General features: G+C 45.9%; 38 protein-coding genes and 2 tRNA genes. 25 read left to right on the forward strand and 15 right to left on the reverse strand.

Annotated features, from left to right (window positions below):
* Positions 1–436: 436 nt before the first annotated feature.
* A complete protein-coding gene (locus tag MJ764_RS10485) occupies positions 437–1,477 on the forward strand; it encodes a zinc-dependent alcohol dehydrogenase family protein (protein WP_239326805.1) in 1,041 nt (346 codons plus the stop codon).
* Between the two features lie 90 nt (positions 1,478–1,567).
* Here the strand turns inward: MJ764_RS10485 and MJ764_RS10490 are convergent, their stop codons facing one another.
* From MJ764_RS10490 to tsaB, 10 genes are all read right to left on the reverse strand, one after another.
* Positions 1,568–2,575, reverse strand: coding sequence for an aldo/keto reductase (locus tag MJ764_RS10490; protein ID WP_239326807.1), 1,008 nt, complete (start codon positions 2,573–2,575; stop codon positions 1,568–1,570).
* A gap of 197 nt (positions 2,576–2,772) precedes the next feature.
* Positions 2,773–3,744 carry a LysR family transcriptional regulator gene (locus tag MJ764_RS10495; RefSeq protein ID WP_239326809.1) on the reverse strand — a complete coding sequence of 324 codons (972 nt, stop codon included), beginning with the start codon at positions 3,742–3,744 and terminating at the stop codon, positions 2,773–2,775.
* 343 nt (positions 3,745–4,087) lie between these two features.
* The gene (locus MJ764_RS10500; RefSeq protein ID WP_239326811.1) at positions 4,088–4,888 is read right to left on the reverse strand and encodes an ABC transporter permease; all 801 of its coding nucleotides are present in this window, start codon (positions 4,886–4,888) and stop codon (positions 4,088–4,090) included.
* Between the two features lie 3 nt (positions 4,889–4,891).
* Positions 4,892–5,830 carry an ABC transporter ATP-binding protein gene (locus tag MJ764_RS10505; protein WP_239326813.1) on the reverse strand — a complete coding sequence of 313 codons (939 nt, stop codon included), beginning with the start codon at positions 5,828–5,830 and terminating at the stop codon, positions 4,892–4,894.
* A gap of 425 nt (positions 5,831–6,255) precedes the next feature.
* Positions 6,256–6,332 (reverse strand) — tRNA-Asp (locus MJ764_RS10510).
* 32 nt (positions 6,333–6,364) lie between these two features.
* Positions 6,365–6,440 (reverse strand) — tRNA-Val (locus tag MJ764_RS10515).
* Positions 6,441–6,505: 65 nt separating this feature from the next.
* The gene (locus MJ764_RS10520) at positions 6,506–8,479 is read right to left on the reverse strand and encodes a monovalent cation:proton antiporter family protein (RefSeq protein ID WP_239326867.1); all 1,974 of its coding nucleotides are present in this window, start codon (positions 8,477–8,479) and stop codon (positions 6,506–6,508) included.
* A gap of 101 nt (positions 8,480–8,580) precedes the next feature.
* Complete coding sequence (locus tag MJ764_RS10525; protein WP_239326815.1) at positions 8,581–9,453, reverse strand: uracil-DNA glycosylase; 873 nt, start codon at positions 9,451–9,453, stop codon at positions 8,581–8,583.
* Positions 9,447–9,878 carry a ribosomal protein S18-alanine N-acetyltransferase gene (gene rimI, locus MJ764_RS10530; protein WP_239326817.1) on the reverse strand — a complete coding sequence of 144 codons (432 nt, stop codon included), beginning with the start codon at positions 9,876–9,878 and terminating at the stop codon, positions 9,447–9,449. Before rimI ends, MJ764_RS10525 begins: the two co-directional genes overlap by 7 nt.
* Positions 9,875–10,558, reverse strand: a complete 684-nt coding sequence (gene tsaB / locus MJ764_RS10535; RefSeq protein ID WP_239326819.1) for a tRNA (adenosine(37)-N6)-threonylcarbamoyltransferase complex dimerization subunit type 1 TsaB — start codon at positions 10,556–10,558, stop codon at positions 9,875–9,877. The genes rimI and tsaB overlap by 4 nt, the downstream gene beginning before the upstream one ends.
* 436 nt (positions 10,559–10,994) lie before the next feature.
* Between tsaB and gluQRS the strand changes: the two genes are divergently transcribed.
* The 9 genes from gluQRS to MJ764_RS10580 all read left to right on the forward strand — a co-directional run bounded on the left by gluQRS (position 10,995) and on the right by MJ764_RS10580 (position 20,287).
* Entirely contained in the window at positions 10,995–11,891 is an 897-nt protein-coding gene (gene gluQRS, locus MJ764_RS10540) for a tRNA glutamyl-Q(34) synthetase GluQRS (protein WP_239326869.1), read from the forward strand.
* Positions 11,892–11,939: 48 nt separating this feature from the next.
* Positions 11,940–13,640 (forward strand): thiol reductant ABC exporter subunit CydD, encoded by a 1,701-nt coding sequence (cydD, locus tag MJ764_RS10545; RefSeq protein ID WP_239326821.1) that lies wholly within the window; start codon positions 11,940–11,942, stop codon positions 13,638–13,640.
* A complete protein-coding gene (locus MJ764_RS10550) occupies positions 13,637–15,289 on the forward strand; it encodes an amino acid ABC transporter ATP-binding/permease protein (protein ID WP_239326823.1) in 1,653 nt (550 codons plus the stop codon). The genes cydD and MJ764_RS10550 overlap by 4 nt, the downstream gene beginning before the upstream one ends.
* Before the next feature lie 412 nt (positions 15,290–15,701).
* Positions 15,702–17,246 (forward strand): cytochrome ubiquinol oxidase subunit I, encoded by a 1,545-nt coding sequence (locus MJ764_RS10555; protein ID WP_239326825.1) that lies wholly within the window; start codon positions 15,702–15,704, stop codon positions 17,244–17,246.
* 9 nt (positions 17,247–17,255) lie between these two features.
* Positions 17,256–18,404 (forward strand): cytochrome d ubiquinol oxidase subunit II, encoded by a 1,149-nt coding sequence (cydB, locus tag MJ764_RS10560; RefSeq protein ID WP_239326827.1) that lies wholly within the window; start codon positions 17,256–17,258, stop codon positions 18,402–18,404.
* Positions 18,405–18,464: 60 nt separating this feature from the next.
* The gene (cydX, locus tag MJ764_RS10565; protein WP_239326829.1) at positions 18,465–18,581 is read left to right on the forward strand and encodes a cytochrome bd-I oxidase subunit CydX; all 117 of its coding nucleotides are present in this window, start codon (positions 18,465–18,467) and stop codon (positions 18,579–18,581) included.
* Between the two features lie 267 nt (positions 18,582–18,848).
* Positions 18,849–19,130 (forward strand): hypothetical protein, encoded by a 282-nt coding sequence (locus tag MJ764_RS10570; protein ID WP_239326831.1) that lies wholly within the window; start codon positions 18,849–18,851, stop codon positions 19,128–19,130.
* A 280-nt stretch (positions 19,131–19,410) separates the two neighbouring features.
* Positions 19,411–19,773 carry a DUF423 domain-containing protein gene (locus MJ764_RS10575; RefSeq protein ID WP_239326833.1) on the forward strand — a complete coding sequence of 121 codons (363 nt, stop codon included), beginning with the start codon at positions 19,411–19,413 and terminating at the stop codon, positions 19,771–19,773.
* A gap of 28 nt (positions 19,774–19,801) precedes the next feature.
* Complete coding sequence (locus MJ764_RS10580) at positions 19,802–20,287, forward strand: hypothetical protein (protein WP_239326835.1); 486 nt, start codon at positions 19,802–19,804, stop codon at positions 20,285–20,287.
* A gap of 116 nt (positions 20,288–20,403) precedes the next feature.
* Here the strand turns inward: MJ764_RS10580 and MJ764_RS10585 are convergent, their stop codons facing one another.
* Together MJ764_RS10585 and coaD are read right to left on the reverse strand one after the other, a co-directional pair.
* Entirely contained in the window at positions 20,404–21,774 is a 1,371-nt protein-coding gene (locus tag MJ764_RS10585; RefSeq protein ID WP_239326837.1) for an NAD-dependent succinate-semialdehyde dehydrogenase, read from the reverse strand.
* Positions 21,775–22,311: 537 nt separating this feature from the next.
* On the reverse strand, positions 22,312–22,827 hold the full coding sequence (gene coaD / locus MJ764_RS10590; protein ID WP_100090069.1) for a pantetheine-phosphate adenylyltransferase: 516 nt from the start codon (positions 22,825–22,827) through the stop codon (positions 22,312–22,314).
* 365 nt (positions 22,828–23,192) lie between these two features.
* On the opposite strand from coaD, the gene MJ764_RS10595 reads away from it, so the two are divergent.
* The 11 genes from MJ764_RS10595 (at position 23,193) to nagZ (ending at position 35,441) form a co-directional block, all read left to right on the forward strand.
* Positions 23,193–24,389, forward strand: coding sequence for an efflux RND transporter periplasmic adaptor subunit (locus tag MJ764_RS10595; protein ID WP_420853955.1), 1,197 nt, complete (start codon positions 23,193–23,195; stop codon positions 24,387–24,389).
* A 3-nt stretch (positions 24,390–24,392) separates the two neighbouring features.
* Positions 24,393–26,330, forward strand: coding sequence for a MacB family efflux pump subunit (locus MJ764_RS10600; protein ID WP_239326841.1), 1,938 nt, complete (start codon positions 24,393–24,395; stop codon positions 26,328–26,330).
* Positions 26,331–26,425: 95 nt separating this feature from the next.
* Positions 26,426–27,817 carry a TolC family protein gene (locus MJ764_RS10605; protein WP_239326843.1) on the forward strand — a complete coding sequence of 464 codons (1,392 nt, stop codon included), beginning with the start codon at positions 26,426–26,428 and terminating at the stop codon, positions 27,815–27,817.
* A gap of 606 nt (positions 27,818–28,423) precedes the next feature.
* Positions 28,424–29,170 (forward strand): DNA polymerase III subunit epsilon, encoded by a 747-nt coding sequence (dnaQ, locus tag MJ764_RS10610; RefSeq protein ID WP_239326871.1) that lies wholly within the window; start codon positions 28,424–28,426, stop codon positions 29,168–29,170.
* Entirely contained in the window at positions 29,167–29,874 is a 708-nt protein-coding gene (gene ispD / locus MJ764_RS10615; RefSeq protein ID WP_239326845.1) for a 2-C-methyl-D-erythritol 4-phosphate cytidylyltransferase, read from the forward strand. The genes dnaQ and ispD overlap by 4 nt, the downstream gene beginning before the upstream one ends.
* Complete coding sequence (gene ispF, locus MJ764_RS10620; RefSeq protein ID WP_239326847.1) at positions 29,871–30,353, forward strand: 2-C-methyl-D-erythritol 2,4-cyclodiphosphate synthase; 483 nt, start codon at positions 29,871–29,873, stop codon at positions 30,351–30,353. Before ispD ends, ispF begins: the two co-directional genes overlap by 4 nt.
* 83 nt (positions 30,354–30,436) lie before the next feature.
* On the forward strand, positions 30,437–31,105 hold the full coding sequence (rpiA, locus tag MJ764_RS10625; protein ID WP_239326849.1) for a ribose-5-phosphate isomerase RpiA: 669 nt from the start codon (positions 30,437–30,439) through the stop codon (positions 31,103–31,105).
* 202 nt (positions 31,106–31,307) lie between these two features.
* On the forward strand, positions 31,308–31,943 hold the full coding sequence (locus MJ764_RS10630) for a thermonuclease family protein (RefSeq protein WP_239326851.1): 636 nt from the start codon (positions 31,308–31,310) through the stop codon (positions 31,941–31,943).
* Positions 31,944–31,952: 9 nt separating this feature from the next.
* On the forward strand, positions 31,953–32,594 hold the full coding sequence (nth, locus tag MJ764_RS10635; protein WP_239326853.1) for an endonuclease III: 642 nt from the start codon (positions 31,953–31,955) through the stop codon (positions 32,592–32,594).
* 86 nt (positions 32,595–32,680) lie between these two features.
* The gene (locus MJ764_RS10640; protein ID WP_420853956.1) at positions 32,681–34,156 is read left to right on the forward strand and encodes a DegQ family serine endoprotease; all 1,476 of its coding nucleotides are present in this window, start codon (positions 32,681–32,683) and stop codon (positions 34,154–34,156) included.
* A 187-nt stretch (positions 34,157–34,343) separates the two neighbouring features.
* Positions 34,344–35,441 carry a beta-N-acetylhexosaminidase gene (gene nagZ / locus MJ764_RS10645; protein WP_239326857.1) on the forward strand — a complete coding sequence of 366 codons (1,098 nt, stop codon included), beginning with the start codon at positions 34,344–34,346 and terminating at the stop codon, positions 35,439–35,441.
* Between the two features lie 68 nt (positions 35,442–35,509).
* Here nagZ and adhP read toward each other — a convergent pair whose 3' ends face one another.
* Entirely contained in the window at positions 35,510–36,523 is a 1,014-nt protein-coding gene (adhP, locus tag MJ764_RS10650) for an alcohol dehydrogenase AdhP (RefSeq protein WP_037406309.1), read from the reverse strand.
* A 583-nt stretch (positions 36,524–37,106) separates the two neighbouring features.
* Between adhP and truB the strand changes: the two genes are divergently transcribed.
* The 3 genes from truB (at position 37,107) to MJ764_RS10665 (ending at position 39,387) form a co-directional block, all read left to right on the forward strand.
* A complete protein-coding gene (truB, locus tag MJ764_RS10655; RefSeq protein WP_239326859.1) occupies positions 37,107–38,030 on the forward strand; it encodes a tRNA pseudouridine(55) synthase TruB in 924 nt (307 codons plus the stop codon).
* An 89-nt stretch (positions 38,031–38,119) separates the two neighbouring features.
* Positions 38,120–38,386 carry a 30S ribosomal protein S15 gene (rpsO, locus tag MJ764_RS10660; RefSeq protein ID WP_100090079.1) on the forward strand — a complete coding sequence of 89 codons (267 nt, stop codon included), beginning with the start codon at positions 38,120–38,122 and terminating at the stop codon, positions 38,384–38,386.
* A gap of 674 nt (positions 38,387–39,060) precedes the next feature.
* Complete coding sequence (locus MJ764_RS10665; protein ID WP_100114241.1) at positions 39,061–39,387, forward strand: hypothetical protein; 327 nt, start codon at positions 39,061–39,063, stop codon at positions 39,385–39,387.
* Positions 39,388–39,879: 492 nt separating this feature from the next.
* On the opposite strand, the gene MJ764_RS10670 is transcribed toward MJ764_RS10665, so the two are convergent.
* A complete protein-coding gene (locus MJ764_RS10670; RefSeq protein ID WP_239326861.1) occupies positions 39,880–40,551 on the reverse strand; it encodes a replication initiation protein in 672 nt (223 codons plus the stop codon).
* Between the two features lie 54 nt (positions 40,552–40,605).
* Complete coding sequence (locus MJ764_RS10675; RefSeq protein ID WP_239326863.1) at positions 40,606–41,181, reverse strand: acyl-CoA thioesterase; 576 nt, start codon at positions 41,179–41,181, stop codon at positions 40,606–40,608.
* Between the two features lie 426 nt (positions 41,182–41,607).
* On the opposite strand from MJ764_RS10675, the gene pnp reads away from it, so the two are divergent.
* Positions 41,608–43,731: a polyribonucleotide nucleotidyltransferase gene (pnp, locus tag MJ764_RS10680; RefSeq protein ID WP_239326865.1), complete on the forward strand. Its 2,124-nt coding sequence runs from the start codon at positions 41,608–41,610 to the stop codon at positions 43,729–43,731.
* Positions 43,732–43,937: the final 206 nt, after the last annotated feature.

The raw sequence follows: 43,937 nt of genomic DNA on the forward strand, positions 1-43,937 counted from the left end.
TAAAATAGATACGATCTGATGTTCAGTCATCTTTTTCATGTTTAAATCCTCTGTTGGTTAATGAAGAGAATTTTCTACTTCGGAGCTGTACTATTTTAGGGGGTAGTTACACCTGATATCCCGGTTAAAGCTTAGTCCGCCAATAAAATATCTTTTACATATCTCATTTTGATTTGCAGTGATAGCGTTGTTGCTCTATCCGTGCCCGCTATACGCCTATTTGTCAATTTCGTGCCGTTAAGACTATTCACCGTTGAAAAATAAAGCAGTAGCAGATGCCATAGTTAAGAATTCAGTTTTGAAACCGATTAAGCCACGGTCTGGAACATGATAATCTAAATGTATCTGTTCTTTATTAGCTGGCATGGTATGATGATTTAACTGCACTAAACTAATGGTAAAGATGATTTAATTCAACAGTTAAGGATAAGTAACCATGAAAGTAGCAGTATTTGTTGCGCCCGGTAAAGTAGCCATACGGGAAATGGACAAACCTGTTATCCAGAAACCCACCGATGCCATTATCCGTATTGTCCGTGCCTGTGTTTGTGGTTCGGATTTATGGTGGTTTCGCGGTATCAGCCAGCGTGAAGCTGAAAGCACTGTCGGGCATGAAGCGATTGGGGTGGTCGAAGCTGTAGGCAGTGCAGTGACCCACATCCAGAACGGTGATTTTGTTATCGTACCCTTTACGCATGGTTGTGGACATTGTGCTGTCTGCGAGGCCGGTTTTGATGGTAATTGCCAGAATCAGGAACAGGGTGGTAATGGCGGCTATCAAGGTGAGTATCTGCGCTTTAGCAATGCAGACTGGGCACTGGTTAAGATTCCCGGCCAGCCACAGGATTATTCTGATGATGTTCTGAATTCATTGCTTACATTAGCCGATGTCATGGCTACGGGCTACCATGCAGCGGCCAGTGCTGAAGTTAAACGGGGTGATACTGTAGTGGTGATGGGCGATGGTGCAGTTGGCTTGTGCGGTGTTATTGCAGCGAAACTGCGCGGTGCAGAACGCATTATTGCCATGAGCAGGCATCCGGACAGGGCACAACTGGCACAGGAATTCGGTGCCACCGATATCGTGCCGGAACGGGGTGATGAAGCAGTTGAAAAAGTATTGTCGCTGACCAGTCAGGCTGGGGCTGATGCCATACTGGAATGCGTAGGTAGCGAGCAATCTTTACAAACGGCCATCGCAGTAGCGCGAGCGGGGGCTATTGTTGGTTGTGTAGGAGTACCACAGCAGACTGAAATCAAAATTGGCGATATTTTCTGGCGTAATATAGGCTTGCGTGGCGGTATTGCCAGTGTGACTACTTATGATAAAAACCTGTTATTGCAGGCAGTTTTGAATGAGGAAATTCAGCCGGGGAAAGTCTTTACTCAGCGCTTTGATTTAACCAATATTCAGGCTGCCTATGATGCAATGGATCAGCGTAAAGCCATTAAGTCTTTACTGATTATCAGCCATTAAAAACACATATTCCCCGCTGGCACAGGGAATGGCTTAGCGGGGAGTATGTACTTGCTCAGTAAATGCTGCAAACACTGTTATCCAACTAAATCAGACTATACCTTTCATCCCCTCTGGTAAATAACGTTCACCCTGGATATCAATGTGGTATTTCAAATCATTCAACGTCTGCATATCGGCTGCTTCCAGTTGTAAAAAGCTGGCCTGATTATTTTCGTGCAGATATTTTTCGTTTTTGGTACCCGGAATCGGTACAATATGCGCCCATTGTGCCAGCAGCCATGCCAGTGCAATCTGCCCCATAGTACAGTTGTATTTGGCAGTCATGGGTTTTAATGCCTGTAACAGGCGTTTATTGTGTTCCAGATTGCTGTCCTGAAAGCGCGGATTGGTACGGCGAAAATCATTTTCAGCCAAATCTTCCTTGCCCTGAATCCGGCCGGTGAGAAAACCGCGTCCCAGCGGAGAGTAGGGCACCAAGCCGATATTTAATTTTTTCAGCAGGGGTAGTAATTCATCTTCAATATTGCGGGTCCATAGCGAATACTCTGTCTGCACAACTTCGACTGGATAAACTGCACAGGCACGCTGCAAAACCGGAGCGGACACTTCACACAAACCAATATGAGCAATCTTGCCAGCCTCTACCAGCTCGGCCAGAGCCTGCATGGTATCCTCAATTGCTGCATCCGGATCAATGCGGTGAATATAAAATAAATCAATTTGCTCAATACCCAGTCTGGCCAGAGAATCATCACAGCACTGTTTAATGTATTCAGGGCGATTATTGATATTGCGGTTATAGCCGGCGGTATTACTTCTATCAATACCGCATTTGGTGGCGATGGTGAGTTGCGCTCGAGCTGAATCAGGCAGCGTTTTCAGCACAGAACCAATCAGCTTTTCATTTTCACCACGACCATACATATCAGCTGTATCAAGTAGAGTAACACCACTGTCGATAACTTTATGTAAGATTGTGCGTGCATGTGCTGTATCTACCTCACCATAGAATTCACTCAAGCCCATAGCGCCATAGCCAATGGCTGATACAGTGAGATGCTGACCAAGTTTGCGTTGTGGTAAAGAAAGAGTCATTATTTATTATCCTGTCAGAATTAGTTATGCCAAAATTGTTTAGTAAATATTGCATATATTTATTTAAAGTCAGGCAAATGCTTTATTGCTGGTACTGATAGTAAATAATTAAACTTGAGAATAGAAATACAAAATCATTGATATGAAAAACGTATCAATCTATTGTATCTTTTTTAGGATGGCAGGATACAAAGTCTCTATACGGATACAGAAGCTGTATTGTGAAGCTTAAAGTACCCAATCATCTCATTGATTATGGTGTTTTCCGCCGCCGACTTATGCCAGAGCAGATGCATATCCATAGATAGCTGCTGCTCATGTTTTGCAGTCAGCCTTTTATACACCACTCCTTGCATCTGTGCCTGCGTCATTGAGGCTGGCAGCAACAGCATACCTCTGCCCATAGCTATTTCCATCAGCATAGTTAAGAAGTTAGGTAGTTTCTGCTGCAAAGTCAGCGGGGTTGGTAATTGGCTGATTATCTTTTGCAGCCGGTCATACAACGCCGGATTCTGATAACGTTTGCACCAGTACAGAGGCAAATCCACCACTGTATTCAAATCTACTTTTTCCTGTGCGCAGGCCGGATGATTCTCCGGCAAAGCCAGTAGCATGGTTTCCTGATAGACCAATAAACTATTGGCCTGATGACTATTGTGCTTATAATCAGAAATAATCACCAAATCAATATTGCTTTTATTGAATTCAGCCAGCAGCTCTTTGGAAGAATAGTTTTGCTGCCACAGGTTGATATGTTGCTGGAAGCGGCTGATAAATTCATTGAAGAGCGGAACAAAATTAAACCCCAGAATTTTAGTAATACCAATGGTTATCCGTTCAGCAGAGTGATGATTAACATTGCTTATTGCCAGCGATAAACCTTCTAGCCAGCTTCTGGCCTTATCCTGAAACTGTTTACCCTGTGCAGTAAGCACGACATAGCGGGTATTACGCACGAACAGTGTGGTTTGCAGTTTCTCTTCCAGTGCCTTGATTTGCATGGATAGCGGTGGCTGACTTATCCCCAGCCTGCTGGCAGCCTTGCGAAAATTGCCTTCTTCACACACTGCCAGAAAATATTGCAACTGCTTAATCGTGGGCAGATGCCGGCTGTAAATAGCCGAATTATCCAGCTTATGTTCCGGTTGAACCGGTAGGTGATTACACATATTTCTCCTGCTTGATCAGCTTATGCCAGTTTAGTGGCTACCAAATAAACCGTTTTGCAAGGCAAAAGTATTTATATTTATGCAGACAGAGGCAGCTTTAAATTAAATATTATGAGCTATTTTCATTAATATTATGCAGTTTATAAGCTACCCGAGTAATTTTCAATGGTAATAGTCTTTGCGTCTGTGATTAGGCTGGAGCAAAGATAGTTGAAATTTGTGTGAACAAATTTATTAATATTAGTATAAAAGGCCAGATTGAAAAAAGGTGATTTGGGTGTTAATTATTTTCCAAACAATTTTTTAGAATCTGGCCTGTTATATGGCTTCAGTAAAGTCACTGTTAATTGGCTAGTGAGATATCACGCCGTCTGAATACCAGTGTAGCTATCAGGAAGAAAATGCATGCATAGACAATATTGGCCAGTAAGGCGATATAGAATTCATTCTGAATAGGGTTTTCGATTGCATCTTTCATTAAATAAATTAAATAGCTATTTACATTTAACGGGCATAATTTATATAACCATCCGTCTGTTGGTAGGTCAAGATAAATTAAATTGATTATCGCCCACAGAGCAGCGGCAAAGAAATAATACACAATGCTGCAACCAGTAACGAAAGCAGGGCTGCTGGTCAGGGAAGAAAGCATTAGTGCAAATGCAGTAAAAAATACTGTAACCGCTAATATGCATAAGGTATATATATTAATATATTTTATTATTACACTAAATTCTGGTAATTGGTGTAGTGTTATCAAATGTAATATTAAGGAGATAATTACAAATACAAGCAAAACCACTGGCATTAGTATTGTTAATGCTCCGATTTTTGCCAGTAATATCTTGTAACGTTGATAAGGACGTGTGAGGATAAATTTAATTGTACCTCTGGATATTTCTGTACTCAGAATATTGGAAGCATAAATAATGGCGATAAAATTGATAAAACAGTAGCAAATAGTTATGCCATAAAAAAATGCCTTATTACAATTTGAAGCTGAAAGTGAGTCCGTTGTTTTCGAAAATATAGAACCCATTGTGCTAAAATAGATGATTAATACAATTAATAATATTAAAGGTATGATAATCGCGCTGCGAACGTTGCGAAGATATTTACGCCATTCATTAATCAGTAATTTCATTGGTTAACCCTTTTTTTGATTATCGCTGTTAATGGAATTAAGGAATGAGTCTTCCAGAGAGTAATGTGTTAGTTTTAAGCCGATTAAGGGTATATTGTTTTCAAGCAGCAGTTTGGCAATTTCCGCACGTGGGTCGTGATCATTCTGGTTAATTGCGATTTCAAGGCTATTGAGCTGGTTGGTAACCTGATATCCCTTTTGTTGTAATATTTTTTCTGCCACTAATATATCTCCGCCCACTTCTACGTGAACAATATTATTGGATTTACCGAGGAAATCAGTCATTGTGCCTGCGTATATTTGTCTGCCACGGTTAACAATAAAGATATCGTTAACAATTTCCTGTAGCTCGGCGAGAAGATGGCTGGAAATAATGATGCTGTTGCCATTGCGGACAAAATTTTTCATCAAGTTGCGGAAGTCTTTCATTCCCTCAGGGTCGAGGCCATTCATGGGCTCATCCAGAATTAATACTTTGGGCTGATGGATGGTAGCGTTTGCTACGCCCAATCTTTGCCGCATGCCCAAGGAATAACCTTTAACTTTTTGCTGCTCAGCCCCTTTGAGACCGGTAGAGGCTAAGGATTGTATTATTTCGTTTTTGCTGATTGACTGGCGGCTCATATCAGCAAATACCTGTAGATTATTAAAACCAGACATATAATTATAAAATTCAGGGTTTTCAATTATGGTACCCAGATTGAATGCAGCTTGCTCGTAGTCTTGCTGAATATCATGGCCACAGATTTTAATCTCTCCTGAAGTGGGAAACATTAAACCTGTGAGCATTTTCAGCATGGTGGTTTTGCCGGCACCATTGGGGCCGATGAAACCCATAATTCGGCCGGGTGCAATTTTGAATGAAATGTTATCCAAAATTTGCCGGCCTTTGATTTTTTTGGAAACATTTTTTACTTCAATCAGATAATCGGTATTTCCCACGATAAACCTTTCTCATTTTGTGGTTTGATGTAAATCGTTCAGTTGTTGTGTGATTGAATGCATGCCTACTTCTGAATAGAAAAAAGGAAGGATGTTTTTCCTATTAATAATACGATGAATAATAGTATATTAAACATAATTTAACAATTATACAGGGCAATTGTTTATGCAGCATAATCTTGTGTCGGGGGTGATGCTGGTATTGGTTAGTTCAGGTTGAGCATTCTGAATAGATAATCCTGTTGTGATAGGTAATCTGTATTGTCTGTGTAATTGTGCTGTAACTGAACAAGGAAGATAAATATTTGAGACGGGTTTTTGCTGTTGACAGGTTTGAATGCTTTAGCTGCAATAGCTGATTTGAAATGCTTGGTTTGGGCTGATAATAAAAAAGCACAGCAGAAGCTGTGCTTTTTTATATTTTTTGGCGCGGCGGACGGGGCTCGAACCCGCGACCCCCGGCGTGACAGGCCGGTACTCTAACCAACTGAGCTACCACCGCGCATATTTTATGCTATGCATAAAACAGAAAACTGGTGGGTGATGACGGAGTCGAACCGCCGACATTCTGCTTGTAAGGCAGACGCTCTACCAACTGAGCTAATCACCCGTGCTTGGGAAAGTCGGTATTAAACCAGATATGCTGCCTGATGGCAAGTGCTGATTGTGAAAAAATTAGCTTGTTCCCTGTAGTGACCAGTTTTCAAAGAGAATTACTTTGTCTCTGAGGCCGAGTACCACCAGTGTGTCTGAGGCTTTGAAGCGGAAATCTGGATCAAACTCGCGTAGCTGGTGAGCGTTGCGGCGTACGGAGAGCAGTTTTATGTTCAGTTTGTCCAGTGGCAGGTCGCTGATGCTTTTGCCTACTAGAAAGGCATCCGGTGGCAGGGTGAAAGCCTGACGGAAGTAATGAACGCTTTCATCGGAAATTTCGTCATCACTGCCGGCAAACAGGCCTTCGAGTGCCTGATAGCGGTCTTGACGAATACGCTGCATGATTTGATAGACTTCATCAAATGGTTTGCCTGAGCTTAATAGTGCTTGGCTGGCTAGTGTAAGGCTGGATTCTTTTTCATCGGAAACGATGTCGTCGGCGCCTATATTGGTGAGGACGGGGATGTTGTCGTCGCTGGTGACGCGCACGATTACTGGCATGGTGGGGGCAATCAGCATGATGTTGCTGAGGATGTGTTTGGCCTCGGTCATGTTGTTAATGGTGATGAGTACGGTGTTGGCACGTTTTAATCCGGCTGCCTGTAATACTTCCTGCCTTTTGGCGTCTCCGAAGGTAACTGGTTCACCGGCTGCCTTGGCGGTAGCCACGCGTTCAGCATCCAGATCGATGGCGTAGTAGGGTGTGTCTTCCTGTTGCAGAACGCGGGCGATACTCTGGCCACAGCGACCGAAGCCGATGATGAGGATATGGTCGGATTTGTTCATGGTGTCAACCAGTATGCTCTGCAAGTCAACTGCTTGTTCGTCCCAACTGCGTTTAACCAGCAGTTTGGCGATTATGTCGGCACTTTTCATGATAAAGGGTGCCAGTATCATGGACAGCAGGATGGCAGCTATGGCTGCCTGCTGCAACTCGAGTGAAATAAGTTTGAGTGCACCGCTAATGGCTAGTATGACGAAACCGAATTCACCGCCCTGTGCCAGATACAGTGCAGTTTTGAGGCTGTCGCCGGTATTTTCTTTCATGTAGCGGCAAATGCCATACAATACCAGTGCTTTGAGGATGACAAGTAATGCACATAGCGCCAGTATCAATAACCAGCTTGACTGCAAAACCTGTATGTTGAGTTTCATGCCGATGGTAATGAAGAAAAAGCCGAGCAGGATGTCACGGAAAGGACGGATGTCGTCTTCTACCTGATAGCGGTATTCTGTTTCTGAAATCAGCATGCCAGCCACGAATGCGCCCAGTGCCAGCGACAGGCCGGCTAGCTGGGTGAGGTAGGCAACGCCCAGTGTAACCAGCAATACGTTAATCATGAATAGTTCGCTGGATTTGGTGCGTGCAATCAGGCGAAACCATATCGGCATGATTTTGCTGCCGACTACCAGCAGCAGGCCAAGTGCCAGTGCCATGGTGAGCAGGGCTTTGCCCATTTGCAGCATCAGTCCGTCACTGCTGTGTGCCAGTGCGGGAAACAGGATCATCAGCGGTACGACGGCAATATCCTGCATCAGCAATACGCCCATAATCATGTGGCCGTAGTGTTGTCCCAGTTCGTTTTTCTCTACCATGATGCGACTGACGATGGCGGTAGACGACATGGTCATGGCGGCGGCAAGGGTAAATGCCCATGTGAGCTGGATGCCCATGACGCCAAGTATGATAAAGAGAGCAGTCAGGGTAAGTGCCACCTGTAATCCGCCCAGCCCGAGTACCAGCCGGCGCATGGCTTTAAGTTTGCCAATGGAAAACTCCAGTCCGATGCTGAACATGAGGAAGGTAATGCCGATTTCGCCGATAAATTCGGTGGCATGATTCTGGTTGATTAAATGCAGCCAGCCCGGGCCGGCAATAAAGCCAACCACAAGATAGCCTAGCATGGCGGGAATGTGCAGACGGCGACAGATGATAGCGGCCAAAACAGCCACCAATAGGATCATCACGACAGGGCCAAGAGAGATATGCATAATATGTTGATTTTATTTATTTAAAATTTTATTATCATATTTTAACATAGAAGCTTTGGCTTGTGCGGACTTATCCTTATTTAAGACTGTTTTTTTGAGGCAGATTAATGTAAATAGTTACGCAATTGTTTCAGTGCCGCCCATGCTGTGGCCTTTAAGTGGCTTTGACGCAATAATCGTGCCGGATGGGGTGATATGACATATGGGATATTGTGCAGGTTCTGCGCCAGTGTATTCTGGTCGAGCTGGGTAAATATTTGACCAAGTAGCAGGACAGCCTGTGGCCTGATGTGCTCGATTTGTGCTCTGAGGTAGGGCAGACAGGCATGCAGGTGTTCGGCGGTGATGCGCAGGCTGATGTTGGGCGCACACTTTACCTGACTGGTATAAAAAACTTCTTCGGCACTGATATTGATGGCGGCCAGCATGTTGTTGAGCAGTTTGCCTACTTCACCACTGAAAAGCTGCTGGCTGCTGTCGTCTGGTGGTGCCGGATTGGAGCTGACTACCAGCAGGCGTGCGTTGACTGCACCGTAGCCGGGCAGAGGGGTGCAGCGTTCCTGATGCAGGTTGCAGCGGGTGCAGGCTATCAGTGCGGTAGGTATGGCCTCAAAGCTGATGTTTAATTCGCCCGCTATGGATTGGTGGCTGCTGCTGTCGATGCTGCTGTCTACTGCTGTTTGTGTCTCTGGTAGGGCGGTAGGAGGACGCTGACTGATAATTTGCTGCAAGGCAGCGCGGTGACGGTTGGTTGGCTGCGGGAACGATCTGTGCGCTGGCTCGGTCTTGGCAGCAGCTATGGCTTGTTGCTCGCCAGTGCTGGAGGGGGTAGGCTGGCGAGTAGGTGCCGTGCTGTTGTCGTCTACTGAGGTATTTTTTTCGGCTGCATCTGGAATGATTAGATGTGCAGCCTGTGATAACCACATGGGCCCCAAGCCCATTGCTTCGTGTAAGTAGAGATAGCGGCTGTCTAGCATAGTTTTTCCATTAGCACGGCATCGTCGCCATTCTGATAATAGTTTCTGCGCAGGCCACAGCGTTTGAAGCCATTGTGTTCATATAACTGTAATGCGCCACCATTACTGGCACGCACTTCGAGCAGTATACGGCTGATGTGTTGCTGCTGTGTCCACTGAAATAAATGTTGAAGTAATTGTTGTGCATAACCTTGTCGTCTGTGTGCCGGATGAGTATTGAGCAGATGGATTTCTGCCTCATCCGGCAGTTTTTGCCAGGCCAGCATGGCGACAATTCCGTGTTCGGGCAAGTCGATTACCCACACAGGCTGCGGTGCATTGATGCTGCCGGTGAGTTGCGCTGCTGACCATGGCGAGGGATTGCATTGTTGTTCCATAGCTTGCAAAGCGGGAATGTCGGCAAGGGTTGCGGCACGGATATTCATGCTGTTTGACCCGCAGCACGTCTGGCTGCCTGTTCGGCAGCTGTTAGCGCAATTTTGTTACGTACGTAATGCAAACTGGCCTGGGCGGCATCAGTAGGGGTATAGCGACCAGATAAGGCCAGTTGGGCATATTCCTGTGCGCCGGGCATAAGATTCTGCCCTGATACTGGTAAGGTGATATCCAGAGCATAGGCATTACCAACGCCGATAGCGCTATGCTGGCCGGCCGGAAATTGGATGCTGTTGGCGGAACCGACTAGATAATCGCTCAAACGTTTGTGATTCTGGGTGTCATACCAGGCAAAGAACAGTTCGTTCATGCGTGCATCGGTTGCGGCCAGTACACACGGTTGGTTGGGTGCCAGCGCAGCGACGGCGTCCAGACAGGGAATGCCAATCAGAGGCAGGTTATTCGGCAGTGCCAGACCGGTAGCCACGCCCAGCCCGATACGTAATCCGGTAAAGGCGCCCGGCCCTTGTGCGTATACTATGGCATCTAGCTGCGCCAGTGTCAGGCTGGCTGTATCGAGTAATTGCTGGATACGCGGTAATATCAATTCGGACTGTTTTGCGCCCACTGCTTCGTAAATGCTGTGGGTATGCCCATTCTGATGGATTCCCAGTGACAGGTAGTTGGTGCTTGTGTCGATAATAAGCAGGCGCGATTCGGTGCTAATCATGGTGTGCCAATATGTTCAGATAGGTTTGATTATACCTTTTTATGACTCTATTTAAATGACTCCACCATTTAAGCTTGTTACATCTATTATGACCGAGGTAGTACTAATGAATACTACTTTGCGGTTAATTTTATAATTAATTGTTTGTACTTGGAAATTTGTTGGTGGGGCGACTGCCGGTTTGCGCTTTTGCGAGGAGATGGTTAAATTATTTATTCTATTTAAATGACCCCACCATTTAAGTCTGTTATATCTATAATGACCGAGGTAGTACTAATAAATACTATTGGGGGTTAATTTTGATAATTGTTTGTTTTATTGCATAGGTTGTTGCTGGGGATGAGTGCCGGTTTGTGCTTTTGCAAGGGGAGTGTTAAGTTATTTATTCTACAGCATATTGGTGTGATATTAAGGATGGATGTTGTCTGTGGCTGAGTTGTATGTGGGGCGCTTTGCTCCCAGTCCTACTGGTTTATTGCATATTGGTTCGCTATTAACAGCGGTAGCTTCGTATCTGGATGCGCGCAGCCGGCATGGCCGCTGGCTGGTGCGTATGGAAGATTTGGATCCGCCCCGGGAAATGCCCGGTGCGTCTACTGCTATTCTGGCCACGCTGGAAGCTTTTGCGCTGCATTGGGATGGTGAGGTGGTGTATCAGAGCAAACGTCATCATTTGTATGCGGCAGCTCTGGCACAGTTGCGTGCACATGAGCTGGTCTATCCGTGTTATTGCAGCCGTAAAACAGTGCAGGCCGAAGCGCAGGGGATGGGTGTGGATGGTGTTATTTACAGTGGGCGTTGTGCTTCACTGGGTGAAAATACACGTTTGTGTATTAATAATAAGACACCGGCTTGGCGCTTGCGGGCTGGGGCTGAGTTAATCAGTTTTCAGGACGCGGTACAGGGCTGGCAGCAGCAGTGTCTGGCCAGTGATGTGGGGGATTTTGTGTTGTTGCGGGCTGATGGTTTCTGGGCCTATCAGTTGGCTGTGGTGGTAGATGATGCTGCGCAGGGCATTAATCATGTGGTGCGCGGACAGGATTTGCTGGTGTCTACGCCACGCCAGATTTATTTACAGCAGTTACTGGGTCTGCCTCAGCCTAACTATGCCCATTTGCCGCTGTTAACCAATGCGCTGGGACAGAAATGGTCGAAACAGACGCAGGCACCAGCGTTGGATCTGCGCAGACGCGAAGCTTTATTGCGGCAGGTTCTGGTTTATCTGGGGCTGCCGCAGGCACCGCAAGTGGATAGTCTGGCTGATTTGCTCAGCTGGGCAGTGCAGTACTGGCAGCTTGGGCGGGTTTTGCCGCAGGCGATTGTGACTGCATAGTTTTGAGCAAGAGATGTTTTGATGGTTTTATGCAAAAGGGGAAGCAGATTGGCTAGACCGAATTTATACGCATCCACGCCACGGTTTTATCTGCGTTTATGGCAAAAGCAGCAAGGTCGTTTGTTCCGGCTGGCATGGGTGCTGATGATTACTGTGGCGATACTGATTATTGTGCAAAGTGCACTTCTGGCCAATCTGTTTGCTCTGTGGCTCAATGGTAAGCAGGTGACCGTGGCATTACGGCAGTTTTTACCCTATCTGCTTGCCTGCTGGTTGCTGCGGCCGTTGTTGAATTATGTCAGGGAGCGGCTGCTGTTGCGTGCCAGTGTATCGATACGGTTGCAGTTGCGCCGCCAGTTATTAAAAGCGCTGGCTTTTCTGGGGCCGGAACGCAGCCAGTATGGTAGTGATGGTGCATTGTCAACGCTGGTGCTGGAACAGGTGGATGCTCTGGATGGCTATTTCAGCCGTTATGTGCTGCAACAGCAGTTGGCGGCATTGATGCCGTTACTAATTGCTGCGGCAACATGTTTTTATAGTCCGTTTGCTGCGGCGCTGTTGCTGTTGACTGCGCCACTGGTGCCGGTTTTTATGATTTTGCTGGGGCAGGCTGCGGCACGTAAAAATCAGGCGCAGTTGTCTGCTCTGGCGGTTTTAAGCGGGCGGTTTCTGGATTTGTTACGCGGTTTGCCGACATTACGCCGTTTAGGGGCGCAGCGACAGGCTCAGCAGGCCATTGATTCGGCTGCTGAGTCTTATCGGGTGCGCACTATGGCAGTGTTACGTCTGGCTTTTCTGTCTACTGCGGTGCTGGAACTGTTTGCAGCGCTGGCGATTGCGCTGGTGGCGGTTTATCTGGGGCTGGGGCTGCTGGGGGTGTTGCCATGGGCTAATGGCCAGATACCGGTACCTTATCAGGGCGCGCTGTTTATTCTATTGCTTGCACCGGAATTTTATGCACCGCTGCGCCAGCTTGGGGCAGATTATCATGATAAGGCCAAGGCAGAGGCGGCGGCAGAAGCATTAATTCCGTTGTATGAGGTGGCAAATAATGTGGCTGCTGTTTCTGCTGGGGTGGATTTCGTGTTACAGGCTCCACCGTGCTTGCGGGCAGAATGTCTAGTGGTGTACGGACGGGATAAGCGTATTCGTGTGCCGCAATTCAGTTTCAGTGTACAAGCCGGCGAACGTGTTCTGCTCAGCGGAGCAAGTGGCAGTGGTAAGTCCAGTCTGTTGCAGGCTTTGCTTGGGTTTGCGCCTTACTCAGGTACTTTGTGGATTAATCAGCATAATTATGCTGATCTGAATCTGCCGCTGTTGCGGCAGTCAGTAGCCTATCTGGCGCAGATTCCGCCGATTCTGCCGTTATCGATTGCGGAAAATCTGCGTCTGGCCAGTGGAGGAGCCACTGATGAACAGTTGCAGCAGGCATTGCAGCAGGTAGGGCTGTGGGAGCTGGTGCAGCGGTTACCTAAACAGATGGCCACGTTACTGGGGGAGCGTGGCCGGGGTTTGTCTGGTGGGCAATTACAGCGGTTGGCACTGGCACAAATGCTGTTGCGCAATGCGCCATTGTGGCTACTGGACGAACCAACTGCTCATCTGGATGCGCAGACTGCGGCGGATATTATGCAGTTGCTGGCGCGCTTGAGTATCGGCAAAACGGTGCTGCTGGTGAGTCATGATGTCAGTTATGCGGGGTGGGTATATAGGGAGATTATGTTGTCTGGCCAGCAGGAGCAATTATGATGAAGCGTTACCATTTGTTGTGGGCGGGGCAGCAGTTAAAATTGTCGAATCTTTTACTGAGCCGCAAGGGCGCCTGGATACTGGCGTGGCTGTTGGGGCAGGCAACGGCTATTGCCAGTATTGCTTTGCTGGCTTTATCCGGCTGGTTTATTACTGCTGCCGGATTGGCCGGGCTACTGAGTCTGGCAACAGCCTATACCTTTAATTATTTTACGCCGGCAGGGATTATCCGTTTGCTGGCCATTGTGCGTACTGCCGGCCGCTATGGTGAGCGTCTGGGGTCGCATGATGCGGTGCTGGGTTTGCTGGCTGATTTGCGCAGTGGCCTGTTTGCCCGTTTGGCAGCAGGTAAGCAGCAATCGGCATCTGTGCGTCAGATGCATCGTTTACTCAGTGATATTGAACTTCTTAATAACTGGCCGCTGAATGTGGTACTGCCATGGCTATGGGCACTAATCATGCTGTTATGCATTCTTGGCCTGACCGCGATTGTGGCCAATGGGTTGCTGGCATTGTATCTGGGCGCTCCCTTATTAGTGGCCACAGTCGTTATTCCCGCCGTGGCTGCTTGGTGCGGACAAAACTGGGGCAGGCAGCAGGCTGCACAGGCTGAGCAGCGACGTGCAGCTTTGCTGCAACCACTAGAGGTGTTAACCGCACTGTTGCAGTGGCAGCAATGGACGCGTTTTGCTACAGCTTTTTTTGCTGAAGACGGGATTTATGTCAGTGGTCAGTTACGCCAGCAGCAGCTGGCAGGTAAGGTAGTGCTGTTACAGCAAGTATGTTTGGCTATAGCGGCGGCAATTCTGTTGTGGCAGGGAAGTGTGCAATTGGGTAATGGCAGCTTATCAATAGCGATGTTATTGGCTTTGTTGCTGGCCGTGTTTGGGTTTGCGGAACTGGTGCTGCTATTGGGTATGAATATGATGACATATGGTTTGTGTCGGGCAGCTTGTGCGCGTCTGAATGCTATTGTGCCAGCTCAGACATTACAGGAAGTCACCAAACCAGCCTTGCCGGTACCATTCCATTTACAGGCGCGAGGGATATGCGCGCGCTGGCCGGGTGCGTTGAATGGTGCTGAAAATATTAGTTTCGAGGTGATTAATGGCGATATTCTGCTGTTACAGGGAGCATCGGGTGCGGGGAAGTCAACGTTATTGGCGGTTTTGGCAGACGAGCTGCAACCTGAAAGTGGTGAGCTGTACTGTAATCAGCAGCCATTTGCGGCTTGGCAGTGGCAGGGGCAGGTAGCCTATCTGGCGCAGCAGCTTGATATATTTGATTTGACTCTGGCTGAAAATCTGCGTTTGGGTAAGGCCGAGGCCACTGATGATGAGCTATGGGCGGTATTAGCCAGTGTTGGACTGGCAGCATGGGCTGAAAATCAGCCTGAAAAGCTGGATACGCCCTTGGGTGAATATGGTGCGGCGGTGTCTGGCGGGCAAGCACGGCGAATTGCACTGGCTCGTCTGCTATTGCGACCTTATGCGCTGATGATTCTGGATGAACCTTTTGCCGGTATTGATGAGCAATCTCAAACGGCACTGGCGGCGATGCTGAAGCGGCATCAGCAGCAAGGGATTCTGATTGTAGCCAGCCATCAGGTTAATCCATGGCCAGATGCGCAGGTGCTGCATGTGGGTTGAAACTAACCCTGACAGACTGTTTAGCTGATTTAATCTTTCTGACAGCCACAATGTGGCTGTTTCTTTTTTTTTTTGAAAAGAGAATATAGTTTGATTTAAATCAAGTTAATTCCGTATGGATAAATATTAAGAAACCCATTGTTTTATAATTTATACTTATATGTATGTAGTATTTATATTGTTAATGTAAAAATTTAGTTGTCTATATGTAATAGATGTTTTGTTTATTTTGATTTTTGCTTTTTTGCTGTAAGCTTGAATATAAATTTGTATCAGGAAATTTTTATTTCAAATTTAATTTTCCCGATTTAGATAGAATATTTTGTTATATTAAACTAGGATGGTTTGGTAACTGCCACTGCAAGTGTAATCACTTAATAAAAATTTTTAATATAAAACAGGGAACAAAGCTATGGATTTGGTAGAACTGTCGAGGCTACAGTTTGCACTGGTTGCGCTTTATCATTTTTTGTTTGTGCCGCTGACACTGGGAATGACCTGGATTCTGGTAATTATGGAATCAGTTTATGTGTTAACCGGCAAGCAGATTTACAAGGATATGACGCGCTTCTGGGGTAAGCTATTCGGTATCAATTTTGCTCTGGGGGTAACCACTGGAATTACGATGGAATTCCAGTTTGGCACCAACTGGTCGTATTACTCGCATTATGTGGGTGATATATTTGGTGCGCCGCTGGCGATTGAAGGGCTGATGGCCTTTTTTCTGGAGTCTACTTTTGTAGGGTTGTTCTTTTTTGGCTGGGAGAGGCTAAGTCGCTCTGGCCATCTTATGGTTACTGTGCTGATGGCTTTGGGCACCAATTTGTCTGCATTGTGGATTCTGGTGGCCAATGGCTGGATGCAGGACCCTGTAGGCGCACATTTTAACTTTGAATCCATGCGCATGGAAATGACCAGTTTTGCGGATATTTTCCTCAATGAGGTGGCACAGAACAAGTTTGTGCATACGGTGTCCGCAGGTTATGTAACCGGTGCGATTTTTGTGATGTCTATTTCTGCCTGGTATCTGTTAAAACGTCAGGATGTGGAATTTGCTAAGAAGAGTTTCCGAATTGCCGTTGCTTTTGGGATGTCTTCGATTCTGTCAGTAATTGTGCTTGGTGATGAGTCTGGCTATACGGTTGGTAAATCGCAGCAAACCAAAATGGCCACGCTGGAAGCGATGTGGGAAACAGAACCGGCTCCGGCTTCGTTTAATCTGATTGCCATACCAAATGAACAGGCAATGAAAAACGATTTTGCGGTAAAGATTCCGTGGGCAATGGGGCTGATTGGCACCCGGTCGCTGGATAAGCAGATTCCGGGGATTAGAGAAATTATTACCGAAAACATTGAGCGTATCCGCAAGGGGCGTGAAGCGGTGATTGCATTGGAAACGTTGCGGAAAAACCGTACAGATGAGCAGGCACAGGCAAGTCTGAAGAAATACGGCGATGATCTGGGCTTTGGTCTGCTGCTGAAATCCTATGTGCCGGATGTACGTCAAGCTACGGAAGCGGATATTGCGCATGCTGCGCGGGAAACTATTCCGCGTGTGACGCCGATGTTCTGGAGTTTCCGCATCATGGTATTGTGTGGTTTTCTGATGCTGTTGCTGATGGCTGTGGCCTTTTATGCGTCGGTTAAAAATAATTTTGCTGAAAAACGCTGGCTGCTCAGATGGACTTTCTGGAGTTTGCCATTGCCATGGCTGGCCTGTGAAGCCGGCTGGTTTGTAGCCGAATATGGGCGCCAGCCATGGACGGTATATGGGGTACTGCCAACCAATCTGTCTGTTTCTTCGTTAACCGCAGCCAATATCTGGGGATCCATTTTCGGGTTTGTGACGCTGTATACGATATTGCTGATTGTGGAAGTGTATCTGATGGTACGGTTTTCGCGTCAGGGGCCGGGCTCGCTGGGCACGGGACGTTACGCCAATGAAGCAGAGCATTAGGAGTAGAGCATGGAATTCTTAGATTATCCGGTATTAAAATTCATTTGGTGGCTGTTGCTGGGTGTTTTGCTGATTGGTTTTGCTATTATGGACGGGCAGGATATGGGCGTAGGTGCGCTGCTTCCGTTTGTAGGCAGAAGCGATAATGAACGTCGTGTGATTATTAATACGGTAGGTCCGCACTGGGATGGAAATCAGGTATGGTTTATTACCGGTGGTGGTGCCATTTTTGCAGCCTGGCCTTATGCTTATGCAACAGCCTTTTCCGGTTTTTACTGGGCAATGATGGCCGTGTTGTGGGCTCTGTTCTTCCGTCCGGTAGGTTTTGATTATCGCAGTAAAATCAATAATCCTCTGTGGCGTTCCAGTTGGGATTGGTTACTGTTTGTTGGCAGTTTTGTGCCACCGCTGATTTTTGGCGTGGCGTTTGGTAATCTGCTGCTGGGGGTGCCGTTTCATTTTGATGATGATTTGCGTTCTTTCTATACTGGCACATTCTGGGCGCTGCTCAATCCATTCAGTCTGTTGTGTGGTGTGGTATCGGTTGCAATGATTATTTTCCATGGTGCAATTTATCTGGCTTTGCGTACCGAAGATGTGGTGAGAGAACGTGCGCTGAGTGCCAGTACAATTGCATTGATTGTAGTGGTGGTAACGTTTTCGCTGGCCGGCATCTGGATTGATTTGGGCATCAATGGCTATGGTCTTGTGGCCGGAAGCTATTTACCGGCTGCTTCTCCCGATCCTCTGCATAAGCAGGTGGTGACTGCTGCCGGTGCGTGGATGCATAATTTTCAGCAATATCCGCTGTTATTACTGATTCCGGTACTGGCGTATGTGGGCTTTATTCTGGCATGGTTACTGGCTAAGAATGGCAAAAATTTTGTAGCTTTCTGGTCGTCTGCGCTGGGGGTGGCTGGGGTAATCGGTACAGCCGGTGTGGCAATGTTTCCCTTTATCATGCCGTCCAGTACTGACCTGCGTTCCAGCCTGACGGTGTGGGATGCCAGTTCCAGTGAATTCACCTTAACTGTGATGCTGGTGGCGGTAATTATTTTTATGCCACTTGTGTTGTTTTATACCAGCTGGTGTTATCGGGTAATGCGCGGCAAGGTAACTAGTGAGCTGATTCGCAAAAACGATCACAGTGCATATTAAAACTGGCTTTGCCTGCTGGCGCTATGGTTGGCAGGAATAGTACAAATCAAGGAGTATTTTATGTGGTATTTTGCCTGGTGCTTAGGAATTGGTTTTGCCATACTGTTGGGGGTAGTAAATGCTTTGTGGGGTGAATATCAGCAGGATAGGGATGCACTAGATCAGCAGTCACAATAATCGAGAATAGTATGCTGATTTAGTTTGTACTGATACATACTATTTAGTTGTTTGATTTAAAAATTTCTTTAATTAGCTGTATACTGCAAATTGGGTATACAGCCTTTTTATTTGTAGCCAGTGTTATAATACTGGTATTAACTAGAACATTATTGTCGCCGTAAGCTAATTGCTGTTTGTTTGAGGTAAATTGCACTAATTTTGCTAGAAAATCTTACGTTTTTGTTTTAGTATGTTTGGTAGATTTTCTCTTCGGAAAGGAGTCCGATGAATAAATTGATACGTAATGGCCTGATGCTTTCTTTAGGGTTGCTGGTAGCGGTAAGTGCCGGTGCCAAGGATCTCAAGATAGCGGCCAATAATACTGCTTATGAGCCGGAAGATGTGCAGAAGCTGGCCAGCACTGCGGTGAAAATGGGTGTGAAAGAACCTTTGAATATGAATTTGGCTGCCGGTAATCTGACTGTATCTGGCAGCAGCAGTACGAGCTGTGTCATTAAGGTAGGTACAGCGAAAGCGCCGCAAATTGCCGGTATCAGCTGTAAATAATATGATAAAAAGTTAATATAAGTTTGAATGCTGAAAACTGACTAATCTGGTAGATTGGTCAGTTTTTTTATTGGTTGTTAGGATAATCTGACAGTCGCTATGATAAATACTGATTTGCAGTGGCTGTTACTGAATGATTTAAGAGCTGGCCGGTAAAGTGGTTTGTTATCCAGGATGATGCCTTTATACTGTGATTGTCTGGTTAAATGATGTGGCTGGACAACTGAACAGCATTAAGCTGAACAGACTTACTGGTTATGTTAATGATGGGGGATTATTTATGTGGTTAGGTACGGCGGCGTTTAATCTGGCTGTGGCGGTAATGCTGGGTGCATTTGGTGCACATGGGTTAAAACACATGGCTAGTGAGCAGCAACTGCAATGGTGGCATACGGCTACACAATATTTTTTCTGGCATGCGTTGGGTTTACTGGCACTGGGTGTGTTGGCAAAAGCTGTGCCGTCTTTTGCGGTAAAAATACCGTTTTGCTTGTTACAGTTGGGGCTGATTATTTTTTGTGGCTCGCTGTATCTGATGGCTTTGGGCTTGCCACGCTGGCTAGGTGCAATTACGCCGGTTGGCGGGTTGTTGATGATTATTGGCTGGCTGATTCTGGCATGGCTGGCTTTTAAGCAGCAGTAGTTTTGCTGAACCTGACAGGAGGTATGCCATGCGTTGTTATGTTTACTCCGTGTTGTTTGGTCTGTTGCTGGCTGGTTCGCTGAGTGGTTGTAGTTATGCAACGGCCATGGCAGCCAATACTTCTGCTCAGGTACGTAATCAAACAGTAATACCGGTTTCTTACCAGCAGGCCAAAAATTACTTTATTAAAAATACGGTAACCAAGTCAGTAACGCGGCATATTACTTCGGCAGAAGAGTTTGCCCGTTATTTTGCTATGGCCGCAACCATGGGTAAAGCCGGAAATCCAACTCCAATCGATTTTACCACTCAGGATGTACTGGTATTTGATGCCGGAATAGTGCAGCAGCAACTGGATATCACGCCATTGGCGCTAAATCGTGTGCAGGACAGGTTGGTATTGAATCTGCGTATCCGCTCTGGCACGGCACTGGGCTATCAGATGCGCCCGTTTGTATTATTGATTGTGCCGAAAGGTTTGCCTGATCAGGTGGAATTCAATATACAGAAGTGATTAGCCGGAATGGCTGTTGCTGCTGGTTATGATAAAGCAGCAAAATTTTATTTCTTCAGTTGCTAAAAAGCAGTCTGTGATTCCAGACTGCTTTTTTAATAGGCTAACAGGAAAAATTATTCCTGACCAATAACGATCAGTTTGTGGTTAACAAACTCTTTTATACCTAAATCACTCAGCTCACGCCCAAAACCGGAGCGCTTTACTCCGCCAAAGGGTAATTCAGCTACTGAATCGCCAAAGCGGTTGATAAATACCATCCCGGTTTCAATTCGGGAAGCTATTTTTTTCGCCCGTTCAATATCTTTTGAGTAAACGGTGCCGCCTAGGCCAAAATTGGAATCGTTGGCCAGTGCAATGGCTTCATCGTCATTTTTAACTACATACAACTGGGCTACCGGGCCAAAAAATTCTTCAAAATAGGCCGGATTGTTACGGCTGATATCGGTAATCAGGGTAGGAGTGAAGAAGTTGCCTTCGGCTGGCTGATTACCACACAATACTTTAGCACCATGGGCGATGGCTGCATCAAGCTGTTTCTGCAAATTTTCTTTGCTTTTATGTGAGGAAAGTGGAGCCAGAGTGGTATTTTCATCCAGCGGATCACCCATTATCACTTTGGCAAAGTCATCCTGAACAATTTGAATAAACTGCTCTGCCACTTTTTCGTGCACGATATAGCGTTTTGCCGCAGTGCATACCTGTCCGGCGTTATACAGTCGGCCACCTACTGCGGTATGTGCAGCAGCTACCACATCTGCATCATCTGTAACCACGAATACATCATTGCCGCCCAGTTCCATAGTGGCTTTTTTCAGCTTGCTGCCAGCCTGTCCGGCCACAACGCTGCCGGCACCTTCGGAACCGGTAAGAGCAACACCCTGTACCCGTTTGTCGCTGATGATGGTGGCAATCTGCTCTGGGCTGACAAACAGATTGGTATAGGCGCCAGCCGGTGCATTGGCTTCATGCAGTAAATCTTCTATCAGTTGCGCACACTGCGGTACATTGCTGGCATGTTTGGCCATTACCGGATTACCCACTGCTATTGCCGGAGCAATCACGCGAATCAGTTGATAGATTGGAAAGTTCCACGGCTCGATAGCCAGAATAATGCCAATAGGATGGTGTTCTACCCAGCCCTTACCCAGTTTGCTAGGATAGGCTACTGGTTTAAGCAGTTCGGCAGCCTGTTTGGCATAGTACTGTACTATGTCAATGCAACAGGCAATTTCATTGCGGCTTTCAGCCAGACGTTTACCCATATCCAGTGTGATGGTACGGGCAATTTTGTCCTGATGCATGGTCATGACATCAGCCAGACGGCGCAGTAAGGCCTGTCTGTCGCCAATGTTTTCTGGTTGTGCCCATGCAGACTGATACAGGGCATAGGCCTGGGTCAGTGCGCTTTCTACTTCTGCATCAGTGTGATTGGTGAAAGTTTTAATCAGTTCATTATTAAACGGATTAATAGATTGGTAAGCCATGTGCTGCTACTCCTTATAGATGTGATGGTAAGAATATTTATCTGCTAATACGTAAGACAGAAGAAACTTGTCATACGGTTCAGGTCAATACGAGTGTAACGAAATAAGGAATAGAATCAAATACTAAAATGATTGTACGGTAGCGGTAAAGATTTTGTAAAGTGGCGCACTGATTTTATAACCCGGCTATGAACCGAACAGAACGAAAATATAGTACGTGTACTGATGATATTCCGCATAGCTGGTGTTAAATCACTGCATTACGGCTATATTAATACACTAAAGGTAACAATAAAATGTGGATTTGGCACGATAGCATTTTTGAGCCAGTGCGTACAGCTCGATTGTCCCTCTTACAGGAAAAAGAGATGGACAAGAAACAATGCTGTGAAAATTCTGTCTGCGAATAATGGCTTTTTCTCTGGATTAGAAGCCATTATTAAAGCTCTGTATATTATAGAACCTAAATGCTAAACCAGCATTTGTGCTATGGTTTTGTGGCTCTGAAGGTTATGGATTTTGATGGCAGGGCAATGTTCAACGTTCATGGTACATATGATCCTGCATAATTTTTTCATAAACAGCATCAGGTACATAGCGACGTATCATTGCTTGCCAGTTTTGTGGGCCTACCATGCCTTTAACCATGGTTGAGGAAACCTCGGCGTATTCGCGTGGAGGCATCAGGAAAATGGTAGATATATCTGGCTGTAAATCATGATTGATGTGGCGCATGGAGCGCTCATATTCATAGTCTGAGGCGGTACGAATGCCTCGTACGATGAAATCCGCCCCTATACTGCGCGCATAGTTAACCAGATACTGGTTCTCAAAGCAGGAGATTTTCACATTAGGAAAATTGGCGGTAATTGCCCGCAGCATTTGCTTGCGTTCTTCAATTGAATAAGTAGTAGTTTTTTCCGGATTAACCCCGATAGCAACAGTCAGTTCATCAAACAATGGCTGGGCTTCACGAATCATCCATAAATGGCCATTGGTGGGCGGGTCAAAACTGCCAGCATACACTGCCCGGCGAATGGTTGAATTAGTCATTATGGTATGTTCCAAACTGCTTTCTTGTAGGTGCCAGAATGATTTATCAGCACGCTGATGCTCACATTATTGTTTTGATTGTAAACCGTTAGTGCTTTTTTTAATACTGTGAACACAAAGCTGCGCAGCTTAATCAGTTGTGCTGGTGTTGTCAAAGCATCATAGGTTTTAATTCTGTTCAGCATGAGAAATATTTCGGCTAAGGTAAATAATGGTTAATAAACGCGGTATTTTACCTGTCTTATAGCAGACTTACGGCTATATCTGAAAGATATATTGATGAGAATGGTTTGCATCCTTTACAATTTTAATCTTTTGCCACCATATATTGGTTAGGGCAAAAATGCTTGAGTGTTATACGGATAATGAAGCAGATGAAAAAAAAGTGGGTTAAAAGGGTAGTGTGGTTACTGGTTCTGGTGCTGCTGGCCGCAGTATTGTGGAGTTTGTTTTTCAAACCTAAAAATCAGATGAATTTTGTTACTGATGAGGTGCGTCGCAGTGATATAAGCCAGACAGTCAATGCTACCGGCGAAATTGCCGCAGCTCAGCTAGTTGACGTGGGTGCACAGGCTTCAGGCCAGATTAAAAAATTGTATGTCAAATTGGGCCAGCAGGTGAAAAAGGGCGATTTGATTGCGGATATCGATTCAACCACTCAGTTAAACACGCTCAACACCAATAAAGCCAAGCTGGATACTTATCGGGCACAGTTGGTATCGGCTGAAATCACTTTGAGAATGAAGCAGCGGGCATTTAACCGCGAACAGGCTCTAATGGCTCAGGATGCTACATCTAAAGCAGACTTTGATAATGCGCAGGACAATCTGGCCGCGGCACGCGCCAATGTGGCTGAGCTGAAATCTCAGATTCGGCAAACCCAGATTGCGATTAATACCTCTGAAGCAGATTTGGGCTATACGCGTATTACTGCTCCGATGGATGGCACAGTAGTTTCTATTCCGGTAGAAGAAGGGCAAACGGTAAATTCCAGCCAGAATACACCGACTATTGTTCAACTGGCCGATTTGAGCAAAATGCTGAATAAAATGCAGATTGCAGAAGGAGACATGAACAAGGTCAAAGCGGGCATGCATTTAACTTTCACTACGCTGGCGGATAACAGTAAGGTGCGTAATGCTACACTGGAAGCTGTAGACCCGGGTTTAACCAAAATGTCGCAAGGCGGTTATAACACCAGTACTGACACCACTGATACGGCTATTTATTACTATGCCCGCGCACTGGTTCCGAATGATGACGGTGCGCTGCATATTGGTATGACCACTCAGAATAATATACTGGTGAAATCTGCCACTAATGTGCTCACAGTATCCAATCAGGCTATCAAGCATCGCCGAGGCAAAAAAGTAGTGCAGGTATTGGGCAATGACCAGCAGGTACAGGAAAAACAGATTCAGACTGGTATTACTGATGGGATGCGTACGGAAGTGAAATCTGGTTTGAATGCAGGTGATCAGGTAGTGCTGTCGTCATTAAGCAGTGCTGAAGCTAGGAATGGTGTCAGCAAAGACCCGAAAATGCGCGGCTCGAGAATGTAAGTCATGAGTTTATTGGAAATTAAGGCAATTAATCGCTGGTTTGGCCATGGTGAAAACCGGGTACAGGTGCTAAAGGATATCAACCTGAGTATCGAAAAAGGCGATTTTGTGGCCATTATCGGCCAGTCTGGCTCCGGTAAATCTACCCTGATGAATATCATTGGTTGTCTGGATGTGCCATCCAGCGGTTCATACAGGATTGATGGTGTGGAAACCGCGGCCATGACTGCGGACGAGCAGGCTGCTTTGCGCCGTCGTAGCTTTGGTTTTATTTTTCAGCGTTATAATTTGCTCAGTTCGTTAACTGCCCGCGAAAATGTGGCGCTGCCGGCTGTGTATGCTGGTATGGAACATGGCGAACGGCTGAAACGGGCAGATGAGTTGCTGGCGCAGCTCGGGCTGGCCGGTAAGGAAGAAAATCGCCCCAATGAACTTTCTGGAGGCCAGCAGCAGCGGGTCAGTATTGCCCGGGCACTGATGAATGGTGGTGAAATCATTCTTGCAGATGAACCTACCGGTGCACTGGATACCGGCAGCGGGCAAAATGTGATGGAAATTCTGCACAAACTGCATGATGCGGGTCATACCATTGTAATGGTAACTCATGATCCAACTATTGCTGCCAATGCCAATCGGGTAATTGAAATACGCGACGGGCGCATTATCGCCGACCACAGCAAGAATACAAATATCTCTCCCAGCAACATTGAAAGTATTGCAGAGCGTAATTCCTGGCATTTTTACCGCGACCAGCTATTTGAGTCGTTTCGCATGTCCATTCAGGCAATTATGGCACATAAGATGCGCTCCTTTCTCACCATGCTTGGGATTATCATCGGTATTGCTTCGGTGGTTTCGGTGGTGGCGCTGGGGCGTGGTTCGCAGGCAAAAATTCTGGAAAACATTAATGCTATGGGCACAAATACGGTTACGGTTTATCCGGGCTATGGGTTTGGTGATCGCCGTTCGTCCCGGATTAAAACCCTGACTGTGGGCGATGCGGAAACTTTGAAACAGCAGGATTATGTTGACAGTGTTACTCCGGGAGTAAGTACCAGTGGTACGTTAACATATGATAATCAGTCACTTTCTGCGCAGCTATATGGGGTGGGTGACCAGTATTTCGATGTACGCGGTATTAAAATTGCTGTTGGCAGTCTGTTTAATGAAGATGATGTTACTCAGAATGGTCAGGTGGTGGTGATTGATAACAACACCAAAAACAAGCTGTTTGCTGATGGCACTAATCCACTGGGGCAGGTGATTTTGTTTAATAAGCGGCCATTGCGGGTGATAGGGGTGACGGCACCGAACAATAATGGCTTTATGGATAGTGACAGTTTGCAACTCTATACCCCCTATACTACGCTGATGAATCGGATTTCCGGTTCGAAATACATTACTTCGGTAACGGTAAAGGTAAAAGATAATGTTAATTCGCAAACGGCCGAAAAAGGTATTATTGAATTGCTGAAAGCCCGTCATGGCACGGAAGACTTTTTTACCCGTAACAGTGATACCATCAAGCAAACCATTGAAAGCACCACCGGTACCATGACTCTGCTGATTTCCAGCATTGCCCTGATTTCACTGGTGGTGGGCGGTATCGGGGTGATGAATATCATGCTGGTGTCGGTAACCGAGCGGGTAAAGGAAATTGGTATCCGTATGGCCATCGGGGCGCGTCAGCACAATATTCTTGAGCAGTTTCTGATTGAGGCGGTGCTGATTTGTCTGATTGGCGGGGTGGTAGGCGTATTGTTTTCTTTTGCTATCAGTATGCTGTTTAATCTTGTGGCCAACGATTTTGCTATGTCGTTTTCAACGCTTTCTATTGTCATGGCGGTACTGTGTTCCACTGTGATTGGGGTATTGTTTGGCTTTATGCCGGCAAAACGGGCTTCGCAACTGAATCCGATTGATGCATTGTCACGTGATTGAGTCTGTTTTTTCCGGTAATAGCAGTTGTAGGTAGATGTTTGCGGTGGCTGTATTTATCGAACCTGATTCGGCTGCCACTAGAATTTAAAGTAACCATGATGAAAAATATTTCTGTGAAAAGCAGCACCGCTGTATTGGTGTTCAGTTTAAGCGTACTGTTGGCTGGCTGTGCTACGCATACTTCCTATCCGCAGCAAAGCCTGCGTAAAGCCGGAATGTTAAGCAGTGCAGAAATTGCTGCGCAATATCAGGTTAATGCAAACTGGTGGGAAATCTATCAGGATGCCACATTGAATCAGCTAATCAGCACGGCACTGGCCAATAATACTGATTTACGTCAGGCGGCGTTAACCGCAGAAAAAGCGCGCTACAGTGCCCGGCTGACTGGCGTGGATTTATTTCCCAAAGCCAATGGTTCACTTGGTGCCAGCAGCTCTAAAGACCTCAAACATGGCGGTGCGTCTAGCCGTAACTTTAGCGGACAGCTTGGCTTAAGCTATGAACTGGATGTGTGGCAGAAAATGCGAACCAATACCAATGCGGCCATCTGGCGGTATCACGCCAGTGAGCAGGATATGGCCGCCAGCCGGCTGTCGCTGATTAACAGTGTGGTGGATAACTATTTTCATCTGGCTTATATTGATGGTGCCATCAGCCTCACTGAAGACAGTGTTGAGCAGTACCGGCAGATTGCGCGTATTGCTCAGGCACAATATCAAGTAGGCAAGGTGAGCAGTATTAATGCCACCAATGCCAATCAATCGTTACTGAATGCCGAAAACAGCCTGACTTCACTGCAACAGAACCGGGTAGAAGTCGTGCAAAATTTGCATAATTTACTGAATCAGCGCCCGAATGAAGCAACAGATATCCGGCCGACACCATTAAATCAGATTCATTTTGGTGAGGTGAGTCTGGATGTGCCGTTGTCTGTACTGGCCAACCGCCCTGATTTACGTGCGGCCGAGTATCGTTTACAGTCTGCCTATGCCAGTCAACAGGCTACGCGGCGAAGCTGGTATCCGGGCATCAGCCTGAGTACTGTGGTTAATTCGAGTTCTAATACGGCCACTTCAGCCTTGCATTTTCCTATCGGTACAGCGGGCGTTAATGTGAATCTGCCGTTTCTCGACTGGCAAACCCTGTATTGGCAAAATAAACAGGCCAAGGCTGATTTTGAGAGTGCGAAATTAACTTTCGAACAATCGTTGACTACGGCACTCAATGAAGTGGCGCGTTATTACCAGCAATACACGCTTAGCCGTGCCACTCTGGCTAATACTGAGCAGAAATATCAGTATGATTTGAAAAATAGCCGCTATTACCATACGCGCTATCAATATGGTGCCAATCCGCTCAGTGACTGGCTGGATGCATTGAATACACAATATTCTTCGGCACAGAATGTATTGAATAATCGTTATAATGTTTTGCAGAATGAAAATCTGATTTATCAAGCCATGGCCGGGCGCTATCAGCCGCAGTAATACCGGTACTGATTTGTCTGTTTGTGCGCTGGCTATGATAGCTGGCCTATGACTGCGCAGATGCTGATTAATCGGGCTCGGTGTTTGATTAAATAGTCAGAAAAAAATCGCCCCTAAAAAAGGGGCGCAAAAAGGAACACAAACCACTACCAATAATTAACTGCATAATAAATTGTTGCGAGGGCAACAATTTATTTTAAAATCGGTTTACATGTTCAGCTGCTTCAACAGGTTATCTGTCAATATTTGTGTTGTTGCGTGAACATAAGTGCATCATAAACAAATTGGTTTCTAATTGCAAATGATAGTTATTATTATTTATGGAAATAACACCAATTTATATTTATATGACTGATTTTAATAGCAATAAAAATGGTGTTGTGGTTGTTGGTTAGTTGCTAATATGACATTTATCTGGCAAATTTGCTGGTTGTGTCTGCATAGACTGCTAAAATTCCACTTTCGTGATTATTCAGTCTGTTACTGCGGTAAGTCTGGCTGGGTCGGAAAGTAAATCTGCTGCTGGCTATTACTGGCAGGTATGCGCAGTAATAGATTTTTAGTATTATCGTTGTTTTAGGTCTGCGGTATTCAACCGCTTATAGCATCAATATGCGTCAAATTATTCTCGATACTGAAACCACTGGCCTGTCGGCAAGCAATGGCGACCGTCTGATTGAGTTTGCCGGCGTGGAAATGATAGACCGGCGTCTTACTGGTAACAACCTGCATTTGTATGTTAATCCTGAGCGTGATATCCCTGAAGAAGCTGTGGCGGTGCACGGAATTACGCTGGAAAAGCTGAATGAAATGAATGCACCGGTATTTGCTGAAGTAGCGCAGCAGATTGCCGATTATATACGTGGTGCCGAGTTGATTATTCATAATGCCACGTTTGACGTTGGTTTTCTGAACATGGAGTTTAGCCGTCTGGGCATGCCCGATGTCGAAAGTATTACCAGCGATATCACTGATACCCTCAAAATGGCACGGGACAGATATCCGGGGCAGAAGAATTCGCTGGATGCATTGTGTACGCGTCTGGAAGTTGACCGCAGCAAGCGTGTACTGCATGGCGCACTGATTGACTGCGAACTACTGGGTGAAGTTTATCTGGCCATGACGCGTAGTCAGTTCAGTCTGGTGGATGAACTGATGGCTACAACCACTGCCAGCAATAATCCGGCAGCCGGCAGCCAGTATCAGATTAAACATGCAGCGCTACCGGTAGTCACACCCAGCAGCGAAGAACTGGCTGAACATGAAGCCTATTTGCAGGAATTGGACAAAATTGCTGGCGCGCCCTGTGTCTGGCGGCAGTGGCAGCAGGATACTGAGGATAAACCTGCATGACTCGCCATGTGGTGCTGATTCCTGCCGCCGGTATCGGTGCACGCTTTGGTGCTGCGTGTCCGAAACAATATGTTAGTCTGGCTGGTAAAACTGTTTTGGAGCATACCGTGTCGCGGCTGGCACAAATCAGGGCAATTGATTTACTGCTGATTGTGGTTTCTGAACAGGATGCTTATATCGATGCCATCTATCCAGCAGCAGCGTTACCGCCGAATGTCCATATTCTGCGTTGTGGCGGTGCTACGCGTGCGCAGACTGTGCGCAATGGTATTACGCATGCACAGCAGCAGTTTGGTTTACAGGATGATGATTGGCTACTGGTACATGATGCAGCCCGTTGCTGTGTGAGTGCTGATTCGGTACAGCGTCTGCTTGCAGCCGTACATAATCATACCGTAGGCGGGTTGCTGGCGTTGCCAGTGGCCGATACCCTGAAGCAGGCTGATGCAGCGCAGCATGTATGCTGTACGGTGAGTAGAGCAGGTTTGTGGCAGGCGCAAACACCACAAATGTTCCGTGCCGGTATTCTGGCCAGAGCACTGGCACAGGCGGATCTGGATGTGATAACAGATGAATCTTCCGCTGTGGAAGCACTCGGCTTGGCGCCTTTGCTGGTACCTGGCGATGTCTGTAACCTGAAATTAACCAGTGCACAGGATGCTTTATTAGCCACCTATTTTTTACAGCAGGAAACCGTTGAATGAATTCGATAAGAATCGGGCAGGGCTATGATGTTCATCAGCTCGTTGCTGGCAGGCCGCTGTTACTGGGCGGGGTAAATATTCCCTTTGATAAAGGCTTGCTTGGTCATTCTGATGCCGATGCGCTATTGCATGCCATTACCGATGCGCTGCTGGGTGCAGCGGCTTTAGGTGATATCGGTAAACTTTATCCGGATACCGCAGCAGCGAATAAAGACGCAGACAGCCGCGTACTGTTGCGTGGTGCATATGCCGCTGTGCAGGCTGCTGGCTGGCGGGTAGTCAATATCGACAGTACGGTGATTGCTCAGCGGCCAAAATTGCGTCCTTATATAGATCAGATGCGAATGCACATTGCTTCCGACCTGAATCTGCCCCTTGAAGCGGTGAATATTAAGGGTAAAACCAATGAGAAATTAGGTTATCTGGGACGGGAAGAAGCTATTGAAGCTCAAGCCATTGTCTTACTGACAGCAGTTTAATCTGATATGAGCTTGAGCTATAATTTTTTTATGTAGATAAATATTGTCTGAACATTGAATGGAATAAATAAGGAGCAGTAAGTATGACAGCACAAGATGAGCTGAAGCGTCAGGCCGCTGAAAAAGCAGTAGAATATGTACAGGAAAACGAATATTTGGGGGTGGGTACTGGTTCGACTGTACGTTTCTTTATTGAAGCGCTGGCGCAAAGCAGAAAAAGAATCAAAGGTGCGGTTTCCACTTCTGTCCAGACCAGTGAAGCTTTGAAAAGCTTTGGTATTCCTGAAGTCACTCTGAATGAAGTCAATGGTTTGCCCTTGTATGTTGATGGTGCAGATGAAATTAATCATTTATTGCAGATGATTAAAGGCGGTGGTGGCGCATTGTTAAATGAAAAAATTGTGGCCAGCGCTGCTGAAAAATTCATTTGTATTGCCGATGAAAGCAAGTACACTAGCCGCCTTGGTCATGTGCCGCTGCCGGTGGAAGTCAGGCCAAATGCCCGTTCACTGGTAGCACGCAGACTGTTGAAGCTGGGCGGCGAACCGGAATTGCGTTTGGGTTTTACCACCGATAACGGCAATCAGATTCTGGATGTAGCCAATCTGAACCTGAACGAACCGATTAAAATGGAAGATGCGATTAACGGTATACCTGGCGTGGTAGACAATGGTTTGTTTACCCATCACGCAGCTGATTTGCTGGTGCTGGGTTGCAGCAGTGGCGTTCAGGTATTAACGGCCAAAGTCTGAATTTGCTGCGGCACAAGTGTGTAATAATTGTTTGAATTAATATTTGCGCAGCCAGTTGCCTTAAAAAGGGTGACTGGCTGCTGTTGTTTGAAGCACCTGTCCTGTTGTCAGCATAGCCGGCAGCAACTGGTGGCGGCCTGTTAATCTGGCCAAACATATTCAAGATATGGTTTTCTGATAAATGCATAAAAGGCAAAAAATTTTGACTAAATGGCGTAAACTTCTGCTGTGGATAGCAGTTATTCTGACGGTAGCCAAAGTCTGGTTACCGGACAGCATGATTGCGCCACTAGAAGACTGGATCCATAAAGCCGATAGTATTGTGCGTTCTGTGCAGGACATGTTCAATGGTAAGCCAGCAGGTAACAGGGCTAAAAAATGGGCAGTAGCCAGTAAAGGGCAATATTCTGGTAGCGTTGATAGCGTGCATGATGGAGATACAGTACATATCAAGGATAGAGATGGACACATGCATAAGGTGCGGCTGGCTAATATAGATGCGCCAGAAATAAAGCAGGCCTACGGGATTGCCAGTCGTGACGCCTTAAAGGCATGTATTGAAGGCCAGTCTGTGGTTGTCAATGTTGTTGCTGTCGACCAGTATCAGCGCGAGGTTGGCCAGATTATGCTGAAAAATGTAGATATTAATTTATGGATGGTGCAGCAGGGTTATGCTTGGCATTACGCCTCAATTGCCCAAAAACAGCAGGATCGCTTTGGTTTTAGCCGTTATCAGGATGCCCAGCTTCAGGCACGCCAAAAACGACTTGGTTTGTGGCACAATGCGCGAGCAATTGCACCCTGGCAGTTTCGTCAGCAACAAAAAAACAGATCATAGTCGAATCTCATGAATGCACATAAACGTAAGGAAATTTTTACCCGTTTGCAGGCCGCCTGTCCGCATCCGACCACAGAACTGATATTTCACTCGCCGTTTGAATTATTAATTGCGGTGATGCTCTCAGCTCAGGCTACGGATGTATCCGTGAATAAATGTACCGTGCATTTGTTTCAGTTAGCACCAACGGCAGAAGCCATGCTGGCTTTAGGTATAGATAAAATCATGGCCAGCATTCGCACCATTGGTCTATACAAAACCAAAGCCAAACATGTGCTGGAAACCTGTCAGATTCTGGTGCAGCAGTATGATGGAGAAGTGCCGCAAACCCGGGAGCAACTGGAGGCTTTACCGGGAGTAGGGCGCAAAACTGCCAATGTGGTGCTGAATACGGCATTTGGCCAGCCAACGATTGCAGTTGATACCCATATTTTTCGCGTATGTAACCGCACAGCCCTTGCACCGGGCAAAACTGTGCGTGAAGTGGAGGATAAATTAATGCAGGTAGTACCCAAACAATTCAGGGTAGATGCGCACCACTGGCTGATTTTACATGGACGTTACACATGTAAAGCGCGTAAACCTATGTGCGAGCACTGTTTGATTAATGATTTGTGCGAATATCCGGCAAAGACAACTTTAACTGTCTGATTATGTAATTTAACGCCTCTTTTCGTTACAATATTATTCATAACCGCTTATGTAAGAAAACAAACAAGATAGGGAAGTTGATGCGGATAAATCGCAAATATATGTTGACCGCAATTATGTTGATGTTGTTGGCGGTAGCTGGTTGTGACAGACTGAAACACTGGTTGGGTAAAGAAAATTCCAATCAGAGTTTTGTGAAGGAAATTCCTGCGGGTACTGATGGCAACAATAATCAGGTAGCCTTGTTATTGCCTGATTTTACCCAGCTAGTTGACCAGCAGGGGCCGGCGGTAGTGAATATTCAGGCAACGCGTGACAATCGCAATATTGATGGTGACAGCGAAGTTAGCTCAGATGCTTTACCTGATAACGATCCATTTTACGAATACTTCAAATATCTTTTACCCAAGGTACCGCAAACGCCGCAGGCAAATGATGATGAATTCAATTTTGGTTCCGGTTTCATCATCAGCAAAGACGGCTATATTCTCACCAATACCCATGTCGTCAATGGCATGAACAACATCAAGGTATTACTGAATGATAAACGTGAATTTCAGGCCAGATTGATTGGCGCTGATATCCAGTCTGATGTTGCATTATTAAAAATCAGTGCCGGTGAATTACCCGTGGTGCAGCCGGGTAATCCCAAAGACCTGAAAGTAGGGGAGTGGGTGGCTGCAATCGGAGCACCGTTTGGTTTTGATAACAGTGTGACTGCCGGTATCGTTTCTGCTAAAGGGCGCAGCCTGCCAGACGAGAATTACACCCCGTTTATCCAGACTGATGTGGCCATCAATCCGGGCAATTCGGGTGGGCCACTGTTTAATCTGAAAGGGCAGGTAGTCGGGATTAATTCACAGATATACAGTCGCAGTGGCGGATTTATGGGTATATCCTTTGCTATTCCGATTGATGTGGCCATGAATGTGGCTGAACAGTTGAAAACAACAGGTAAAGTACAGCGCGGCCGTCTGGGTGTAGTCATTCAGGAAGTTAACTACAATCTGGCGAAATCTTTTGGTTTGGATAAAGCCAACGGAGCACTGATTACTCAGGTTGTTGCCGGCGGACCGGCAGCCAAAGCCGGTTTGTTAATAGGCGATATTGTGGAAAGCGTGAATGGTGAACGGCTAGATAATTCCAGTGATTTACCAGTTAGAGTTGGCTTATTGCAACCGGGTAAACAGATTATTCTGGGTATCTGGCGTAAAGGCAAAAAAGAAGAAATCAAAGTCGTACTGGATAATATGTCTCCGGCCATCACTAATCCATCCACTGCTGCCAGTGCCGTTACGACGCCCACCGACGGCACCAATTTTACCGAGCAGAAACTTGGCCTAACCTTACAGGCAACAACTAAAGGACTGGTAATAGAAGAAGTCAGCGGACTGGCTGCACAGGTAGATTTACGTCGTGGCGATATCATTGTGGCCGTTGGCCAAAAACTGGTGCATGATGAAAATGATTTCGAACAGGCGGTAGCAGCCAGTGGTAAAAGTGTACCACTGCTAATCAGACGTGCCAGTAACACACTGTTTGTTGCCCTGATGCTACCCTGATATGCGGCATAAAATAGATATCTGGTTGCAATGTCTTATTGCCTGTGTGACTACAGGTTTAATCAGGCGGTCAATTCACATCAATATACAGCTCTATCTGTATTCAATTGATTCAATCATGGTGAGAAATTAACACTTAATCTGGCTGGATAGTTAATTCATTTATATATTTTTCTGGAATAAATTTATGTTGTCAGCACCACCCAAAGCATTAGCACGTGGCCCTGTTATGGCTGATGTAGCAGCGTTTCAGCTCAGTGCCGCAGAACGTGAACGTTTATCCCACCCAGCAATCGGCGGAGTAATTTTGTTCCGACGCAATTATCAGTCCCAGGCACAACTAACCAGACTGGTTGCAGAAATCAAGGCCTTACGAACCCCAGAACTAATCGTGGCTGTTGATCATGAGGGCGGGCGGGTACAACGCTTTATTCCGGAATTTACCCGATTACCGGCAATGCGTACTCTAGGACAGTGCTGGGAACAGCATGGCGCAGCAATGGCCGATAAAATGGCTGAAACAGTAGGCTGGGTACTGGCTACTGAATTACGTGCATGTGGGATAGATTTGTCATTTACACCGGTGCTGGACCTTGACTGGGGCGAGTGTGCCGTTATCGGTAATCGCAGTTTTCATCAGCAGCCTGCCGTAGTGAGCGCTCTGGCGATTGCCTTGCAGCGTGGTCTGGCATATGGTGGCATGGCTTGCTGTGGTAAGCATTTTCCCGGTCATGGTGCCGCCAGTGGTGATAGCCATCTGACTATGCCTGTGGATAACCGTAGCTGGGAAGAATTATGGGCAGATGATATTCAGCCATTCAAAGATTTGATTCATCATGGCATGCCAGCACTAATGCCGGCACATGTAGTGTATCCGAGAATAGATCCAACCGAGCCGGCCGGATTTTCCACTATCTGGCTAGAAGAAATTCTGCGCGACAAAATGCAGTTTGATGGCGTGATTTTTTCTGATGACCTTACCATGGAAGGTGCCAGTAGCGCTGGTAATATTAAACAGCGTGCAGCACATGCTTTTGCTGCTGGTTGTGACATTGCGCTGGTATGTAACAAGCCTGACTGGGTGGATAAACTGCTGGACGGTTTTGTCTGGCCGGATACCAGCCGTCTGGCACAACGTTGGCAAATGATTGCCGGCAGTGGTACCGCAGCACAATACTGCGCCACTATGCAAACACCCGAATTTCAGGCTGCACAGCAGCTAGTGGCCAGCCTCGCTTCAGCGCAGGATACCTTCAACGGTGTACAGGTAGGAGAAGCCTGTTAATCTCATTCGAGTTATTGTTAACAAAAAAGCCATAGTAAAACTATGGCTTTTTTGCTGATTAGCTTAAATCAGGCATTTTTGAAATCAATAACCATACGGCCAGTGAATTTACCGGCAGTCATTTCATCAAAAATATCATTGATGTCTTCCAGAGGGCGCAAGGTTACTTTCGGTACCACTTTACCTTCAGCACCAAACTGGAAGGCTTCACGCAAATCTTCACGTGTACCTACCAGAGAACCTACCACCTCAATACCGTCCAGTACCAGACGCGGAATATTCAGATCCATGGTGTCTACCGGCAGAGCCACCGCAACAATACGTCCGCCTGCGCGTACAGCGGCTACAGCAGAATTAAAAGCTGATTTGGCAACCGCCGTAACCACGGCTGCATAAGCACCGCCCACTTTTTCCTGAATGATGTCTTCTACTTTTTCTTTGGCCGGATTCAGGGTCATATCTGCACCCATTTCCCGTGCCAGCTCCAGTTGTTTGTCATTTACATCAATGGCAATTACTTTGGCATTGAAAACATTCTTGGCGTATTGCAAAGCCAGATTACCCAAACCGCCCAGACCATAAATCGCAATCCACTGGCCAGGCTGAATATGAGAAACCTTAATTGCCTTGTAAGTAGTTACACCAGCACAGGTAATACTGCTGGCTGCTTCAGAACTCAAACCATCCGGTACTTTAACTGCATAGTCTGCAACCACAATACATTCTTCTGCCATGCCACCATCTACCGTATAACCGGCATTTTTAACTTCACGGCAGAACGTTTCACGGCCGCTATTACAATATTCACAATGTCCGCAGCCCTCAAAGAACCAGGCAACACTGGCACGGTCGCCCACTTTTAAAGAAGTAACATCTTCACCTACAGCAGTAACCACCCCGATACCTTCATGCCCCAAAGTGACACCGGTAACGTCACCAAAATCTGCATTTTTAACATGCAAATCAGTGTGGCAAACCCCGCAACATTCCATTTTCAGTAACGCTTCATTGGCTTTCAGCGGACGTACAGCTTTGTCCTGAATGGCAACTTTTTTATCTTTTGTTACTACGGCTGCTTTCATAATGAACCCTTTTCATCAGTAAAGATAGAAGTGTTTGGTCTGTTTATTTCTGTTATCAGACTGTCAGACCGGTACAACAAAAAATCAATCACTGGACAGAATCAATGCCAGTGTTAACATCATCCTGAATAAAAATGACAAATAGATTATTTAATGGTGTGAATCTTTCCATCACACAGGCTAATTGTCGTTTAAGTCAGGATTGAATGCAGTCATACACCGGCAGTTATTCTGACAGATGTATTAGTGCAATACCAGCAGTAAAACTTAAATAATTGTAACGCTAACAAAGCATTTACGTAAGAGTTAATTACTGCCGGAACCAATATTTGCACAGGAATTTATAATAAATTTCAATTATTCATTTCCAATTGAGTAGCATCAAAGTAAAAAATCAGCCAATATGATTCAGAACCAGCATAACGAGAGTTACACCAAAATTAAGAAAATAAGGCAATATGCAAAATTAATCCAATCTAAGCATAAGAAGCATCTACCATCCCCGTCTGCACAAACAGCCATATAAAGCATGTTATGATGCGCACGCTTAATTACTCTGAAATCGGATTACATCAGAATCATCATGAATACCCAGATTAGCCGGCGCAAACGCGCCCTTAATGGAGTGCTGTTGCTGGATAAAGACAGCGGTATGAGTAGTAATAGCGCGTTACAGCGGGCGCGATTTTTATATGGTGCTGCCAAGGCTGGCCACACCGGCGTACTCGACCCGCTGGCTACTGGCCTGTTGCCCGTATGTTTTGGCGAAGCCACCAAATTTGCCCAGTATTTACTGGATGCCGACAAAGCTTATATAGCTACTTTGCAGCTTGGAGTAGCCACCAGTACCGGCGATGCAGAGGGTGAAATTGTGGCCACTGCTGATACCGATATCACACTGGCGCAGGTACAGGCAGCAATCGCAGCCTTTAGCGGTGAAATTACCCAAACCCCGCCCATGTACTCTGCCATCAAACATCAGGGTAAACCCCTGTATGAATATGCCCGTGCCGGCATCACCATCGAACGTAAAAGCCGGCAGGTAACTATTTACCAGATAGATATTCTGGAATTTACCTTTCCCAGATTGATAATAAGTGTGCGTTGCAGCAAGGGTACCTATATCCGTACCCTCGCCGAAGATATGGCCAAACACATGGGCACAGTAGCGCATCTGACCGCATTGCGGCGTACCGCTACCGCCGGCTTTGCGATTGAAGAGACACATTCACTGGCTGCCATCAGCAGCATGGATGAAACAGCGCGCGATAACTGGCTGTTACCTTGTGATGTACTGGTGCAACATTTTCCGGCGGTAACCCTGACAGATAAGGATATTTTGCAGTTACAACACGGCCTAGCCGTGCATTCCGAGCAAAATTATGGCACAATGTGCCCCTTACGTATTTATGCTGCCAATGGGCGCTTTATCGGGCTGGTGCAATATCAGACTGCCAGCGGGCGTTTGAAAGTACTGCGCCTGATGAATACCGCTTCTGCTGGTTAAATACGTATCTGGAGTTGGTAGTTGTTAATCACATCATGGTTAGCTTGGCCAACTTGTCTGCCGCAAGGCTTTTTTTAAGAGTGAATTACATGTTATCTGTTGAACAAAAAGCACAAATCGTTAAAGATTATCAGCGTACCGAAGGAGACACTGGTTCTTCTGAAGTACAAATCGCGTTATTGACTTTCCGTATTAATGACCTGACTGGCCACTTCAAAGCCAATCCAAAAGATCACCACAGCCGTCGTGGTCTGTTGAAAATGGTAAGTGCCCGTCGTCGCTTGCTGGCGTACATTCGTCGCACCAAACCGGATACCTATCGCGAACTGATTGGTCGTCTGGGTCTGCGTAAATAAGCATTTCCCGTGTGACCAAAAGCCGTCTTTTTAAAGACGGCTTTTTTTATACCTTATCGTACCTTTCTACTTTGAGCGAGCAACAAAGGCAATTGGCCGAGGCATGGACAGCCTTCGGGACGTCTATAACAAGCTTAAAACAACGGTAGAGAACAGGTTGAGCGTGCGACAGGGTACTGATCAGGAGAGAACTAAAAGGGTTGAGATTGTGCCGAGTAATGATAGGGATTATGATGAACCAAGTATGTGACAAAATTGAAATAAAATAAACTTCAACATATTGATTTATATTTTAATTCGATTTACTATAAATTTACTTATTTACCAGCAAATAGGAGGAATTTTGATGTTAAAGCGTTTAATTTCTCTATCAATACTGGTAGCTTAAGTATATCAGCAGTAACTGCTACCGCTGCTGACCAAAAGCATTCTAGTGTAGCGAGTATGTTGAGTAGCAAGAAACAGAATCAAAAACAAGATAGTGAAGGATTGCTGCGTTTATCAGTAAGTCAGCTTAACCGGTGCAACCAGCAATATAATCGCTGTACTGAAAGCCTTATTCCTAATATAGGGTTTCATCAGTATTATGCGGCCTATACGTATTGTCTTGACCCTGATAGTGGAGGTATTTTTGAATTACCTAACGGGGCGGCGAATCATCATTGGTAATGGTTATGGACAAATCAGAATTTTCTCATGGGCAACTAGTTGAGATTAACCAGAGAGCTAATGAATTAGGTAAGGCGCTTGATCAATTTGCTCTTGATCTACGACATAAATATCATTTTTACCCTGATCTAACTGTGCATGCATGTGGAACAGCTTTAGGTAATATGATTAATATAAATATGCTTGTCTATAATCTGTGTCCTGAATTAGCACCACCTTATTTACAAGGTACCGATTATTCCGTTGTTGTTGAAAGGATCAAACAAGAAAAACAAGAGTTTGATAATGAGATAGCGCGATATGAACAGAAACAAGCTGCAAAATCTTTGTGAAATTAAATAAAGCCCCAAGCAGGGCTTTTTTGTTGTTTAGCTTACAGTCTATGACTTAATCACGCTTCAGCATGTACCATAAAATTTAATAGCTCGCTTATGATACAGACAGCTTGTAATTGTTCTAGCGTCCCTGTTTCAAGCCACGTTTTATCTTCTGCCAGAATGAGCAGGCAGCGGCATAAGCACGATAACTCATACCTTGCAAGCTCTAAGACAACTCACAAAGCGCCTGATGAATATCATGGCTTAATTGTGTACTGTCTGTTTCAGGTATGGAAATGTCGACAAGGTTCAGAATTTTACCTGTGTATGAGTACATTAAATGTTTCCTTATGCTAGTGAGTCCCACTACCCTTAGCGTAGCTAAACGCTTGGGAATAGGCAGGGTTAGCAGTAACCGCCACATAAGGAGGACGGCGAATCACAAAGGATTCCTCTGCCCACTCATGACAGATTCTACCGCAATTAAAATGGTTCGCCTGTCATTGCCTAGTAAAGTCTAGCGGCCATGTCTGGACTGAATGTTGCCGGATTATCAACCATCTTTTTAGCAATTTCAGCCCTGATATGGCTTTTTGCTTCATCGCTCAGCCCGGATTTAGCATTCTGTGGCGTTGGTACATCTTTGCGTATGAGTGCCCCTGATGCTAAAGCTTTACCGATTTGATCAGGAGGAATACTGGCATTGCCTTCAGAACAATGTAGGAAGCCACTGACTTCCTTCTGCCATTGCTTGCCGGTCTTGTCGTGATATATCGTGCCAACCGGAACATTTTCCCAGTCAATTGCTGTTTGTTGTTCACTGGCTTGGTTAGCTTGTTTCTGTTCTTCAATCAAGCGATTTTGTTTTGCCGCTTGGTTTTGTATGGTTCTGGCTTTACACTTTGCTTTGGCTTCCTGTTTTTGGTTAAATCTTAGCTGTATCCAGCGTATTTCGCGCTTACATTTTCTAAATGAAATATCAATATTAAAATCAGTATTGGTATTGATTTGTTCCACTGCTGGAGCAATTACGAATCTTTTAAGGCTACTAATTTCTTTGTATTTATCGCCAATAGCTAAAAATTCTCTAAAGTCATTAATTTCAAATCCATACTGGCGATTGTGCAATAACGCCAGACAGGGAGATGGTGATAAGTAGAGCAAATAGCCTTGAATCAAGGCTGAAAAATCAATACTACACACCGGCAGAAGAGAAATGCAAACAAATCTGTATCATTCTATTTCATTATACAAATCAGCATTTAGCCGCGCATTCTGCGTCTGACACCAGTCCAGATGTTCTTTACTCAAATGGAAAGATTTAGCCTGAAATTCTTTCAGACTTTCCTGTTGTTCCATCTTACGTGTATACGAGCGCACAAAGCGGCGGATTTCATTAGGCGTTTCCAGAATCAGGCCGGGCACAGTTTGCGGCTTGCTGGTAGCAGAATCAATTGCCACCATAGTGAAATAGCTGGAATTACTGTGGCGTATTTCTCCGGTAAGCAGATTTTCCGCTTCCACACGGATACCAATCATCATGGATGATTTACCCACATAATTTACCCGCGCTTTAATGGATACCAGATCACCAACATAAATCGGTGTGCGGAAATTAACTGTATTGATAGCCGCAGTCACGGTCACAGCACGTGCATGCTTACTGGCACATGCATAGGCTGCCTGATCCATCAAGGCCAGAATACGTCCGCCGAAAATGGTATTATTGGCATTGGTATCTTCCGGATGCATCACCACTGATAACAAAACATCACTGTCAGTTGGTTTTTTATATACAAGATCAGACATATATTGTTCCATATTAATATAGGTACAGCCAGATTCGGTTGAGCTATTAATATTTACATAAATAAAATTTATTCTAACATACAAATAGATAGTTTTATTATATACATGCTAAATATAAAAAACTTCAACGTTTGAATGAGTATTGGCATTTCAGTCATAAAAAGACTAAAAACATATAAATTAAATAGACATCTCCCTGCAGACAGTCATCGCGCTTGCGATAAGGTAAAAAATATATGTTAGAATTTACCCATAATACAAAATGTATTTATTGGCTGTTATAGCCCCGTATAAACCTTATTTAGTAATCATTTTGCAAATTTCGCCCAGCCAGAAACCCTACCCATGTAGATGTGTACTCACGTATACATTGTTAGGTTTTTTAGCAGGTGCGGCTTTTGTGAAATACAGAACAGAAAGTCCAGCATGTTTAATAAACACATTAAAACATTCCAGTACGGTAACCAGACTGTTACCCTAGAAACCGGTGAAATTGCCCGTCAGGCGGCCGGTGCCGTAAAAATTTCCATGGGTGACACCGTAGTACTGGTGGCAGTTACCGCAGCTAAGGAAGTAAAACCCGGGCAGGATTTTTTCCCGCTTACCGTAGACTATCTCGAACGTACCTATGCCGCTGGTAAAATCCCGGGTGGCTTTTTCAAACGTGAAGGCAAACAGAGCGAAAAAGAAATTCTTACCAGCCGCCTGATTGACCGTCCGATTCGTCCTTTATTTCCAGAAGGCTTCTTTAACGATATCCAGATCGTGGCCATGGTAGTATCAGTGGATCCGGAAATAGATTCAGACATTCCAGCCATGCTAGGTGCCTCTGCCGCACTATTGCTAACAGGTGTACCTTTTGCCGGCCCGATTGGTGCTGCCCGCGTTGGCTATGTAGATGGCGAATATGTACTAAACCCGACTAAAGCCCAACTAGCCCAGTCACAACTGGATTTAGTAGTGGCCGGTACTGAAAAAGCAGTACTGATGGTTGAATCTGAGGCGGATGTTTTATCAGAAGAAACCATGCTTGGCGCAGTGGTATTCGGACATGAACAGATGCAGGCTGCTATCCGCGCCATTAATGAATTTGCTGACGAAGTGAATCCGGAAGTATGGGACTGGCAGGCACCGGCTACAGATGAAAACTTGGTGGCGCAAGTACGCGAGCTGGCTGGTGCAACCATCGATGCAGCGTTCAAAATCAAACAGAAACAGGCACGCACAGCCAAGCTGGATGAAGCTTGGGCAGCAGTAGAAGCAGCCCTGATTACCGAAGAAACCGATACCTTACTCGCCAATCAGATTCGCGGTATTTTCAAGGATTTGGAAAAAGAAGTGGTTCGTGGCCAGATTCTTGAAGGTCAGCCACGTATCGATGGTCGCGATACCCGTACCGTGCGCCCGATTGATATCCAGACTGGCGTATTGCCACGTACCCATGGTTCCGCTTTATTTACTCGCGGTGAAACCCAGTCACTGGCTACTGCTACCTTGGGTACCCAGCGTGACGAGCAGATTATTGATGCCCTGAGCGGTGAATATACCGATCGCTTTATGCTGCACTACAACTTCCCGCCTTATTCAACTGGTGAAGTAGGCCGCATGGGTGCACCTAAACGACGCGAGATCGGCCATGGCCGACTGGCAAAACGTGCATTACTGGCTGTTCTGCCTGAAGTGGAAGATTTCAGCTACACCATGCGCGTAGTATCAGAAATTACCGAATCCAACGGTTCTTCTTCCATGGCCAGCGTATGTGCCGGCTGCCTGAGTTTGCTCAATGCCGGTGTACCTCTGAAAAGTCATGTTGCCGGTATCGCCATGGGCTTGATACTGGATGGCAATAAATTTGCCGTTTTAACCGATATTCTGGGTGATGAAGACCACCTTGGCGATATGGACTTCAAAGTAGCCGGTACCACTACCGGTGTGACTGCCTTGCAAATGGACATCAAAATTCAGGGCATTACCAAAGAGATCATGCAGATTGCTCTGGCTCAGGCCAAAGAAGCCCGCCTGAAAATCCTCAGCCAGATGCAGGAAGCCGTAGAAGGTCCGCAGGAATTATCCGCCCATGCACCGCGTTTATTTAGCATGAAAATTCATCAGGACAAAATTCGCGATGTCATTGGTAAGGGCGGCGAAACCATCCGTGCATTAACCGCAGAAACCGGTACCGAAATCAATATCGCCGAAGATGGCACCATCACCATTGCAGCCAGCACCAGCGAAGCAGGTGAAGCTGCCAAACGCCGTATTGAAGAGATCACTGCTGAAGTAGAAGTTGGCAAAGTATACGAAGGTACAGTGATCAAAATTCTGGATAACAATGTTGGTGCGATTGTATCGGTAATGCCGGGTAAAGATGGCTTGGTACACATTAGCCAGATTTCACACGAGCGCGTAAAAAATGTCAGCGATTATCTACAAATAGGCCAGCAAGTAAAAGTTAAAGCACTGGAAATCGATGATCGCGGCCGCGTGCGTTTATCTATCAAAGCTCTGCTGGAAAAAGCACCACAGGAATACAAACCGGCTGAAAACTGATTTTCAGTATTCAACCTTTCAGGCTGCCTTGTAGACAAGGCAGCTTTTTCTTTTGTCTGGCAGCTATTGTTCACTTTCCCGCAGCAAAGCCAAAGTGTAAATACCCCATAGTTAGTACAAAACAGACGTAGAAAATCATGCTACTTGTTTTAGTGTTTTATACTCAATCGGCGTCATATTATTTAGTGCCTCATGAGGTCTTTCGG

The sequence above is a fragment of the Snodgrassella gandavensis genome, from assembly GCF_914768025.1.
GTDB classification, from domain to species: domain Bacteria; phylum Pseudomonadota; class Gammaproteobacteria; order Burkholderiales; family Neisseriaceae; genus Snodgrassella; species Snodgrassella gandavensis.

Excerpts from the sequence above, each read along its gene's own strand:
- MJ764_RS10485 (WP_239326805.1), top strand. The coding sequence starts at position 437 with ATGAAAGTAGCAGTATTTGTTGCGCCCGGTAAAGTAGCCATACGGGAA.
- MJ764_RS10490 (WP_239326807.1), bottom strand. The coding sequence starts at position 2,575 with ATGACTCTTTCTTTACCACAACGCAAACTTGGTCAGCATCTCACTGTA.
- MJ764_RS10495 (WP_239326809.1), bottom strand. The coding sequence starts at position 3,744 with ATGTGTAATCACCTACCGGTTCAACCGGAACATAAGCTGGATAATTCG.
- MJ764_RS10500 (WP_239326811.1), bottom strand. The coding sequence starts at position 4,888 with ATGAAATTACTGATTAATGAATGGCGTAAATATCTTCGCAACGTTCGC.
- MJ764_RS10525 (WP_239326815.1), bottom strand. The coding sequence starts at position 9,453 with ATGCTAGACAGCCGCTATCTCTACTTACACGAAGCAATGGGCTTGGGG.
- rimI (WP_239326817.1), bottom strand. The coding sequence starts at position 9,878 with ATGAATATCCGTGCCGCAACCCTTGCCGACATTCCCGCTTTGCAAGCT.
- tsaB (WP_239326819.1), bottom strand. The coding sequence starts at position 10,558 with ATGATTAGCACCGAATCGCGCCTGCTTATTATCGACACAAGCACCAAC.
- MJ764_RS10550 (WP_239326823.1), top strand. The coding sequence starts at position 13,637 with ATGATGAAGCGTTACCATTTGTTGTGGGCGGGGCAGCAGTTAAAATTG.
- MJ764_RS10555 (WP_239326825.1), top strand. The coding sequence starts at position 15,702 with ATGGATTTGGTAGAACTGTCGAGGCTACAGTTTGCACTGGTTGCGCTT.
- cydB (WP_239326827.1), top strand. The coding sequence starts at position 17,256 with ATGGAATTCTTAGATTATCCGGTATTAAAATTCATTTGGTGGCTGTTG.
- cydX (WP_239326829.1), top strand. The coding sequence starts at position 18,465 with ATGTGGTATTTTGCCTGGTGCTTAGGAATTGGTTTTGCCATACTGTTG.
- MJ764_RS10570 (WP_239326831.1), top strand. The coding sequence starts at position 18,849 with ATGAATAAATTGATACGTAATGGCCTGATGCTTTCTTTAGGGTTGCTG.
- MJ764_RS10575 (WP_239326833.1), top strand. The coding sequence starts at position 19,411 with ATGTGGTTAGGTACGGCGGCGTTTAATCTGGCTGTGGCGGTAATGCTG.
- MJ764_RS10580 (WP_239326835.1), top strand. The coding sequence starts at position 19,802 with ATGCGTTGTTATGTTTACTCCGTGTTGTTTGGTCTGTTGCTGGCTGGT.
- MJ764_RS10585 (WP_239326837.1), bottom strand. The coding sequence starts at position 21,774 with ATGGCTTACCAATCTATTAATCCGTTTAATAATGAACTGATTAAAACT.
- coaD (WP_100090069.1), bottom strand. The coding sequence starts at position 22,827 with ATGACTAATTCAACCATTCGCCGGGCAGTGTATGCTGGCAGTTTTGAC.
- MJ764_RS10595 (WP_420853955.1), top strand. The coding sequence starts at position 23,193 with ATGAAGCAGATGAAAAAAAAGTGGGTTAAAAGGGTAGTGTGGTTACTG.
- MJ764_RS10600 (WP_239326841.1), top strand. The coding sequence starts at position 24,393 with ATGAGTTTATTGGAAATTAAGGCAATTAATCGCTGGTTTGGCCATGGT.
- MJ764_RS10605 (WP_239326843.1), top strand. The coding sequence starts at position 26,426 with ATGATGAAAAATATTTCTGTGAAAAGCAGCACCGCTGTATTGGTGTTC.
- ispD (WP_239326845.1), top strand. The coding sequence starts at position 29,167 with ATGACTCGCCATGTGGTGCTGATTCCTGCCGCCGGTATCGGTGCACGC.
- ispF (WP_239326847.1), top strand. The coding sequence starts at position 29,871 with ATGAATTCGATAAGAATCGGGCAGGGCTATGATGTTCATCAGCTCGTT.
- rpiA (WP_239326849.1), top strand. The coding sequence starts at position 30,437 with ATGACAGCACAAGATGAGCTGAAGCGTCAGGCCGCTGAAAAAGCAGTA.
- nth (WP_239326853.1), top strand. The coding sequence starts at position 31,953 with ATGAATGCACATAAACGTAAGGAAATTTTTACCCGTTTGCAGGCCGCC.
- nagZ (WP_239326857.1), top strand. The coding sequence starts at position 34,344 with ATGTTGTCAGCACCACCCAAAGCATTAGCACGTGGCCCTGTTATGGCT.
- adhP (WP_037406309.1), bottom strand. The coding sequence starts at position 36,523 with ATGAAAGCAGCCGTAGTAACAAAAGATAAAAAAGTTGCCATTCAGGAC.
- truB (WP_239326859.1), top strand. The coding sequence starts at position 37,107 with ATGAATACCCAGATTAGCCGGCGCAAACGCGCCCTTAATGGAGTGCTG.
- rpsO (WP_100090079.1), top strand. The coding sequence starts at position 38,120 with ATGTTATCTGTTGAACAAAAAGCACAAATCGTTAAAGATTATCAGCGT.
- MJ764_RS10665 (WP_100114241.1), top strand. The coding sequence starts at position 39,061 with ATGGACAAATCAGAATTTTCTCATGGGCAACTAGTTGAGATTAACCAG.
- MJ764_RS10675 (WP_239326863.1), bottom strand. The coding sequence starts at position 41,181 with ATGTCTGATCTTGTATATAAAAAACCAACTGACAGTGATGTTTTGTTA.
- pnp (WP_239326865.1), top strand. The coding sequence starts at position 41,608 with ATGTTTAATAAACACATTAAAACATTCCAGTACGGTAACCAGACTGTT.